The sequence below is a fragment of the Planktothrix sp. PCC 11201 genome (assembly GCF_900009135.1).
GTDB lineage: Bacteria > Cyanobacteriota > Cyanobacteriia > Cyanobacteriales > Microcoleaceae > Planktothrix.
Window position 1 is genome coordinate 672,471 of the sequence record NZ_LT797688.1, and the last position, 57,671, is coordinate 730,141.

Sequence of the window (57,671 nt, forward strand, 5' to 3'; positions counted from 1 at the left end):
TTTATTGTTTAATGGCGATTTGGGTAGGAACAGATTGATTTAAGGCAATAACCATGGCTTGGGCGGTGGGTTCCATCCATCGAAATAACCAAGTAGGTTGTATCCCGAGAATGAAAATGAACGCGGCTAAAATTAATGCGGGAGCTTGTTCTGAGAAGGTAACTTTCGGGTAATAAGCTAATTTATTATCCAGTTTACCAAAACAAGTTCGGTTGAGGAGAATCACAAAATAAACAGCCGTTAAACCGGAGGCAATAATACACAATAAACTATGAATTGGGAAGACAGAAAATGTTCCTTGAAAGACGGGAAACTCGGCGACAAATCCCACTAAACCAGGGATACCAGCACTCGCCATTCCTGCCATAATTAATAAAGCACTAGTTAGGGGTAAACCGCGAATGGGATTCATTAAACCATTTAGAATATTTAAGTCCCTGGTTCCGACTTTTTCTTCTACAATTCCAACTAATTGAAACAGAATTGCCAAGATTAAACCGTGGGCTACCATTTGAGCAATTGCCCCAATTAAGCTTAATTCATTCGCCGCCGCCGCCGCTACTAAAATATAACCCATGTGACCAATAGAACTATAGGCTACCATGCGTTTAATATCCTGTTGAGCAATAGCAGTTAAGGCTCCATATAACACACTAATTACCCCAATTGTTGCCAGGGTAGGGCTAATAACTTGCCAAGCATCAGGAAACAGTTGTAAACCAAAACGAATCAAACCATAAGCTCCTAATTTAGCTAAAATTCCTCCTAATAAAATTGTCACGGGGGGAGAAGATTCGACATAGGCATCGGGTAACCAAGTGTGCAGGGGAACTAGGGGAATTTTGATCCCAAATCCTAATAGTAAAATGGTGAGCAAAATTAACTGAGTTGTTAATTCAAAGTTCTGGGTTTGAATGGCAGAATAATCAAAACTTCCGGCATCACTTAGCCACGCCATGCCTAAAAATCCGGCTAAAATTAGAATCCCAGAAAGGGCAGTATAAATCAGAAATTTCATCCCTGCATAGGCACGTTTTTCACCACCCCAAATGCTAATTAAAAGATAAATGGGGATTAATTCTAATTCATAGAATAAAACAAACAGGAGTAAGTTTTGAGATAAAAAGGCTCCAGCAATTGCCGCATTCACTAATAAAATCATGGAGTAGTAGAGGCGAGGACGCTCCAGATTTCCGTGACTGCTGGCAATGACAATAAAGGTTAAAACTCCGCTTAAAGCGATTAGAGGAAAGGATAAACCATCTATTCCTAAACTATAGGATAGTCCTAATTGGGGAATCCAAGCTAGATATTCTTGCAATTGAAAATTAGGATTGGTTAAATCAAAATCAAAGCTGAGTTTTATTGTCCAAATTAAAATCACACCTGTTATTGCTAAAGCAATGGAACGAACTTGAGAAGCCGAGAATTGTTTGGGCAAGAGTCCAATTAATAGAACTGCCAAAACTGGAATAATAATTAAAGCACTCAACATAAGTTTAGGGTGGGAGGAACAGGGATATTTAAGTTAACCAATGACTAAATTATTCAGAAATTAGCAAGTTTATCAAAGTTTTAGATGGTTTATTTGATAAACTTGCTTCAGTTAGCTTTAAGTCACAACTTTTATCATTCCGGTTTCTAAGTTATAGTAGCTTCCTACTATTTTTAATTTCCCTTCTTTAACTAGTTGGGAAATAACTGGAGAAGCCTGTAAACGACTGATGACAAATTTAACATTAGAAATGATGCTTTCTTCTAAAGTTTGATTAGGCTTTATCGCCGGTTTAATGGCATCCAAAATGCTGGAAATTTGACCCGGAACTGCATTGCCAGCAATAGTAGCTTTGACTGCGCCACAATTTTGATGTCCAATCACCATCAGGACTTTTGCTCCTAACACTAATGTTCCAAATTCAAGACTACCAATTTCTTCAGAAGTAGCAACATTTCCGGCATTTCTAACTACGAATAAATCTCCAAAACCCTGGTCAAAAATAATTTCCGCAGGCACCCGAGAATCTGCACAACTGAGAATAGCGGCAAAGGGGGCTTGTCCTTGGGCAACTTCTTGAACTCTGGTCATGGTTTGATTAGGACTTTTTCGTTTATTGTCGATAAACCGTCGGTTTCCTTCTAACAGTTGGTTTAACGCTTCATCGGGAGTAATATTGTTTTGGGCAACGGCAGGTTGAGCTTTGAACAAATTTACTTTTGTTCCTAATCCCGCAGTTAAAGCCGCAGTTCCCGCTACTCCTGCACCAAACTTTAATAAATTCCGACGGGAAATGCTTAAGTTTTGTTGAGTTGTGTTCATGATTTTTTTACATTAAGTGGATTGGAACATTCAGAAAATTAATCCTTTGGATGGATTATAGATGAAAATTGGGAACTCTTTTAAAACAAATTAAGTGTAAAAAATCCTAAAAGTAAAGTTACTCCAAAAATGATCGTCAAGGCATAAAATTGGGTTTGGCCAGAAACATTGTATTTCAAACTTTGCCCACTAAAAATCGTTGCTATTCCCACTAGGTTAACAAATCCATCCACGATATAGCGGTCAATCCAATACATAATATTAGAGATGAAGCCGACTATAAAAATAATCGTGACTCGATACAGTTTTGCTGTGTAAAAATCGTAAGCAAAGAAGTCTTGTACAGCTTGAGAGGGCAGTTTAACAGGTTTTGGCCAATTACTATTCCAATAAATCATCGCACTAAGTCCCCATCCTAAAACCGTCGAGGTGATTAATAAACCCGCAACTGTTAGATTAATTGTTTCCCATTGGGGTAATAAATTCCATTGTTTTAATAACAAAGGAATATGCAGACAAAATCCCGCTAAAATGGTCATAGGTAATACCATCGCCCATAAAACTTCCTGAGAACGGGTGGTCATTTGTTTGGGTTTTCCCGTAAAAATCAACCCAAATTCACGGGTTAAACTAAAGACGGTTAAACCATTAACTAAAAACAGGCAAAGCGCAATAGCAGGTTGAGTGTTCCAGAGGGTTTCTGCTAACTCTAATATCGTCCAAAAACCGCCAAAGGGAGGAACGGCAACTAAGGCGATAATTCCGACTAAAAAACACAATCCCGATATCGGACGTCGTGACCATAAACCGCCATATTGGGTTAAATCTTGGGTGACATTATTACTAATAATTCCCCCGGTGGTCATGACTAATAATGCCATCGGTAAGGCATAGGTAAATAGCAGAGAAAGAGCCGCTTGGGTTTGTCCGGTTCCAACGGCAATAAAGGTGATGCCCATATAGGCACTAACGGAATAGGAAAGGGCGCGTTTTATATCAATTTGAGCAATAGCAATACAACTGGCTCCCACGGAAGTTGCTAACCCAATAAATACCATAGTTGACGTTACCAAAGGAGACAAGGCTAAAACGGGCTGCACTTTGACTAATACCCAAGCTCCAGAGGCAACGACAACAGAATTGCGTAAAATTGTACTAGGAAGGGGGCCTTCCATGGCTTCATCTAACCATAAATGTAGGGGAAATTGAGCACATTTTCCTAGTGGCCCTGCCAGTAATGCTAACCCTAATAGAGTGGCAACTTTCGGGTCAAGTTGGGCAGTTTGTGACCATTGGGCTAATTCCGTAAAATTCCAAGTTCCGGCGAGGGGAAATAGGGCAACTACTCCCATTAATAGGAATAAATCTCCGACCCGTTTGGTTAAAAAGGCATCTCTAGCCCCGGTGACAACTAAGGGTTGATTAAACCATAATCCCACTAATAAATAAGTTCCTAATGTGAGGACTTCCAGAATTATGTAACTGTGGAATAGGGAATTACACAGGACTAACCCACATAACCCGGCTTCAAATAAGGCTAATAGGGAATAGAATCGCGACCAGCCCCAGTCCATTTCCATATAACCGACGGCGTAAATTTGGGCTAAAACATTTAACCCAGTAATAACTAAGGTGGCAGCAACGGTGACAACAGAGACTTCTAATGGGATATCCAAGTTGAGGTTAACGATGCTAAACCAGGGAATGATTAACTGTTGGGGAGGTTGACCCCAAATTTCAGTTAGGGCGAATAACCCATGTACAAAGGCGAATAGGGTGGTGATAATATTGACATATCCGGCTGGACGGGGGCCAGTGCGCCGAATAATAGACGGAAACCAGAGGGTAGATAACAAAGCTCCGATTAATGGGTAGCAGGGTATCCACCAAATGGTTTTTACGAAAAAATCAGTCATTGGTGCGACCTATTGATCAGTTTGCAGAAATATGAAAAATTACCTTGGGGGAAAGACATTATCCCAAGGGCTATGTAGCTTTTTGAAGTCGCGAGGAATTCAAAAAGCTACATAGACTTTTTGCTGTTGAATATAACCATACCATAGACATTAGTATATGAGTATATCCAAAAGCATATCAATATGACAGGTATATCTGATAAATGCTATAGATTTTGCTTATATTTAAGCCTTTCCTCCCCTTTTTTTTAACAATTGACATTTTCTGACCAAATAAGAAGATAATTTAGATCGTAGCTAAATTTCCAAAAAACACTGCAATCGTAACATAAATTCATGCGACAACAGGCCAACAAATCTACAATAGAGAAAGATTTAATTTATAATAGTTTGGACAAATTCTTTTAATATCTGTTCATAGCGATCGCCCGCCACTTCACTGACATCATTATGATCAGCTCCTTCCACCCAAAAAGACAATTTAGGAGTATTTACGGCTGCAAATAATCGTTGTCCGTGACTAAAAGGAATCACTTGATCAGCAGTTCCATGAATCACTAAAACTGGAGCTTTAATCAAAGGAATTTTGCTCAGATTGGGAAACTTATCAAAAGGATATAAAGGCAAGTCTATTTTAACTCGAAAGGTGCTAACAAAGGTACTTTCCAGAACCAAACCCGCCACAGGTTGACGGGAGGCTAAATCCACCGATGGCCCCCCACCCAGAGAACGGCCATAAACAATGATCTGATTCGGAGGAATTTTTAACTGTTGTGTGAGATAATTATAAGCAGCATCAATGGCTTGATAAGCACCCGGTTCTGAGGGTTTACCTGTACTGATTCCATAGCCGGGATAATCATAGGCAAAAACCGCAAATCCCATCTGACGAAGTAATTCTAAGACAACGCGAATATCTCCTAAATCTTCCGCATTGCCATGACTATAAAGAATAGTATATTTAGCTTTAGGATTCGGTAAATATAAGGCTGTGATATTTACACCTGGATCTATTTTTAGGGTTAGGAATTCTGGAGTTAGTTGATAACTAGAAGGTTGAGGAACAAAAATTAAACGTTCAGAATAGAAATATGCCCAAACCCCAACAGCGACATAGAGAATTATCAGAAAATGGATCATTCGTTTCAGGGAAAACTCGCCCATAACAAAGCGTTTGAACAAAGTCTGAGGATTCATAATAATCTTTATGAGGCAAAGCTGTTTTTATTCTGATTTTGTAGTTTAATAGATTTGGTGAACAATTAATAGAGTTAATCGATTGTGAGGAATTACCATGAACTATCCTAATGACCTCAGATATTCAGATAGCCACGAATATATCAGACTTGATGGCGAAATTGCCACCATTGGCATTACAATCTTTGCCGTGCAGCAACTCGGAGAGATCGTTTTTGTAGAACTACCGAACCAGGATACTTGGTTTGAGAAAGGGGCAGAGTATGGAACGCTTGAATCTGTGAAAGCCGTTGCAGAGTTCTATGCACCGATCAGTGGGAAAGTGATTGAATGCAATACGACCCTTGAAGATTCCCCTGAAATTATATGTGATGATCCCTATGGAGAAGGATGGTTAATCAAAGTTCAGGTTGATAACCTGAGTGATTTAGATGATGCCTTATCCGCAGAACAATATCAAGACTTAGTTCAAGGCGTTTAACAGAGGATTTTGGGTTTTAGGTGTGTTCAAAGTCTTAATTTGAAAAAGATATATGACCGATTCATCTATATCAGTTCCAGAAAATATTACCTTTGAGCAAGGTATAGAAATTACCCAACTGTTGTTAAATAAATTAGAAGAGAACTCATTACCAGAGGCTGAAATTGAAAAGGTGATCACGGAGTTAGTCAAAACTCAGAATGGAGCCAGGGGATTTTTTGTGACCTACTTAACCGATGCTCGTTCTTGTTTTGATCAGCCCATTGTTTCTATCATTCAAGCCTTAGAAACTTCGCCGGAAATTGTGTCGGATTTACTGGTTAAAAATGTGGCGATGTCCGCGGCAATGGTCGTCTATCATCATCGACACAATAACCTAGAAATGCAGGAAAGTTCACAACAGGTTGTTCAACGTTCTTCTAATTTAATTCAACAGTTGAATTTTTCTCCTTTGCGATCGCGGCTTCAACAACTATTAAACAGTGTTCAAACCGGAGCAGGAATCTATCAAGATTTCTTAGAACGTTGGGAATATGATTCAGAACAACTGGCGGCTATAGTCAAGAGTTTAGAACGTTTATTGTAGTCAGTCTAAATCAAAAAATAGGTAATAGTGATTAAACTCCACCTCTCTTTGAAGTCGGAGAGGGGAGAATAATTTTTACTTTTAAATATCCACTAGAACTAAATTTTGGAGACAAAAAAATTCCTAATTCAACAATATACTGGATTTGAATTAACTATCTATGTTTTTAACATAAAATTCATGTTTGATATTTTTTTAATTCTATAAATCTTGACAAACTAATAAAATTAAGGTAATAATTCTTCATTCAATTAAAGTTACCAAAAATCATCTTATGAATTCTCATCCCCCCCTCAAAACCCTCGGCTGTTTAGGAGATGTTACCCTAGAAGCGGATCAAGTCCGTTTAAAAGGATGGGTAACTTCAATTCAAGGTGAACCCATAGAAGGATTTAAGTTAATGATTGGGGGTCAAGAAATCACCCAATTCAAAATTGAAAAAAACCTGCCTAGTCCCGATGTTTATAAACTATTTCCCACCCTACCTAACGCTGACCAAGCTCGATTTTTAATTTATATTCCTGTAAAGGGGATTGCACCGGATAAATTTAATACTTTAGTACAATTAATTCCTTTAGTCAAGGGACAGGCAGGAGAAATTTTATTTAATTTATTAGAATCTATTCTTCCGGTTCCCGAGAAAGAAGATCGGGTTGGAGTGGGAGGAAGTTTTAAATTTGTCGCCTGTGATTTTCTCGGTCATTTTGTTAATAAAGCTCAATTAAAACCCCACGAATCTATTTTAGACGCGGGATGTGGCGTGGGTCGCATGGCCTATTCCCTCGCCTATTATTTAGATGATACTGCCCGTTATGAAGGGTTTGATATTGTTGAAAAATGGATTAAATGGAATCAATCTGTGATTCATGAACATCGACCTAACTTTAACTTTCAATGGGCGAATATTTATAATAAACGCTATAATACAGAAGGAACAATTAAAGTAGAAAACTATGATTTTCCCTATGCCGATGAACAATTTGATTTTGTTTTCTTAACTTCCGTATTTACCCATTTATATGCGAATGCGGTTCAAAATTATCTCAAAGAAGTTTATCGAGTTCTCAAGCCGGGAGGACGGTGTTTATGTACATTCTTTTTGTTAAATGAAGAATCGGAAGTTCTAATTAAGGCTGGAAAAAGTTCTCAAAATTTAATCCATGAATTTGAAGACTCATTTTTCTCAAATTTAGAAATTCCCGAAAGTGACATGGGTCATCGAGAAATATTAGTAATGCAGTGGATTGAAGCATTAGGTTTTACAGTTTCCGCCAAATATTATGGGTTATGGTGCGGACGAACTCCCGCCACTAACTACCAGGATATCTTAATCTTAAAAAAACCTAAATAACTTCGTAGTAAGCCCTTCAGGGCTTTCTTATTTATTTATTATTCTCTCAATCATCCCAATCCTTCCCATAATCCTTAACCGGATATTGCACCCAAGCATCGCGTAACCATTGGCGACCATAATCTTCAATATACCAATGAACACTGCTTTCCTCCCAATCATAGGGAGATGGAACATAATCATGTTTAACCGGATTAAAATGGAGATAATTTAAAGTTTGATAATAATGGTTATCATTGCGAATCATCCGGTCTGAAAAACTGTACCAAATCTTGCGTTTTGTCACTTGGTCTTCTAAATTCCAGTAACGAGAAGTTCGCCCATGAATAATATTAAATAAACGGCTTAATTCTGGAAATTTATCAACATAAACCAATAAATGATAATGATTAGGAAGGATAACCCAAGCCCGAATATCAAAACCTGCATTAATAAATTGTTCAAAAATTAAATTTAATAATTCTTGACGACGATGGGGTGTTGAAATATAGGGTTGGTGTTCATAACAAGCAACAGTTAATAAATAAAAAGCTTCAATCTGAATAGGATGGGGAGGTGAGTGGGGAGGAAATCCTTTGGCTAACCGTTGTTTAACCAGTTCTTTGCGTTGCTCAGGTGTAAGTTTACGATATTCATACATCATAAAAGTAGTAAGCCCTTTAGGGCTTTCTCCTGTATTTTTAGGTTGGAGAGGATTAAGCCCTGAAGGGCTTACTACCATTGTTTTAACACATGAGATCATAAAGTAGTGAGCCATTTAGGGCTTTCTCTTATATTTTTATTTGAGAGGATTAAGCCCTGAAGGGCTTACTACAGGTGGAAAGGCGAGAAAAGATTAAGGATAAATTTTCATTTGGTGTTGTGTTACCTACACCATAACAGGCTCTTTTTCGCCAACCAACAATAGGTAAATGTCCTATTGGTGCATTTAGGGTGAAATTTAGTTCTTCATAATAAAGCCAACTTTCTCCTCGTCGCCAACCAACTTGATCACAAAACTTTGGATAATCTCCTTCTAAATCATAGAAAATTTGCCATTGACTTGTTAAACTAAATAATCCCTGACTATAATATTCCCAGAGCCAGTTTAGGGTGTTTAAATCCGTACAGGAAAACTGTTCAATATCTTCTGGTCTTAACCATTTTTCAGCTTCTCTTTCGGCAATATATAAAATCAATTCCCAGGTATATTCATCGGCGGTTTTCCAATCTCCATTGGCTAATAATTCGATGAGTGAACTGTAGTCTATACTAAGTTCTGATTGGGGGAAATTTGAGTAAGATGAAGGAGTTATATTAACTAATAATTCAGGGTCAAGGGTTTCTAAGTAATGTAATATCCATTCTAACAAATTTTGTAGGTTTTGTCTTTCTAAAGTAGCTTGTTGCAGTTGATTTTCCAAGGATTCTAACCGAGGTAAAAGGTCAGCAACGGTTAATCTTTTTTTTGCTTTAGAAGGGGTTTTTTGTTGAGAAATATCGACAGTTTGGAGACGTTTCCAAGTTTGTCTTGCCCAATCTAAACATTTTTCATCCTGTTTTAAACCTTCTGGTATAGATACATGGAGTTGTAAATCCCATCCACAGACTACACAAGTTTCTGGAATCGGTTTTTGATAGTTAGAGTCACAGACTGGGCATGGAAAGCTCATCGAAAGTCGGGATTAGGGGGTTTGTTGTATGTTAACATTCCCCCATCCTCAAAACCTGATCCGCCAATTTCCTGTCATTTCCTAACAATATTGTATGATTTGAATATCGGGGTTCTCTTAAGGGAGTCTGGGGTAAGCCGGGGGAAAGAAATAATCAGTGTTATAGAGGTCAGTTGTCAAATCCCATGTTGAAACAATTTGTTAAAGGTAATCAACAGTGGATTTTACCTATTTATTGAGGAAGAATAAATGATGAGTGAGTCCGAATTAACCACTATTTTAATAATTGATAACCATTCAATTGACCTACGGATTCTATTGGATTTATTTAGTCAAAAACAGGTTAATTTATTCTGGATAAATCCAGATAAAGCTGCTGTTTCTATGGAAAAATTATCTCTAGCTGATTTGATTTTTATTGCGGTTTCTGTGCTGGGGGAGAATGAATATCTGTTGTGTCAACATTTGCAGAGTTCGGGTCTAAATATTCCAATTGTTTTGATTACAACTTCTCAAAATCAAGAGACTATCAAAACTGGGTTGAGTTTAGGAGTGATAGATTATCTATTTACTTGTTTAGAGACTGAGGAGTTTTTACTGAAATTAAACAACTATTGGAAGTTGGCTGAAAATCGAAAAGAAGTCCGGCAAAGTTTTAATCAATTAAAACAAGAATTAGAAACAGAGAGACGAGAAAATTTACAGCTTAAAAATATTAATTATCAATTAGAAATAAAGGTTGAATCCCAGCAAGAAGAATTACAAAAATCTATTATAGAATCAGAAAATAATCAAATTGCTTTAGAACAGTGTTTCAAGAAAATTAAGATTATTCAAACTCAATTAGTGAATAACGAAAAAATGTCAATTCTCGGGCAAATGTTAGCTGGAATTGCCCATGAAATTAATAATCCGGTTAATTTTATTTATGGAAATCTAGCCTATGTTCAAGAATACACTGACAATCTTTTAAAGATTTTTGAACTCTATCAACAGTATTATTCTAATCCCCATCCGGTGATTCAACAGGAGGTGGAAGCGGTAGAATTAAACTTTATTTTAGAAGATTTGCCTAAGATGTTAGAATCGATGCAGGTGGGTGCAGAACGGATTCGAGAAATTGTGCTGAGTTTACGCAATTTTGCCCGTCAGGATGGTTCTCAAATGAGAGCAACTAATCTTCATGAAGGGATTGATAGCACCTTAATGATTTTACAAAATCGGTTAAAACGAAAACAGGATCATCCGGCGATTCATGTGATTAAAGAATATAGTTCCTCTTTACCTTTAGTTGAATGTTATGGAGGCGAAATGAATCAAGTTTTTATGAATATTTTAGCCAATGCTATTGATGCGATTGAAGAAAACAATCAACAAAAAAATATTGAAGAATTGCAGGTTAATCCTGGTCACATTTTGATTAAAACCGATATTATTAATGATCATAATGTCGTGATTAAAATTAGTGATAATGCCGGGGGAATGACCGAGGAAATTTTAGCCCATCTATTTGAACCATTTTTTACCACAAAACCTGTGGGTAAGGGGACGGGGATTGGTTTATCTATCAGTAAAAATATTGTGGTTGAAAAACATAAAGGTAGTTTACAATGTATTTCTACCCCAGGGAAAGGAACAGAATTTATTATTGAAATTCCCATTACTCAGGAAATGCCGACTCAAAAACATGAGTATAAAAAACAAGTTTCTATTTTAACTCAGGGAAATTAATTGATCATCCATTTTGCATCGACTGTAGTTTTCAAACCTTCATTACATTAAAGGAATTAGATATGAAAATTTCAACTTCAGAATATTTACTTAAAAACCATAAATTTCTTGTGAAAACAACATTAGTTTTGTTGGTGTTTCCTTTGATTAATGGTTGGAATTTATCAAAAGCGATCGCTCAAATTATACCCGATCAAACCTTACCTCAAAATACTATTATTACCCCCAATGGTAGTATCATTAAAATCGAAGGTGGAACCCAAAATGGGATTAACTTATTCCATAGTTTTAAAGACTTTTCAGTTCCCGAAGGTGTTGCCGCCTTTTTCAATAACTCCGTGGATATTAAAAATATTATTAGTCGCGTTACTGGCAATAATATCTCTAACCTCCAGGGTTTAATTCAAGCCAATGGCACAGCCAATTTATTCTTAATTAATCCCCATGGCATCTTATTTGGCCCTAATGCTCAATTAAATATTGGAGGGTCTTTTACTGCTAGTACCGCTAATAGTATTATTTTTAATCATGGCGGTGAATTTAGTGCCACTAATCCCCAAGCACCGCCCCTATTAACCGTTAATGTTCCTATCGGGTTACAACTGGGAAAACAGCCCGGGGCCATCACCAATCAATCCCAAGCTTTAGGCATAGGAGTGGATGGCAAAAGTGCCACAACAGGATTACAAGTTCAACCCGGTCAAAATATTAGTTTAATCGGGGGAGATGTGGTTTTAAATCAAGGCAATCTTACCGCTTTTAATGGTAGAATCGAATTAGCAGCCCTAAAAAATGGCACTTGGTCTTTACAACCCCAGCCGGAACAATTTAACTCTCCTAATCTTGAATTCGGCTCGATTCACTTATTACGTCAAAGTCAAATTGATACCAGTGGAGCCGGAGGGGGATTAATTACCATCCAAGGAGGAACGGTTTCCCTAACCGATAGTTCTCGAATTCTTGCTAATACTTTAGATGCCCTTAATGGTGGCGGAATCCAAATTCAAGCCGAACAATTTCAATTAGATAATCGTGCCTTTATCTCCTCCTCCACCATTGGTACAGGAAACGCCGGAGATATTAATATTAAAGCCAAAAATTCGATTGATTTAGTGGGCACTCAACCCCTATCCTTCATCGAACAATTATTATCGGAAAAGTTTAGTCCCACTAATCTATATGACGGTATTTTTAGTGTGAGTGCGGGTGAAGGAGCATCGGGAAACGTCACCCTGGAAACCCCCCAACTCCGGGTGATGAATGGGGCGACCATTTTAACCCCCACCGTGGGGGTTGGGTCAGGGGGAAATATTACCCTGTTAGCCTCGAAATCCGTTGATATTACTAATGGTTCAATTGTGGTCACCGGAACCATTAGCCCTGGCGATTCTGGAGATATCAATATTATTACCCCCCAATTGCGCGTCCTCCAAGATGGATATATCATCACCAGTCCCGGACGTTCCGGGGAAGGTCAGGGGGGAAATATTACGGTGAATGCCGATACCGTCGAACTGCGGGGGGTGAAATCGGGCGTCGCTTCCCCGGGGGGATTATTTACCGCCACCTTGGGTACTGGAGGCGCGGGAGATATCACGATTAACAGCCGGGAACTGACCGTTGCTGAAGGGGCGCAGGTATCTGCTTCAGCGGCGGGAGCAGGGAAAGGGGGCAATTTAACCGTGAATGCGGAATCGGTGCAACTGCGGGGAGTATCGGAGGATGGCCGGTTTTTGAGTGGGTTACTCACCTCATCTTCCCTGTTGACCGTTGAGGGACAAAAAGGTACTGCACCCGCCGGGGATTTAACCGTCAATACTCAACGGTTGGTGGTGCGTGATGGCGCCCAAATTTCGGCGGCGACTGGCGGGGAAGGGGCGGCGGGAAATTTAACCTTAAATGCCTCGGAATCCATTGATGTGGTTGGGTTTGGCACCAATATTGACAAATCCGTAGAATCCGTTTCCTTTGGAACTATTGGCGATGGTATTGTTCCCAGTTCCATTGAGTCGAATACCAGTGGGGCGGGCAGTGCCGGGGATTTGCGGATTAATACCAGAAGGTTAACGGTGCGAAATGGGGCGGAAATTGGGGTGCGGGGAACCAATAAAGGAGCCGCCGGGAACTTAGAAATTCAAGCGGATAAGGTTTTATTAGATAACGAAGGAACCATTAGTGCCGCCACCGTCGCTGGAACCGGAGGAAATATTCGGTTACAGGCGCGAACAGTGGAACTGCGACGGGATAGCCAAATTACCACCAATGCCAGCAACGCCGATGGGGGAAATATTACCCTGGGTACTTCTAATTTAGTGGCCTTGGAAAATAGTGATATTACCGCTAATGCTCAAGCGGGGAAAGGAGGACAGGTGAGAATTAATGCTCAAGGGGTGTTTGGAACCCAGTTTCGGGAATTTCAGACTCCCCAAAGTGATATTACCGCCACCAGTGAGTTAGGGGCAGCATTCAGTGGGGCGGTGGAAATTAGCAGTCCAGAAGTTGACCCTAGTGCCGGGATAGGGTCGTTACCGAGTAATTTAGTTGACCCCACCACCTTAATTGCGACCCGCTGTTCGGGAAATCAACAAAATCAATTTGTAATTACCGGACGCGGGGGTTTACCTGCGAGTCCCAATGATGCTTTGGGTTCTGAACCGACGGTCATCAATTGGATTAATTTGGTTGAACCCTCGACAACATCCCCTGTCACCCCCACATCTCCTGTGGAGACCCACCATGGCGCGTCTCTACAACCCAAAATTCAGGAAGCCCAAGGATGGATAGTTCGGGCTGATGGGGTAATCGAATTAGTTACTAATCCCCCCAACGGTAAACCACAGCCTGCGGGTGTTTTACCTCCTCAATGTTAAGAGGTAATTACGAATTACGAATTACGAATTACGAATGGGTAATAGAAGGAGTTTACATCCCCCGCCTCCTCTGCTCCCCCTGCCCCCCCTGCTCCCCAGGGCTGTTTCATGTTTGAAAATTATAGCTTACTTTTTAGCCATAATTCTCAAACATAATAGCTATTTTCGGAAGAATTAATATTTCCTATAAGGGCTATATAATATTAATTATATGAAATAGTTATCTAAATAGCATAAATATTCCTATTCCCTACGGAGTAAGACTTACGTTTGTGATTTTTCTCTATTTTTCCTAAACTAATCGCTCTATTCTTAACTTGGGGATGAAGAGATAGCCACTAATTTCTCCCACTGATTTCCTAACCACCTTCTTCCCTCTGTTATTGATAAAAATCCTAAACCTCTGAAAATATTCAATCCTAGGGTGTTGAGCAATGCCAAATTAGTCGCCGCTCGTACTTGATGAATTTTCATACTATCCTCTTTAAATAACACATCTTTTACCCAATGAACTTGATTTTCAATCCCCCAATGCCCTTTAATCTTTTGGGAAAAAAATTCTGCCTTTTCCCAGATACTACTTATATAATAAACCGTTTCTTTATCAGACTTTTTTCCTCTGTATCCCCACCGTTCTACCTGAATTATACTTTGAATATGTTCCCAAAGGCTTTCAATTTTTATTGATTTTTTAAACACTGATACCCGACGAGTTATTTCTCGTCCATGACCCCGCTCTTTTTGAGTATCTATACTTTCAGCTTTCGTCGTTTTTATGATTTTTTCGATTTGATTATACAGTTTGATTTGATTCTTCTTAACCGCAATTAAATAATCGTTTTCACTCTCGATAATCTTTCGGACTGTGGTGACATTACAATGTAACGTATCCGCAGTTATCAACTTTCCTTTTAGACCACATTCTCCTATCATCCTTTGGGCTACAGCTTGTTCTGAACCGGTTTTACTCTCGAACTTTTCCGTCGCTAATACTAATCCTGTTTCTTGACTAAATATAGATACCATTATTCCCATGTTTTGCTGCTGATTTCCGGGGTCTTTTACCGTACTTCTTAAACTTTTTCCATCTATTGCTAATCCCTCTATTCCCTTTAATTTAGGAGAATTATCTCTTGACCATTCTTTTACTATTTTACTTAAATCTTTCTCATCTACTCCTCTCATTACCCTTCTTATTGTTGAATAAGATGGCATTCCTTGGCTATAAATATTGAATGTTTTTTTCAGGATAACTTCGTTGGCTTTGACAAAATATCCGATCTCTCGATATCCTTGATGCCCTGACATCACCCCTAAAACTACTACTAATAGCACTTCCCATAACTCATACCTTTTTCCCTGACTTTTTCTGAAGTCCTTGACTTTTTTTAAATTTTCTATTAAACTCGTTAGCATCTTTTTTTAGAAAAAATGGCGATCATTTTCCATTTTATCAGGTGGCGATCGCTCTTTCTTTACTCTTTTTCACCCGACTTTGAAACAGCCCTGAGGTAGGGGGAGCAGGGGGAGCAGGGGAGGTAAACTCTTTCTATTACCCATTACCCATTACCCATTCCCCATTCCCCATTCCCCATTCCCCATTCCCCATTGTCTATTTCTTATTGTTTTTTAAGAGGTTAATAATGTTTGAACCCAATGGATTTGGTCAGCGTTCAATTGTCACGTCTTTAGGCAGAATGGTATATTACACGGCGGAGAGTGCCCCCTGGAATATCAATGAAAGTTCTGCCGAATTACCCCCATTAGTATTTTTACATGGATTTGGTGGGGGATCTTCTGCTTATGAATGGTCAAAAGTTTATCCCGCTTTTGTAGATGAATACCAAATTTTAGCCCCCGATTTAATTGGTTGGGGACGTTCAGAACATCCAGAAAAAAATTATAAAATAGAGGATTATCTAACCACAATTACCGAATTTTTAGAACAAACTTGTTCAACTCCCGCCATAGTAATTGCCTCCTCCCTAACCGCAGCCTTTACCATTCGAGTTGCAATTCAACGTCCTGACCTGTTCAAATCACTTATTTTAGTAACTCCATCAGGTTTATCGGATTTTGGCGAAGATTATGGACAAAGTTTATTAAGCCAAATTGTGAAAACACCTTTCTTAGATCGAGTTTTGTATTTTACCGGAATTGCTAATCCTGCTGGGATTTACGGTTTTTTACACAATCGGCAATTTGCCCAACCGGATCGAATTTATCCCGAAATTGTAGCAGCCTATTTAACATCGGCTCAACAACCCAATGCTGAATACGCAGCTTTGTCTTTTGTGGGGGGAGATTTGTGTTTTGATTTATCCTTATATATCAGTCAACTGATCACACCTACGGGTATTATTTGGGGTGAGAAATCATCCTTTACCAGTCCCGAAACAGGTGAACGTTTAGCTAACTTAAATCCAACAGCGATCAAGGTTTTTCAAAAAATAGATAATGTGGGATTAACACCCCATTTGGAACTTCCCGCCGTCACCATTGGGGTAATTCGTCAATTCCTGAAAATGCTTTAAGGCGGTTCAACTCTAGGTAAAATAGAGCTATAGCAATCCGTGGGGGACTTGTGACAACAACCTGTAGGGTTTTAGCTTTCAACGCTAGGTGTCAAGAGGGTTTAGAGACCCAACCCCTACAATGATTGCTATATGCTCCCAAAGTAACGGTTAAGTTTATGGCTAACACTGATTATTTCGATGAACTTCAGTGGCTTCCCGAAGCCAAGGTCAAACTAAAAAATATTCCCTATTTTGTTCGGACTCAGGCTAGACAACGTATTGAACAACTGGCCAGAGAAGCCGAACAAGGAATCGTGACCGCAGAAATGGTGGAACAAGCCCGCTTAGAATTTGGCCAATAACCCCTCCCCAACTCCCCCTGCCTCCCCTGCCGCCCTGCTCCCCCTGCCCCCCACCTCTGACTATAAAAATTTACCCTAAAGCCTTAAACTGAAGGGTGGGATTTTATTGTTTTTTAAGGTTAATTGCATTAACGGTGAGAAAAGTAATTATTGCGGGTAATTGGAAAATGTTTAAAACCCAATCGGAAGCTCAAGAGTTTCTGCAAGGGTTTATTAATCATTTAGATGATACTCCAGAAGACCGGGAAGTGGTGCTGTGTGTACCCTTTACCACCTTGGGGGTCATGTCCAAAAGTTTACATGGGAGTCGAATTCTCCCCGGTGCTCAAAACATACATTGGGAAGATTCTGGAGCCTACACGGGAGAAATTTCTGGCCCGATGTTACTAGAATTTGGTATCCGTTATGTTGTTGTGGGTCACAGTGAACGACGTCAATATTTTGGCGAAACTGATGAAACGGTGAATTTGCGACTTAGGGCAGCCCAACGTCATGGTTTAACCCCCATTTTATGTGTGGGAGAAACCAAACAACAACGGGATGCTGGAGACACAGAAAGGGTGATTTTCTCTCAGTTGGAAAAGGGTTTAATTGGGGTTGATCAAAACAATTTAGTGATTGCTTACGAGCCAATTTGGGCAATAGGAACTGGGGATACTTGTGAAACAAAAGAAGCTAATCGAGTGATTGGTTTAATTCGCAGTAAATTAGTCAATTCTAATGTAACCATTCAATATGGTGGCTCTGTTAAACCGGATAATATTGACGAGATTATGGCACAGCCAGAAATTGATGGGGCTTTAGTTGGAGGCGCTAGTTTACAGCCAGAAGGTTTTGCCCGCATTGTTAATTATCAATAAATCAGTCATTAGTTGTAGGGGCGGGTTCATCGAAATTTAGGTGATTAACAAACATCTAAAAGAACCCGCCCGTACCAGCTATTAGTTAAAAAATTTACAGATCAAACTTATATTTTTCCCATTCCCCATTCCCCATTCCCCATCAAAGAATTATGACTGTTTTTAACCCTTTAAATATTAGAAATAAAAGTTTTCAATGGGGAAAACGAACTTATATTATGGGGGTTTTGAATGTGACTCCTGATAGTTTTAGCGATGGGGGAGATTTTAATAGTTTAGAAAGGGCTTTGCATCAAGCGCAACACATGGTGGAAGCGGGAGTTGATATTATTGATATTGGCGGACAATCAACCCGACCTGGGGCAGAAATTGTGAGTTTAGAAATAGAATTAAATCGGGTTATTCCCCTGATTGAAACCATTAGAAATAGTTCTAATCAATTATTGGCAAATATTCCGATTTCTGTTGATACGACTCGTTCCCAAGTGGCGAAAGTTGCAGTTCAAACCGGAGCGGATATTATCAATGATATTTCCGGGGCTACTTTTGAGGCTGAAATGTTATCTGTGGTGGCGGGGTTGCAGGTTCCTATTATTTTAATGCACCTGCGAGGAACGCCCAAAACCATGCAAACATTGACGGATTATCAGGATTTAATTGGGGAGTTAGAAGGGTTTTTACAAGGTAGAATTAAAGAAGCGATCGCCCAAGGAATTGCACCTCAAAATATTATTATTGATCCGGGGATTGGTTTTGCAAAAACCTTCAAACAGAATTTAGAAATCTTGAGGAATTTAACAAAATTGCGATCGCTCAATTGTCCGATTTTAGTCGGAACATCCCGAAAGAGTTTTATCGGTCATATTTTAAACCAACCCGACCCAAAACAACGAGTTTGGGGGACGGCGGCGACCTGTGTGGCGGCTATTGCTAATGGTGCGGATATCTTAAGAGTCCATGATGTTAAAGAAATGGTTGATGTTAGTCAAGTTGCGGATGCTATTTATCGGGTGATTGACGAAGGTGGTAATATTTTATCGTAGGGGTTGGGTCTTCCAACCCTCTTTGCTTTTTTGATTTATAATTAATGGTTTAACCTTTCAATAGTCTATTCCTATGTCTACTATCAGGGCGAGGAGACCTCGCCCCTACACTATAATTGATTGTCTAACCTTTAAATAGTCTATTTCTATGTCTACTCCCGAAAAACTCTACGAAGGAAAAGCCAAAATCATCTATCCCACGGATGAACCTGAAATATTACTTGCCTATTTTAAGGATGATGCGACGGCGTTTAATGCTCAAAAACGCGGGACAATTCAAGGGAAAGGAGAAATTAATAATGCGATTTCTAGCCATCTATTTCAATGTTTAGAAGCAAAAGGAGTTCCGACCCATTATATTGATTGTCCTACCCCCAATGAAATGCGGGTGAAACGGGTTAAAATCGTGCCGATAGAAGTGATTGTTCGCAATATTGCGGCGGGAAGTTTATGTAAACAAACGGGGATTCCTGCGGGTACAATTATTGAACCAACTTTAGTAGAATTTTGCTATAAAAATGATGAATTAGGCGATCCCTTATTAACACGGGAACGGCTATTATTAATGAAATTAGCCACGCCAGAACAGTTGGAAAAAATTACCCAGTTATCCTTACAAATTAATCAAATTCTCTCGGAGTTTTTTAATGAATGTGGAATTACTTTAGTGGATTTTAAATTAGAATTTGGGATGACTTCTGAGGGTCAATTGGTACTCGCCGATGAAATTAGTCCTGATACCTGTCGTTTGTGGGATCAATCTGAAACAGACCCCGACCGGCGAGTTTTGGATAAAGACCGCTTCCGTCGAGATTTAGGAAATGTTGAATCTGCGTATCAACAAGTGCTTAAACGGGTTTTAGAACATACTTCCAACCCACCTCAATAAAGCTAAATATTTTGATCCCCCTAAATCCTTTTGTTATAAGGGTTAGGGGGGATCACAACCCATGATTTTCAAAGCTTTTCGCTGTAGAAGTGTCAAAGCTTGTTAAGATGTCAGATGTCGCAGCGATGGTAACGGGTGTAACCATCTCTCTAAGCCTTCGCTGAGGATTGACAAGTTGTAGGTGTGGGATTGTCTAAAAGAGTGAGTATCATGCGTTTATCTCCTGTCTTAGTTGCGGTTTTTACTGCTTCAGCTACGTTTGGATTATCAAACTCTGCAAATGGTCAAACCGCCTATTCTGAATCTGAAAGTTCCCTCAGTTCTCAAGAAGCTTTTGATCCAATAAATCCGAGTTTAAACCCATCGGAAACCCATGGAAAACAATCTTTAGCTGTTAATCAGATTATTCCCTCTACACCTATTAATTCTTTTGAAGGAATAGTTTTAAATAAGACTAAATCGCTCCATCCAGATCTGGCTTTTTCTCTGGGTCAGTCGATTGGAAACCAGGTTTCCTTTTCTGGGGTTAATGTTTCCTATTCTCAAAATTTACCTCAATTCAATCCATCTCAACCCCTAATTCATCCTGCTTTAGAGTCTTCTTTGCATCCTGCGGAATCGGAGGTTTTAGCAGAACATTCTATTAGTCTCAATAAAGGGAAAACTACAGAAGATTTAGAAAAATTAGCGCAAGTTTCAACAGAGGTTTCACCTGAGAATACTGAAGCCAATGATTCAGCCATTATCCTAAATAAATCTGAAACCGAAAAAGTCGGTCATTTTAGCTTTCCCGTCAGAACAGAAACAGCGATCGCCCTCAACCCGAACTTACCCGAATCTAATTTATTTCAACCGAGTTTACATAAAGATTCTGAAAAAATAGCCCAATTCCCAACTCCAGTTCCCGAAAAAATCGCGAGTGTAGAAATTAATAATTTCTCGAATTTAGGAATTATCCTGAATAAAGCTGAAACCGAAAAAGTCGGTAATTTTAGCTTTCCCGTTAGAACAGAAGAAGCGATCGCCCTCAATTCCAGCTTACCCGAATCTAATTTATTTCAACCGAGTTTACATAAGGATTCTGAAAAAACAGCCCAATTCCCAACTCCAGTTCCCGAAAAAATTGCCAGTGCAGAAATTAATAACTTCTCGACTTTAGGGATTATCCTGAATAAATCTGAAACCGAAAAAGTTGGTCATTTTAGCTTTCCAACCATACCGGAAACAGCGATCGCCCTCAACCCAAACTTACCAGAATCTAATTTATTTCAACCGAGTTTACATAAAGATAGTGAGAAAATAGAATCATTCTCTCCTATTATTCCATTAACTATCGTCCAAGCAACACCCGAAACTTTACCCCCTAATTCTGAAGTTCCAATACAACCTGAAACTCCTGCGACTATTCCCCTTCCCAGCACGCCCGCACCCTCAGAAACCGAAGTGTTAGTCGGAGAAATTGCAGTCACAGGAACCCAAGATCAAGGATTAATTGAAAAAGTATATAGCGTTATTTCCACCCAACCCGGACGAACAACAACCCGGACTCAATTACAAAGAGATATTAATGCGATTTTCGCTACAGGTTTATTCCGAAACGTCAAAGCTGTTCCAGAAGATACCCCTTTAGGAGTACGAGTAACTTTTGAAGTAGAAGAAAACCCCCTATTCAAAGAAGTTGTAATTCAAGGGAATACGGTTTTACCCCAAGAAATTATTAACGAAAGTTTCGGCGATCAATTGAATAAAACCATTAACTTAAATCAAATAGAAGCAGGAATTAAAAAAATCAATCAATGGTATCAGGATAATGGCTATGTTTTAGCACAGGTTGTCGCCGCTCCTGAAGTTACAAAAGAAGGTGTTATTAACCTAGAAGTCGCAGAAGGGGTGATTGAAAATATTGGGGTGCGTTTCCTGAATAGTGATGGAGAAGCAACCGATGAAGAAGGAAAACCAATTTCGGGAAGAACCCGAGACTTTATTATCACCCGGGAAATTCAGTTAAAACCAGGGGATGTATTCAACCAAAAAACCGCACAACAGGATTTAGCCCGGGTATTTGGTTTAGGAATTTTTGAAGATGTCCGCTTAGAATTAGAACCCGGAAAAGATAATCCACGGGAGGCGGTGGTGATTGTGAATGTAATCGAAAAAACCACCGGATCACTCGCATTTGGGGGAGGTGTAAGTTCCGCCGCCGGATTATTTGGAACCTTGAGTTATCAAGAAATTAACTTAGGGGGAAATAACCAACGCTTAGGGGCGGAATTAGAAGCAGGAAATCGGGTGTTTCAAATGGATTTAAACTTTACCGATCCTTGGATTGCGGGTGATCCCTATCGCACCTCTTATACTGTGAATGCTTTTAGACGTCGGACGATTTCTGTGGTCTTTGAAAATGGGCCAAAAGAGGTTTACTTGGCAAATGGCGATCGCCCCCGGGTGGTGAGAACTGGAGGGGGTATTAGTTTTACTCGTCCCTATGCGGATAATGTTTTCGCCGATCCCAATTGGGTCGCTTCCCTCGGATTCCAATATCAACGGGTGGAAATCACCGACTCCGATGGGAAAATTAACCGTACCGATGAATTTGGGAATCAACTGAGTTATAGCGGGAGTGGAAAAGACGATTTATTCACCGTTCAGTTTGGATTTCTGCGAGATCGCCGCAACAATAAACAACAACCCACCTCCGGCTATTTAGTGCGTTTTGGTTCGGAACAATCTATCCCGGTGGGTTCGGGAAGTATTTTAATGAACCGTTTGCGGGCTGCATATACTTTTTATATTCCTGTGAAATTCTTCTCCGGTTTCATTCCCGAAGGCTCTCAATCCTTTGCTTTTAACTTCCAAGGGGGTACGGTAATTGGGAACTTACCCCCCTATGAAGCCTTTCCCTTGGGGGGGACAACCTCGGTGCGGGGTTGGGAAGAAGGGGCGATCGCCTCTACTCGCAGTTTTATCCAAGCCTCCATTGAGTATCGTTTTCCCCTGTTTTCCAAGTTTATTGGCGGGGCGCTTTTTGTGGACGCGGCAACGGACTTGGGTTCCCAGGGGACAGTTCCTGGTTCTCCTGGGGGTGTGCGGGATAAACCCGGAAGTGGTTTCGGTTATGGGGTTGGTGTGCGCCTACAAACTCCCCTCGGGCCAGTGCGGATTGATTATGGGATTAATAATGACGGGGATGGTCGGATACACTTCGGTTTAGGGGAACGGTTCTAAGTCCTAAAATGCACCCAGATGATCTTGTCGAAATTCCCTATTCCCTATTCTCTTGTTACTGAGCGAAGTCGAAGTATTCCCTATTCCCTATTCCCTTGTTACTGAGCGAAGTCGAAGTATTGCCTATTGCCTATTGCCTGTTCCCTTCTAAGTAGGTAGGCAGGAAGAAACCAAAGTATGTAAAGATAAATGAAGATGGAGAAGAAATCTACCGAGGTCATGAAAATATGGGTGCTCGTTTAAGGGTATTTCTGACTCGTGAGCAAGACAAAACCCTGTTCAACCTGAGAACAGCAGATGTACCACAGAAAGTTAAAGACCGAGCCGAAGTGATTCGCTTAAATTCACAGGGTTGGTACGTCGAAAAAATAGCAACTTATTTCAATTGGACGGCACAGACTGTCAGAGAAGTGTTGCACAAATGGGAAAAGTTGGGGCTAGAAGGGTTATGGGAAAAACCCGGTCGCGGGGGGAAAGCCAAGTGGAAAGAAGATGACTTAGTATTTTTAGAAGAATGTCTCAGAAAAGAGCCCCGGACATACAACTCTCAGCAATTAGCCCAAAAATTAGAACAAGAACGGTCGATTAAATTGAGTCCCGATAGATTAAGACGGGTGCTCAAAAAAAGGGGGTGAATTGGAAGCGAGCCAGAAAGAGCCACAAAGGAAAACAAGATCCGATAGTCCGTGCTCAGAAACAGGCAGATTTAGAGATGTTGGAATTATCGGCTGCGGCTGGAGAAATTGACTTAAAGTATTTAGATGAATCGGGTTTTTGTCTGTGGAGTGAACCGGGTTACACCTATTATTTTAGGGGGGAACAAAAACGTTTAGAACAAACACATCGTCGGGGTCGCAGATTAAGTATTATTGGGTTTTGGCAACAGCAAATCAGTTTTGTTTATGGCTTGGTGATTGGAGGTGTGAATCGCAAGTGTTATATCCAAATGATGGAACAAGAAGCAACAGAGGCTGAAAAAGCCGGACGGATGAGAGTTATTGTCCAAGATAATAGCCCGATACATCAATGCCATGAGGTGAAAAAACTCTGGCCAAAATGGGAAAGTATGGGTTTGTATATTTTCTGTTTACCTAAATATTGTTCCGAAATGAATCCGATTGAATTAGAGTGGCAACATCTCAAAAAAGATGAACTATCAGGACAAACATTTGAGGATGAATTAGACCTGGCTTATGCGGTAATTAATGGTATTCAAGCTAGAGCAGAAAGAGGAAACTACAGCACACAACGGATGAAATTTCACTCGGAGCAACAACAAAGTTAACTTTTCGTTACATACTTGTTGATTTTCTCGCCCACCTACTTATATATGGATTTTAATTTTTTCCTACAATCATTTTTAAATGGTTTATCGATTGGGAGTGTTTATGCTATTTTTGCCCTGGGTTACACCCTCGTTTTTTCAATTTTAGGGGTGATTAATTTTGCCCATGGTGCTATTTTTACCTTGGGAGCTTATTTTACCTATATCTTATCCGGGGGCGTTTTTGGGTTTAATGGATTATTAGCCAATGGTAAGTTACCCTTTCAATTCCCATTTTTTATCGCCTTAATTCTCGGGAGTATTTTAGCTGGGTTAGCCTCAATTGTCTTAGAAAGATTAGCCTTTAAACCCTTGAGAGTTAGAGGAGCCGATCCCCTATTAACCCTGGTTTCAAGTTTAGGGGCTGCGGTGGTAATTGTGAATACAATTCAATATTTAGTGGGGGCAGAAATTTACACCTTTCCTGATAATATTTATGGTAATATTCCCGCAGCAATTAATTTCGGTACAGCCACAAAACCGATTATGATTAGAAGCGTTCAAGTGATTATTTTTACGGTTTGTATGGTGATCGTGGCTTTATTAACCTATTTAGTCAATAGAACTAAAATTGGTAAAGCTTTACAAGCGGTGGCGGAGGATGAAATTACCGCCAGTTTATTAGGAATTAACCCCGAACAGTTCATTATATTAACGTTTTTTGTCAGTGGATTTTTAGCAGGACTCGCCGGAACTTTAGTTGGGTCTAGTGTGAGTATTGCGGGGCCGTATTTTGGTATTGCTTTCGGGTTAAAAGGCTTGGGCGTGATTGTTTTAGGGGGGTTAGGAAGTATTCCTGGGGCGGTAATTGGGGGGTTATTATTAGGGTTAGCAGAGGCTTTTGTCCCGCCGGATTTTTCCGGTTATCGAGATGCGATCGCCTTTGCCATTCTATTAATCATGCTATTAATTCGACCCCAGGGATTATTAGGACGTAAACGCATTCAAAAGGTATAACTAAATATATGATTAATTTTTTTAACACCTACGGCTTTTTAATCGTTTCTATGTTATTCGGAGCAGTTTTAGGGCTATCTATTTATTTACCTTTAATGGCGGGTCAACTCTCCTTAGCAACCCCTGGATTTTATGCGTTAGGGGGTTATATTGCTGCGATTTTATCTACCCAGGTTTTTAAATTTACAGGAACTATTTTTCCCTTACATTTTCTGTTTTTAGAACTATTAATAACTGCCATAATTTCTGCTATTCTAGCCGTAGGATTAGGAATTCCGGTATTGAGATTACGGGGAATTTACCTCGCCATTTCAACGATTGCTTTAGTCGAAATTTTACGCGTTTTAGCCTTAAATTTAGAGATAACTGGGGGGGCGGTTGGTATCTTTGGGATTCCCCAACCCTTTGCAACTCCCCTAGAATATTTATGGGTGGCAATTCCCCTCTTAATTCTGAGTATGGTATTCTTATACCGCTTAGAAAAAATTAAAGCCGGACGCGCTTTTCGGGCAATTCGGGAAGATGAATTAGCTGCTGATTCTATGGGGGTTAATCCTACCCATTACAAAGTGTTATCCTTTACCTTGGGGGCAATTTTAGCAGGATTAGTGGGAACTATCAGCGCCCATTTTCTCAATACTTGGAATGCTCGTCAAGGCACCTTTGATAGTAGTATTATTTATTTAGCTTTTGTTTTAATTGGCGGGTCAAGAACATTTTGGGGGCCAGTTTTCGGGGGAATTATTCTCACCGCTTTACCGGAAATTTTACGCGGAATGGGAGAAATAAGTGGTTTATCCCTATGGTTAGCCCAATTCTTAAGGGAAGGTCGTTTAATTATTTTTGGGGTATTATTGGTTTTGGGGTCAATTTTTTATCCTCAAGGTTTAATTACTCCCGAATTATTAAACAAAATTACTCGAAAAAATCCCTGGCGGGGACTATTAAAAAAACAATCATAAGGGTTAAAAAATGAGTTCATCAACCTTAAAACCCCTTTTAGAAGTCCAAGGTTTAACCCGATATTTTGGGGGATTATTAGCAGTTGATCAGGTTTCGTTTGCGGTTCAAGATCAAGAAATATTCGGTTTAATTGGCCCTAATGGGGCGGGGAAAACGACTTTATTTAATTTAATTACGGGGTTAATTCCTCCCTCCAAAGGAGCTTTAATTTATCAAAATCATTCTATTACTCAATTAAAACCCTATCAAATTGCTGAAAAAGGGATAGCCAGAACTTTTCAAAATCTTCGATTATTTGGCAACTTATCGGCTTTAGAAAACGTTGTTATTGCTCGTCATATCCATAATCAAGCTAACCTAGTTTCAGGGGTTTTAGGCTTACCAAAGGGAAGAAAAATAGAACAGGAAAACTATCAAAAAGCTCGGGAATTATTAGGAATTTTTGGATTATTAGAACGGGCGGAACAAAAAGCCTATAATTTTGCCTATGGCGACCAACGACGGTTAGAAATTGCTCGAGCTTTAGCCTTAGAGCCGAAATTGTTACTATTAGATGAACCCGCCGCAGGAATGAACCCCAGTGAGAAAAAAGAACTGAGTGATTTAATTAGAAAAATTCGAGATCAATTTCAATTAACTGTGATTTTAATTGAACATCATGTCCCTTTAGTGATGGGGTTATGCGATCGCATTGCGGTGTTAGACTTTGGAAAATTAATTGCTTTAGGAGAACCGGAAATTGTGAGAAATAATCCGGCGGTAATTGAAGCCTATTTAGGAGATGAATAAGTTATGTTAGAATTAGTAACAGTATCGGTTAATTATGGTTCAATTCAAGCATTAAAAGAGATTAATATTGTTATTAATCAAGGGGAAATTGTTACCCTAATTGGAGCGAATGGAGCCGGAAAAAGTACCACCTTAAAAACCATTTCTCGACTGATTAATCCCCGCCAAGGTAAAATTATTTATCAAGGAAAAGATATTACTGATTTACGTCCCGATCAAGTCGTGAAAATGGGAATCGCCCAAAGTCCAGAAGGTCGCCGAATTCTAACTCAACAAACCATATTAACCAATTTAGAATTAGGGGCTTATACTCGCAGCGATCGCTTAGGAATTAAAGCAGATATTGAAAAACAATTTATTATTTTTCCTCGGTTAGCAGAACGAAAACATCAATTAGCTGGAACCCTAAGCGGTGGTGAACAACAAATGTTAGCGATCGCCCGGGCGGTGATGAGTCGTCCTCAGCTATTATTATTAGACGAACCCAGTTTAGGGTTAGCTCCCCAAATTGTTCGAGAAATCTTTTCGGTAATTCGTCAACTCAATCAATCTGGTGTTACTATTTTATTAGTCGAACAAAATGCCCATTTAGCCTTAGAAATTGCGAATCGAGGTTATGTTTTAGAAGCCGGATATTTAACCCTCACGGGTAAAGCCTCTGATTTATTAATTGATGAACGAGTTAAACAAGCCTATTTAGGTTAAAAAGGGGAAAAATGACCCTTACTATTAATAAAACACTTTATAGCAACCTATTAGCTGAAATCAGTCCTCAAGTGATTGAAACCGAGGAGGAGTATGATCGGATTTTAGCAATTGTTGAACGATTTACTTTTAGTCAAACTCTCACCCCGGAAGAACGAGTATTATTAAAATTACTGGTTCAGTTAATTGAAAATTACGAATCAAAAATGTATCCCATCGATGAGTCTACACCTGTTCAAATTCTACAGCATTTGATGGAAGTTACTGGAACTTTTGAAGGGGATTTAGTCGGTGTGATTGGAGCAAGTAATGTTATTTCTGAAATTCTTAATAATAAACGTTCTATTAGTAAGACGCAAGCGCAAGCACTGGCTGATTATTTTGAAGTTTCGATCAATTTATTTATTTAGGTAGCTCCCCAATCATATATGAACACTGCCATCGGGTAAAATCGCCCCGGCTAATTTAGCTCCGGTTAGTTTGACCATGATTTTATCCCCAATTCCGACCTTAGCCCCGGTTAAATCTGCACATCTTAAATCAGCGCCACTTAAATCAGCCCCAATTAAATTAGCTTCTTGTAAATTAGCATAGGTTAAATTAGCCTGTAAAAAATTTGCCCTAAATAAATTCGCCTTATATAAACAGGCGGCACTTAAGTTAACTTTATGCAGAAACGCATCACTTAAATCGGCTTCGGTTAAGTCCGCACCGCTTAAATTGCGACTGGAAAAATCCCTTTCTTTTAAATCCGCCCCTTTAAAACTTAATCCACTTAATTCCGTCGGTCTATCGGGGGGAGGAGTTGGTGCGGGGGGAGTTGGCGGTGGGGGCGTAACCGGAGGTTTACTACTAACTGGGGGACGTTGAAAATTATTATTTTCAGAGGTTTTTACGCGGCTTTGATAGGGAGAAGATTGATAGCTAGAATAGGGTTTTTGATAGGTATAGGAATTTCCTGTACTATTTGAGGAGGCTCGGGAATGGGATTCTGCACGGGAAACAGTTGAGGAATGTTGAGTTGAATTTGAACTTGATCGACGCAATAAGGAACGCAATTTTTCCCTAGCTTGATTGATTTCCTTGAGTTTTTCCTCAGCAATTTTTCTTAATCGTTGATTTTCTTCGGGAATGCGATCGGGATGCCAAATAAATGCTAAATCTTTATAGGCCTGATCCACCAATTCTAAGGAAGCTCCAGGCTTGAGATCTAACACTTTATAATAATAATTCAACTCACTGGGAGTGATCATGGCAGGAGTCCGCAATTAAGGATTTGGCTAACAATCGATATTAGTGCTACAGCTTAACATACATCTATACCTCAAGGTTTTTTTAGCGCCGAAATACCCCTAAACCATTGTGAACTGGGGCGGCGGTATCGGGGATACGGTTTAAAAGTTGACCTCCTAAGACTAAATTCGTCGAACTTCCTCCGTCTAAATTTAACGCATCAGTGGCTCCTAACTGCTGCATTAAGAGCGCCATTTCGGTTAATTTAGCCCCCACCCCTCCGACGCGGTTATGGACGGTGGCAATGATCCATTCGCCCTTGGCGGTGATGCCGACCCCGCTACGAATAGCCGCCTGATCGGCAAAGGCGGGACTAAACCCTTCGGCGATCGCATCTACCACCACCTGTCCGTTTTGTAATAATAATGGCCCGCCGCCTAAAATATGGGGGAAGAAATTAAAATCCGAGGGGGTAGTTTGGGATTGAATTTGAATAGATGTACCCACAGAAAACGAACTTAAAACACTCCGAAAAGATCGCAAGGTTAATAAATAACCGGTTTTAGGAATAGGAATAGCGGTGGTTGTATTCGTGAGTTCTAATTGTTGTTTTACGATATTATTTTCTACCACAATCACAATTTCATTCGCCGTTAAGGGGGTATAACTTTCGCCCCATTCAGGAGTATAACGAGCAATACCCGCTTTGACGTATCCGGTATTGAGTAATTCACACTCTAAGGTCTGTCCCGATGAGGGAATCAGGGTTTCTTTTAAACTTAAACGAGCAATTTTGAACTGTCCTCTATCATTCCAAGCGATCGCGCCTCGGTTTAAAATTGGCCCTGAAAACCATTGATTTTCTCGCCGAATTGCCCCCAAAGGAAAAAGATTATTCCGGTTAAAATATCCGGCATTAATTGCTCCTAAACATTGACTATGATCAACGGTTTTGGCTAAACTGTCAATACCTTTCATCCCCGTTTGACTTGCCCAAATCGGGCGTAAATTCAAGCCAAAATCAGGATTTACCGTTAACCAAACCACGGGAAAACGGCTATTATTTAAAGTCATATATTGTTGCCGCCACCGTAATCCTTTTACCCAGGTAATATCCCGTTCTATTAAGGCATCTTGCCGTAACTCAATTAAAATACGATTCGGATTATTCAAGGTAGAAACTTTCACCCCATAACCATCGGGTAACGTTCCTTGAATCACCGTTTGATTATTCACAATTTTTACCAAAGGACGGGAGGGTTTTTGAGTTGTGACTGCGGTTTCTCCTTCATTTTGTTGTGCAGAAGTTCCAGAAGTAGGTGTGGGTTGAGATTGTTCTTGAAAGGGTTTAGCAATAGTTGGATTTGTTGTTGCATCGACCACCACTTCCCATTGGGTATTCTGTTGATAGAGTTCCCAGGGAGTCGGTTGATTTAAGGTTATCGTCATTTGAGAAATATTCGCTCGTTCCTCAAAGTTTAGGGTTTGAATAGTGCCGATTTTAGAAATAATATTAAGCGTATTTTCTTGAATTTCTAAATCCCAGGCTGATAATTCCGCTAATTGATCAATTTTTACATAACGATATTCGGCATCTAAAAAAGTCCCCGGAGTTGAATGTACAGAAAACCAACTTAAAGGTTGAAGACTGGCTTCCGTTGTATTTAAGGGATTAATTCCTAAAACTTGGATAATTCCCTTATCACTAACTCCGGTATTTGTAGCAATTCCTGAACTCCATTGACTCCAGGGTAACTTCCATTTTCTCCCATTCACAGAAAGATGGGTTCCTGTTTTAATAATTCCGGGGTGAGCTAAGGATATAATATAGGGACAAATAATCGGATTCACTTTTTTTAGCCACACTAAAGCCTGATAAATAATACTAACAACTTCTCCCCGAGTCGCATTAGAATTAGGATTAAAAACTTGGGGATAGGGGTAATTAACCACCAATTCAGAACGAGTTGCGGTGATCATAGCTTCAGTCCCATAGCTGGAAATTTTATCCCCATCTTCATAAATAATTTTTAAGTTTAAACTCTCTCCTGGAGGTAAATTTAAGCCTGAAACTAAAGCTAATAAAACCTGTAAGCGCGTTACTGGACTTTGAGGAAGAAACTGTCCATCAGGAAACCCCGAAATAAAGCCAGATTCATAGGCGGTTTTAATCGCTTCCGCCGCCCAAAACTCCTTGGGAACGTCTTTAAAAGGAATATATTTACGCTTAATAGAAGTGGGAAATGCCACCTTTAAAATAGTCGCAAATTCCCCCCTGGTTAGATTTTGATCGGGGCGAAATGTGTTGTCCTTAAATCCACTAATTAAACCCTGAGCTTGCAAACGTTGAATAAAAGGACGTGCCCAATGTTGGCTAATATCTAAAAACAACGGTTGTGAACTGGTCATATTATTAAGGGAATAGGGAATAGGTAACAGGTAATAGGTAATACTTCAACTTCGCTCAGTAACAAGGTAATAGGGAGGAAAAGATTGTACTATCTAGGTTTAATTAAATAAATGAAAAAACTGTAGGGGTTTGGTCTTTAAACCCCAAGTATGAAAAGGGTTTGAACTCCAAAACCTTACAATAAGATCTTACAATAAGATATTACAATCTATTTAAGATTGCGACATCACCATCAGGATTCCTGATTTTCCATAACTTTTTGCAGTTTCTCCGCAATATCTTGCCAATTTTGAGCTAGATCTGTACTCCGATCTTGTCGCAAAAACTCTGCTTCTTTAAAACAATGATTGGCTAAAGAATGGACAACATTCTTAATTCCATGTTCCTCAATTAATTGATTTAAAGCCCGAGTTAACTTTTCGCTTTTTGGTTCTGTCATATTCTGTTCAACTCATGATTCAGTGGTCACAAATTCCATAATACCGCCATTTGTTACCCGATGGATACCCCCTAACCCCCTTTTTATATATACAATCAAGAATTTACTGGCTATAGGAATAAGGGTTAATCTGATTTAATTTTTCTCCTAATTTTCGTTTGGCTTCCATAATTTCATAGGTATTTTGTAATCTTAAAAAATATCCTTCTGAAAGTCCAAAATAACGACATAAGCATAAATCTATCTCAGCCGTAACCGGACATTTTCCCTTGATAATAGCATGAATTTTATTAGAATCAACATCGATTGCCGATGCCAAAGTGTTTTGATTAATTCCTAATTCTTCTAAAAATTCATGTTCTAAGATATCTCCAGCATGGGGATTGTAGAGTAAAATTTCATTCATGATTTTTAATCGTGATAATCAACAATCTCGACTCCTGAAACCTCTCCATTATACCAAATAAAACAAATTCGCCACTGTTGATTGATTCTGATGCTATATTTGCCTATTCTATCACCTGATAGAGCTTCTAAACGATTTCCTGGTGGAATTCTTAGGTCATCTAATAGGGTTGACGCATTGATTTGTCGTAACTTACGTAAAGCTCTTTCTTGGATGTCTGGTGGAAACTTTCGTGATAATTTCCCATTCCATATTTTTTCCGTTTCCTTGCAGGAAAAAGAAGTAATCATAGATAATGGATTGATTTTTATTTTATCAGTCTAACCCCCTAGAGGCGAGTTCTTCCTGACCTTCTGCTTCTCAACACTAATCTATCTAAACCCATCCTAATTAATCCTGTCAATTTTAATTAATTAAAAATTGGGTTGATAAAAATATTTTTATCAAGCAAAAGTGACTGGTGAACCCGCCCTTAACGTGTTTTTTTACAATTCCTATAGGAATTGCTATATTATTAGTTAAGTTTGATTTGTTCTCGGGAGTTGATCACACCTTGAAAATAATTTTTGATTAAATCATTATCTATTGTGATCACACCATTTTCTCCAAACCATTGATCAACAATAGCCACGGATTCTTTATCTCCCAAAACATAACCTTGCATCAGTTTTACGATCGCAAAATTGACCCGATCTAAAAAAGCAGAATTATTTTCCGGGACGATACAAGCAATTCCTTCTCGGGTATAGGGAAGATTCGGAACTACTTCTAAAGCATCGCGGTTAGGGAGGGTTTGTCGAGTTCCTTCTAGCAAAACCCCATCGGAACCAAAAGCATCTATTTTACCCTGTTCTAAAGCAGCAATTCCCTCGCCAATGGTCTTAAATTTGACTATTTTGGCTTGGGGTTGTACGACTCGGATTGTTGATTCACTGCTGCCATTTTCTAATACACCAATTTGTCGATTTGCTAAGGATTCTGGTGTTCCTAAATTACTTCCTTTTTTAACTAATAGCCGGGTTCCTGTCACCCCATAACTTACGGAAAAATCAACATAGCGATCGCGATTCCAAGTAAAAGTCACATCCTCACAAACAATATCAACATCCCGGGATAATACTTTAGGAATCCGCTCACCGATACTAATAGGAACCAGTTCTAAAGTGATTTCCTTTCCTAATTCCTTGGCGAGTTGGGCTTTAATTTGATTCAGAATATCAATGGAATAACCAACCAATTTATCCTGATCATTAACATAGGAAAGGGGAATAAAATCCGTTTGAACTCCGGCGGTTAATACTCCAGTTCGGGCTACTTTTTCCATCACCGTTTCCGCCCAAGCCGGACTCGATAGACCCAGGGACAAAGCAGCACTCAAAGCAGCGATCGCAATTTTTTTAGATAAAATCATTTTTTTCCTCACACAACTTTAATAAAGTTTTCCCAAGCAAACATACGCCATTATATCAAAATTTATGTTATAGTGCCAGAAAAATTATCAAAAAAAGGAGTAACTATTTTGAAAATCAGCACAAAAACTGGATTAGTTGGCTTTTTCTTGGCTCTAAGTGCTTTAAATATTCCGGCGACAAACGCTACAGTTAAAACCACAAATTCAGCGCTCGCCTCGACAACTATTGAGTCCCGTTTGTTAAGAATTACAGAGACTTTAAGAGACCGAGAAAACCAGTTACAAGAAAAACCGGAAGCCCTAAAACCAGGAGAACAAATCGCCGGAGCTTGGGGGAATGGTGGTGGTGGGTTCGTCAATCGTGGAGGCGGGGGTGGTGGAAACTGGCGCAATGGTTGGGCCGATGGGGGCCGTTTTATCAATTCCCGTTAGTTCTGCTTAGTCTGTTTAGATTTTATCCCCATCTTGAAAAAGGCGTTGCGATGGTGACCAACGCTAACTTTTTTACCCTTTTTAAATCAATTGAGATCAAAATTTATGTTATAGTGCCAGAAAAATTATCAAAAAACAGGAGTAACCCCTTTGAAAATTAGCACAAAAACCGGATTAGTTGGCTTTTTCTTGGCTCTGAGTGCCTTAAATATTCCGGCGGCTAATGCCACAGTTAAAACCCCAGAATCTGCAACCATTGAGTCCCGTTTATCCAGAATTACAGAAACTTTAAAACAGCGAGAAAACCAATTACCAGAAACATCAGAAGCCCCACAACCCGGAGAACAAATCGCCAGGGGAGCCTGGGGTAATGGTGGGGGACGGGGAGGCTGGATTAATCGTGGAGGCGGGGGTTCCTGGGGAAATGGGGGGAGTTGGCGCAATGGAAATAACTGGCGCAATGGCTGGGGTGATGGGGGTCGCTTTGTGAATATCCGTTAGATGTGATTCTCTCTCTCAAAAGGCGTTGTGATTTCAAGCAACGCTAATTTTTTACTACTTTTAAATTAATTAAAATCAATGACAAATCCAACTTTATTAAAATATCAAAAAATTGATCTTAGCAAATTTGGCCCGATTAATTTAGTGGTAATTCAAGCCACATCTTTTTGTAATCTTAATTGTGATTATTGTTATTTACCGAACCGAGACTTAAAAAATACTCTCTCTTTAGATTTGATTGAACCTATCTTTAAAAATATCCTTACATCTCCGTTTATTGGTGATGAATTTACCGTTTGTTGGCACGCGGGAGAACCCTTAGCGGTTCCGATTTCTTTTTATGAATCGGCATTTAAACTAATTCAAGAAGCTGATCAAAAATACAATCAAAAACAAGCAAAAATCTGGCATTCCGTTCAAACAAATGGTACTTATATTAATCAAAAATGGTGTGATTTTATTCAAGAACATAATATTTGTGTCGGAGTAAGTTTAGACGGGCCGGAATTCATCCATGACGCCCATCGTCAAACCCGTAAGGGAACAGGAAGTCACGCCCAAACTATGCGAGGAATTTCTTTCTTACAAAAAAATGATATTCCCTTTTATGTGATTTCCGTTGTTACTCAAGATTCTTTGAATTATGCTGATGAAATCTTTCATTTTTTCAGGGAAAATGGAATTTATGATCTGGGATTTAATTTAGAAGAAATTGAAGGAGTAAATCAATCATCAACTTTAGAAGCCGTGGGGACATCGGAAAAATATCGTGCATTTATGCAGCGTTTTTGGGAATTAACCTCAGAAGTACAGGGAGAATTTAACCTCAGAGAATTTGAAGCAATTTGTGGTTTAATTTATTCTAATTCCCGTTTGACGCAAACGGATATGAATAACCCTTTTGTTTTAATTAATATTGATTATCAAGGGAATTTTTCTACCTTTGACCCCGAATTATTATCAGTGAATATTGAACCCTATGGCAATTTTATTTTAGGGAATGTATTAAAAGATAGTTTTGAGTCCGTTTGTGATACGGAAAAATTCCAGAAAATTTATGCCGATATGCAGGAAGGAATTAAATTATGTCGGGAAACCTGCGAATATTTTGGAGTTTGTGGAGGCGGTGCGGGAAGTAATAAATATTGGGAAAATGGCACCTTTGCCTGTAGTGAAACCATGGCCTGTCGTTATCGAATTAAAATTGTAACCGATATTATTTTAGAACAATTAGAAAATTCTTTGGGTTTAGTGGAAAACTGTTATAGCAATTCTAAATAAGTGCCAAGAGGGTTGGGAGACCCAACCCCTACGATTATAATAATCCATGGTTTTAATTGTGCTCTTACGATGCGCCGCCTCGCAACAACGGGACTGCTAACCCCAAATATTTAATCCCTGTGGGGGTAATTTCAAACCGACAGGGCAATATTTCCACCCCTGCTAAAATTGCTTCTCTTAACAGTTGACCATAAACCGGGTCGGCAGTGTCTCCAGGGGCAAATTCGGTGCAGTCTCCCCGATTAATAAAGTATAACATCACAGCCCGATCGCCTTGTTTAACTACTTCAATTAATTCCTTGAGATGTTTTTGTCCTCTTGCGGTTACAGTATCGGGAAATAAGGCAATTTTCCCATCAGACCAAGTAGTATTTTTAACCTCTACATAAATCGGTTTGTCTTCTCCTTTCAGCAGAAAATCAACCCGACTTTTTAAATTCATTCCATAGGGAACTTCTTTTTTAATTTCGCTATAATTTCCTAATTCGGGAAACAACCTTTCTATTAAAGCTAAATTAATGATCTTGTTAGGTAAAGCGGTATTAACTCCAGTCCAAATTAACCCCTGACTCACCGAGTCAACCTCCGAATTTAACTGAATTAACTCCCAAGTGTAGGGATATTTGCGGGTTTTACTGGGGCTGTAGGACACCCTCACCGGGTTTCCTGGGATACAAACCCCGGTCATCGGCCCGGTATTGGGACAATGGGCGGTAATTACCTCCCCCGAGGTTAACTGAATATCCGCTAAAAATCGTTTATAGCGTTTGAGCAAAACCCCTGACTCCAGGGACGGATAGCGATACAAAAAAGAATCCATTAGCAATGGGTTTGAATGGTGGTCAATTCAGATTAAACTAGGGTTTGCATTTTAACCCCTTTGGATATTCCGTGTCAGAAGAACTTAAACGCTCTCGTTCATTAGTAGGAATTGCCACTATTGTTGCAGTTGCTACCCTGATTAGTAAAGTATTTGGCTTAATCCGTCAACAGGTGATGGCGGCGGCTTTTGGTGTGGGGCCAGCCATTGATGCCTATAATTTTGCCTATGTTATCCCGGGATTTTTATTAATTTTATTGGGTGGAATTAACGGCCCATTTCATAGTGCGATTGTTAGTGCTTTAGCAAACAGAGAGCGAAAAGATGCCGAGGCTTTAGTCGAAACGGTTTCTACCTTGGTCGGCATGGTTTTATTAGTAGTAACGGTGGGGTTAGTAATTTTTGCCACCCCATTAATTGATTTAATGGCTCCGGGTTTAAGCCTAACTCCAGAAGGAATAGCCACCCGAAATATTGCCATTGAACAGTTAAAAATCATGGCTCCGATGGCTTTATTTGCGGGGTTAATTGGGATTGGATTTGGTACGCTAAATGCGGCAGATATGTATTGGTTGCCATCAATTAGTCCCTTATTTTCGAGTGCGGCTTTAATTTTAGGATTAGGGGTTTTAATTGGGATTTTAGGGGATGAGGTAGGTAGCCCTAAATATATGGTTTTAGGCGGTGAAGTCTTGGCTTGGGCGACTTTGGCCGGGGCGGTTTTGCAATGGATTATCCAAGTTCCGGCGATGTGGAAATCGGGGTTAGGAACTTTAAGACTGCGCTTTAATTTTAAAATCCCGGGATTAAGAGAGGTGATGAAAGTCATGTTACCTGCCACTTTATCATCAGGAATGTTACAAATTAATGTTTATACTGATTTGTTTTTTGCCTCTTATATTCCCCAAGCTGCTTCGGCAATGGGCTATTCTGGGTTATTAGTTCAAACGCCATTAGGAATCATTTCTAATATGATTTTGGTTCCTTTTTTGCCTGTTTTTGCTCGTTTAAGAGATCCTGAACAATGGCCAGAATTAAAAGACCGGATTCGTCAAGCCTTAGTATTAACAGCCATTACCATGTTACCGTTAAGTACATTAATGGTGGCTTTGGCCTTACCGACGGTGAGAATTGTTTATGAACGTTATGCGTTTAATTTGGAAGCATCGGAGTTTGTGGCTTCGGTTTTAGTTGCCTATTCCGTGGGGATGTTCTTTTATTTAGGACGGGATGTATTAGTTAGGGTATTTTATGGGTTAGGAGATGGACAGACTCCATTTAAAGTTAGTATTTTTAATATTTTATTGAATGGGTTATTAGATTTTATTTTGGTTAAATCTTGGGGTGCGCCGGGTTTAGTCTTCGCAACGGTTTTAGTGAATGTTGTTTCCATGGGGATGTTTTTATGGCTATTACATATCAAATTAAATGGGTTACCATGGCGGGAATGGAGTTTACCCTTTTTGGGATTAACAATAATTAGTCTAATTTCTGGGTTTGTGAGTTGGGGAACATTACAAGGCTTAAGAATTTTAACCCCCGGTGATAATTTTGGATTTTTATTAATGGAATTAGTGCTTCCGGGGATTATTGGTTTAATTGTTTTTATGATATTAATTCTATTTCTCAAATTACCCGAAGTGGATTTATTAGTCTCTCGACTTCGACAACGTTTTCAAAGATAATATCTGGCGCGATCACTGCGTCACACACCCTCAGTTTTATCACTATGATCAAGATTATTAACCCTAAAAAATACTTACATTCCCTTGTAGGGGGACGGCGCGCCATAGGTGTCAACGACCGCCGAAAACCTCTGATTATAGTCGAGATTAGATCCCCCTAAATCCCCCTTAAAAAGGGGGACTTAGATCTCCTTTTTCCCCTTTGTTAAGGGGAGCCACTGCGGTCTTGGGGTCTCCCCAAGTGGAGCAAGTGGCATGGGTTAGGGGGGATCATTGACTTGGGATCAGCTTAATTTTAAGTTGGTTTTTCTAATGCTAACAATCCCGCACCATAGGCAGGTTCATGACGAGGAGATATAATATTAGCTGAAGGAGCGATCGCATTCACTTTAACTTCAAATTGGTGGCGAAAATTAGCTAATCCTTGCCATACGCCCCCGGTTACTACAATTTCAAAGAATTCTGTCGGTTCAAATAAAGCATTAATAGCGACTTCTGTAGCTAATACTAATTCATTAACGGCATTTTTAATAATATTTTGAGCCACCAAATCACCCTCCGCCGCCACTTGATCGACAAGGGGGGCTAAACTGGCAATTTTTTTCACGCCCCATCCTTGACGGTAAATAATAGGAATTAATTCTTCAATGGAATTCAACTTTAAACTGTCTTTAAATTGGGGAATTAGATTAGTATATTCTAGGCGACCATCATAGGAACGTAAGGTGGCTTTTAACCCTTGAATTGCAATATCATAACCACTGCCTTCATCTCCTAAAATGTAACCCCAACCACCCACTCTTTTTGTGATTCCTTGATGATTTTTTCCGAATATATGGGAACCTGTTCCGGCAATTACAACTATACCGACGGAGTGACCTAAACCTCCAACTAAAGCAATTAAACTATCACCATTAATAATAATATTTTCGGGGGTTAATTTCCAGTCAATAGATAATTCGGAATCAGTTTGAATTTCTTGGATCAAATTGCGGATTAAATCAATATCTTCAGCACGCCCTACCCCCGCTAATCCTAAACTAATTCCTTGAATTGGAACTAATCCTTCTAAGGCTAAAAAACTCTGATCAACTGCTTGTTTAATCGCTGAAATAATATTAATTTTAGCTGTATCAATTCCGACTGTTTGATAATTGGATGGCCCGGCTTTTCCCCATCCTAATATTTTACCATCGGCACTCATTAACACACAAACCGTTTTAGAACCGCCACCATCAATTCCTAAAACATGAATCATGATAATTCTGACAATTAAAATTATACTAGGCAAAAGGGAACAGGCAATAGGCAACAGGCAACAGGGTAAGAAAAGACTTTACCATATAGGTTTGCTGGATCGGTCTTTGTCAAAAACAATCCCCCTAAAATAATAATAATAGGGGGAAATTTAAAATTACAGAATAATTAACTTTTTAGCTCTTTCTGAGCGAGCTTCAGCCGATTCCATTACTTCTGATAACTTCTCGACCACTTCACCCGGATAATTTTCTAAAATTCGGGTAGAGAGGGAAATCCGATGGCGACCTTCATCTAAACTAATCACCATGGCTTTAATAATTTGACCAACGGGAAAAAGGGTGGGTAAAGAGTCAACATATTTTTGACTAACTTCTTTAATGTGAATTAATCCGGTTACTCCTTCAATATCCACAAACACGCCAAAGGGTTTAACACCCATAACTTTTCCTTCCACCAGTTGACCGACTTCTAATTGACTAAAACCGATGGATTGAGAGGCTAATCTTTGGGATAAAACAATTTTATTCCGTTCGGGATCTAATTCTAAAATACTAACACTTAAGGATTGATCAACTAAGGAGTCTAGGTCGTCTTTTTCTAAAAGATGCGATCGAGGAATAAATCCTCGTAAAGAATGAACTTCAACGGTCACACCTCCGCGATTTACTCCGGTCACTCTAGCTTGTAAAGATTGGCCTCCATTTTGAGCATCGAGGAGTTGATCCCAAATTTGTTTCATTTCCAATTGTCGGATGGAAAGTAAAATTTGACCATCGGCATTTTGTTCTCTAATAATTAGAAAATCTCGCTCCTCTTTTAATGGGAGAATTTCGGAAATATCCTCAACTTCTATAACTGAAATCTCTTTTTTAGGAATAAAACCAGGAGATTTAGCTCCTTTAATATCAATGTAAGCACCATCACTGGTATAGGATTCTACCTGACCCTTGACGATTTGCCCTTTGTGTAAATCATAATTCTGTTGATCTAGGGCTTTGGCAAAATCATCAAGAGAAAAGGACGGGTTTTTAGTAGCCATAGCAAAAAGTAAAGAAAAACAAAAATAAAGGTGTTAGGAACCTGCTTATAACGCTGCTCTCGTCTTCAACAACACTCCAATCTTCTGAGCATAACACAGTTAGAGGAGGTCGGGGCAGATGGGGAGTGGGGGGAGCAGGGGAGGCAGGGGAGGCAGGGGAGGCAGGGGAAGCATCATTACCCATTACCTATTACCCATTACCTGTTCCCTGTTCCCTTTTGATAAAGAATTTTGAACACAACTCAAATAGGATTGCTATATATGAATAATTTGTTTGAATTTGAACAGGATTTTGTGGAATCTTTGCGATGTATTCCGATGGTTGTGCGGTATAAGTTAGATAGTTGTGGGGTTAAGTTAAAATTGGAACATTGGAATAAATTTAGTCAGGAGGCTCGTCAACAGTTAGTTAGCAATTCGATTAATACACCGGAAGAAATCGCGGCTTATAGGAGTTTATTATATGAATTAGCAGAACAATATACGAATCTTCCTCTCAAGGATTTACCGATTGAGGATCAACCGCTTTGGTTAGAANCATTAACCATTACCCATTACCTATTACCCATTCGTAATTCGTAATTCGTAATTCCCTATAGCTGCTGAAATAGTTGTTTAACCTGTGTCCAGGCGTCTTGGGCGGCGGCGGAATTGTAGGTGCTGCGTTGGTCGCAGAAGAAGCCGTGATCGGTTTTGTAGCGGAATATGTGATGGGGAATTTGATGGGTTTGGAGTTCGGTTTCAATTTGATCGACTTGTTCGTTAGGAATTAGGGGATCTTCTGTGCCAAAAAAGCCATAGAGAACCCCTTGAATGTCTTTTGTGCGGGTGATGGTTGGTGCTCCACCCCCGGGGGTCATGGTGGCAATTCCAGCCCCATAGAAACAGGCTGTGGCTTGGATATCGGGAAGGGTGGCGGCTAAATAAACCACATGACCGCCAAAACAAAACCCGATAGTACCGAATTTGGGTTTGAGGTTGGGGAGGGTTTTTAAGTAGTTGAGGGTGGCTTGAATATCGCTTAACAGGTCGGTGGCGGTGGTTTGATCCTTATATTGTCGCCCTAATTTCATCGCCTCTGGAGTATAACCGACATCAAAACCGGGGGCAAAGCGTTGATAAATGGCGGGTGCGATCGCGATATATCCTTCTTTGGCAATGCGTTCGGTCACATCCCGAATATGGGAATTGACCCCAAAAATTTCTTGAATCACGATCACGGCGGGAAATGTCCCTTCTCCCTGGGGGTAAGCGAGATAGGCTTCAATTTGTAATTCCCCATGGGGAATCTGAACATTGGCCGTGTGTATGGGTTGATTGATCATGATTGTTTAATACGTTATAAATAACTCCCCATACTATACCGACCTATCCCCAAATCGGGTAATATACAGACGGGTCAAATTATTTCAGTTGGTAAGGGATAAAATTAGATGAAAACTTTCTTATAAAAAACAAGTATAAATTAAGAAACTGTTCATCAAAAACAACTAAAAAGCCAATCGGAAATAAAATAGTTGCAATCAAAACGTGTGAAAATTTTCAGGAGAAAAATAGAGATTTTTCTCAAACAGTAATGTCTGGGAAATACACACTTAACCCATTTTGCTTTGATTCCCTTGGAGATTTAATCATGGTTCGGTTTTATATTCAACCTGATAGCGAGATTCCCGCTTCTAACCAATTATTTAATCAAATTCGATTTGCGATCGCCTCTCGACAATTTCCCCCCGGACATCGTTTACCGAGCACTCGTCAACTGGCGATGGAAACGGGATTACACCGGAACACGATTAGCAAAGTCTATCGACAATTGGAAGATAATGGCTTAGTAGAAGCTCAGGCGGGATCGGGGATTTATGTGCGGGCCTTAGGCCATGAAGGGGGATCTCGGTTAAACTCGCCGATTTTAGAAGATTATCCCCAAGCGAATAAAATTATTCAACGCAGTTTAGATGAATTATTATCTCAAGGATGTACCCTCAATCAAGCCCGGGAAATGTTTCTGGGTGAAATTGATTGGCGATTACGGTGTAGTGCGAGGGTCTTAGTCACGGCTCCGGCTCAAGATATTGGGATTGGAGAATTAATGGCTCAGGAATTAGAAGAAGCCCTAAAAATTCCAGTACAGTTAGTCCCCATTGAACAGTTAACTGACCTCTTAGAAAAAGTCCCTTCGGGAACGGTGGTGACCAGTCGTTATTTTATTGGACAAGCTGAAGCTATTGCCGCCCCTAAGTCCGTGCGGGTGATTCCGATTGATATTCATAACTATGCTAAGGAAATTGAGTTGGTGCGGGATGCTCCCAAGGGGACTTATTTAGGAATTGTGAGTCTGAGTTCGGGGCTATTAAGGGCGACGGAAGTGATTATTCACAGCCTGCGAGGGGATGATATTTTGGTACTGACAGCCCAATTAACCGATCCCTATAAGATTAATTCTATTATTCGCACGGCACGGATTATTATTTGTGATCAAGCCAGTTATCCGGTGGTCAAGAATTTAGTTCATACCAATCGAGAGGAATTGATTCGTCAACCTCAATTGGTCTGCTGTCCGAATTATATTGGTGCGGAATCGATTAACTTGCTCAAGCGGGAATTGGGTTTGAGTTAAAACAGTTAGCAAGATTGTGCTAATTATCAATAACAATACAAAAACAAACTTTAATCAAACAATAGAATGGAACCTTCAATTAATTTGAGATATGCGATTGAGCAACGTCGGGCGGTCAGAGCCTTTCAACCCACGCCGATCCCGAAGGTGATTTTCTCGGAAATTCTGCGTTTAGGGATGCGATCGCCCTCGGGGTTTAATCTACAGCCCTGGCGGTTTATTATCTTACAAAGTCCCGAAGGTAAGGAGAAACTCAAGACCTGTGCTTTTAATCAGCGTCAGGTCATGGAAGCCCCGGTGGTGTTAATTTGTTGTAGCGATCGCCGTGTGGTCGAACCCGAATACATTGAGTCGGTGATTCAACTGGGTCGAGAAGAAGGTTCGATCAATGATACCTATGCCGATTATATCCGCACAGCCATTCCCCAGACCTTTGAAAAACATCCTTCCTTTGAATCCCTAGAAACTTGGACAAACCGCCAAGCCATGTTAGCCGTTGCCCATATTATGATTGTGGCCCAGACCTATGGGGTGGATAGTTGTCCAATGGAGGGATTTATGGGAGCTCAGGTCAAAGCCCAATTTAATATTCCAGAATCAGTTGATGTTTGTTGTCTTCTGGCTTTAGGATATGCGACAGAACCTTTTAAAAAATATGGGGGAAGATTTTCCGTTGAACAACTCTGTTATGGAGAATCCTACGGGGAAGTCTGGGAAGGTTAATCTTTAATTGTGTTTCCAGAAAACCCGGATAAAATTTATCCACCGCAGTTCAACCTCTAAAAATTCCCGGTAAAATGTATCACTGATTACAGACAAAATTATGAAAACAGCAATTTTAGAACCCAAACAAAAACAAGATATTGAAAATTCCTCCGAGGTAGAAGCTAAAAATCCTTTTTTGGAGAAAGAAGAAACGCCGGACTACAATCCTTTTGATGTTCAAGATATAGAGGCTTTAGAGGATATTAGTACATCGGTTGAGGAAGAAACTGATCCTGATCAACCGTCTCCCCAAGAAGCAGTAATTAGTAAAAGATTAAATCTAGTTTTACTGGCTAAAATTGCTGCGGTTTTAGTCGTGGTATTTGGATGTATTTATACTGTCACTCGCCCCTGTGTGATGGGAGAATGTCAGGAAATGGATACCGCCAGAGATTTTAGTCAAAAATCTAAACAAACGATTGAAACCGTCAGTTCTTCTAAGGCTCCTGCTTTGGCGTCAGAAGATTTACAATCGGGAATTAAACTCTTAGAAACCATTCCTTTTTGGTCGCCCCGTTATCCTGAAGCTAAAGCTCTTTTATCGGTTTATCGTCAAGAATATAACGAATTAAATTCAGTAGTTAAAGCTTTAAACGTGGCGGCAAAGGCTTCAGAAATGGGTCAAAATCCCCCCCATTCCGTAGCAGATTGGACGAAAATGCAATCCATGTGGGAAGAAGCGATCGCCTTTTTAGATCAAGTTCCTAATAGTAGTATTGTTTATCCCTTTGCTCAAGCCCGATGGCAACAATATCGAGCTAATTTAGGGGATGTGAGAAATCGCTTAAAATTAGAGCGAGATGGGGAACAAATTTTAGCCACGGCCAAGAAAACCGCCCAAGTGGCAGAAGCTCGTCAAGGAGTAGCTAAATATGCCGAAAGTTGGCAACAGGTGTTTGAAACTTGGCAAACCGCAGCCAATACTTTATCGACGATTCCCTATGGGACAACAGCCCATCAATCGGCCCAGGTTTTATTAGCCCGTTATCAACCGAAATTAGAAGCCGCTCGCGATCGCAAAACCATTGAACAAGTGGGTTTAGATGCTTATAATCAAGCGATTAGTAATTCTGAACAAGCCAAACTTTTAGAACAACGTGGGGCTTGGTCTGAAGCTGTTACCTACTGGAGTCGAGCGGTTAGTTACGGAAAACAAGTTCCGGTTAGCAGTTCCTATTCTGCAAAAATTAAGCCCCTTTTAACGACATTTAATGAGTCTTGGAAACGGGCAGATATTCAAAATCAGATTGCATCTCGTTTGGAAAAAGCCCGTCAAGATTTAGGGAAACTGTGCAGTGGAAATCCCAAGGTTTGTAACTACAGTGTGACTGAAAATTTGATTACGGTTCGGTTAACCTCCGAATATGTAAATCAAATTCAATCCACGGCGAAAAATGCAGATCAAGCAGGGGATTCTAAGAAACGTTCCGAAGCTGAAAAGCACGTTCAAACCCTGAAAGTTGCTTTAGAAACGATTAGTCAAAACGCCAAAATTTCCCTAGAAGTTTATGGGGCTAATAACGAAAAAATTGCCACCCATGTTCCGTTGTAAAAATTAGGCCCGTTGTTGCGCTTCAGCGCCCATTGTTGAACTTCAGCGCCTGTTGTTCTTCAGTGTCCCTAGAAAGAGCGCTAAAGCGCAACAACGGTAACAAGGTTTTTATGAATCAATCTGGAGAACTCGCTTTAAAAAAGCAAATTGATCGGCAATTTCTTCAATTACTTTATCCGTGGGTTTTCCGGCGCCATGTCCGGCTTTTGTTTCAATTCGGATTAATACTGGATTTTCCCCAATATGGTGTTCCTGTAAAGCCGAAGCAAACTTAAAACTATGGGCGGGCACCACTCGATCATCATGATCTCCTGTAGTAATTAAAGTTGCCGGATAAGCAATTCCTGGCTTCAAATTATGTAGAGGAGAATAGGCGTATAAGGCTTGAAATTCTTCGGGATTTTCCGGGGAACCATAATCGGAACACCAGGCCCAACCTATGGTAAATTTATGGAACCGGAGCATATCTAAAACCCCCACCGCAGGTAACACCGCCGCGAATAAATCCGGGCGTTGAATCATACAAGCTCCCACTAATAACCCACCGTTACTTCCTCCCATAATTGCTAATTTTTGAGTAGAAGTATAGCGTTTTTCTATTAACCATTCGGCGGCACTAATAAAGTCATCAAAGACATTTTGTTTCTTGAGTTTTGTTCCTGCTTGATGCCAATTTTCTCCATATTCTCCCCCGCCTCGTAAATTGGCGATCGCATAAACACCACCCATTTCTAACCAGACTAAACGACTAATAGAAAAAGACGGGGTGAGGGAAATATTAAATCCGCCATATCCATATAAAATAGTTGGGTTATTCCCATTCAGTTCTACGCCTTTTTTAGCCGTAATAAACATCGGAATTAAGGTTCCGTCTCTACTGGGATAAAACACCTGTTGGGTTTCGTAATCATCGGGATTAAAGTCAACATTTGCTTGACGATAAATTGTACTTTCTCCCGTAATTAGATTGTATCGATAAATGGTATTCGGAGCGGTGAAACTGGTATAACTGTAGAAGGTTTCCGTATCATATCGTTTCCCGCCAAAACCTCCCGCCGAACCAATGCCGGGTAATTCAATTTCCCGAATAAATGACCCATCTAAATTAAATATTTTCATTTGAGTATGGGCATCTTTTAAATAATCGGCAATGAATTGATTATTTAAAATATTCACTCCCTCCAGGGTTTCGGGAGCTTCAGGAATAATTTCGGTGAGATTTTTGGTATTAATATCAATGGCAATTACTCGACTTCGAGAAGCATCCAAATCCGTCGTAAACCAAAAGATATTCCCTTGATAATCAATAAAACTATAACTGGCTTTAAACTCAGAAATTAGTTCGATAACCTCAGCATTTGGTTGAGTTAAATCTTGATAAAAAACCAAGTTTTTTGATTCAGTTCCCCGCCAAACAGAAATAATTAAATACTTGCCATCTTCGGTAACAAATCCATTAAATCCCCATTCCTTTTGATCAGGACGTTCATAGATTAAGGTATCTTCAGATTGGTCTGTTCCTAAACGATGGTAATAGAGTTTTTGAAAATAATTGATTTCTTCTAAAGGTTTTCCCTCCTGGGGTTGATCATAACGACTATAATAGAATCCTTGATAATCGTGTGTCCAAGATGCTCCAGAAAATTTAACCCATTTTAAATGATCCGATAAATCTTCTTTAGTATTAATATCTCTGACTTTCCATTCTTGCCAATCAGAACCGGAAGTTGATAAGCCATAGGCCATTAAATTTCCATCTTCACTAATTGACATTCCTGATAAAGCAATAGTTCCATCTTCAGATAAACTATTAGGATCTAATAAAACTTGAGGTTCGGCCTCTAAAGACTCTAAAACATACAAAACACTTTGGTTTTGCAGTCCATCATTTTTAAAATAAAAATAGCGATTTCCTTGCTTAAAAGGAATCCCATATTTTTCATAATCCCAAAGTTGAGTTAGGCGTTGTTTAATGGTTTCTTTGGCTGAAATTTGATTCAAATAACCGAAGGTTACTGTGTTTTGAGCTTCAACCCATAAAGCGGTTTCTTCTGAGTCTAAATCCTCTAGCCATCGATAGGGATCAGCGACGGTCACGCCATGATACTGATCAACTTGATCACATTTACGAGTTTGAGGATAGCTGAAGATTGGATTCTGTTCAGACATGGAGTTAAATAATAGGGGTTGGACTGTTTTTTATCCTGTATAAGCGTAGCGTCACACACCACAAACGGCTTAACAGTGGATGAAATTGAGCATAGGGGCAACTTTTGATCAATGATTTTTTGGGATGAGCAAACTTACCTCTACGGATTCTATTATAATTCAAACTGATCATTCTGATGCTATTAAATTTATGATCAATCAACAAATTACTTATAGTCGGGCTTATACCTTAGTTCCGACCTATGATTGTTTTAATCGCTGTAGTTATTGTAACTTTAGAACCGATATCGGTACAAGTCCTTGGTTAACCTTAACAGCAGCCGAAGAAATCTTAAAAACCCTAGGAGATCAAGGAATTATTGAAATTTTAATTTTAAGTGGAGAAGTCCACCCCCATAGTTATCAACGTTTAGCCTGGTTTAAACGGATTTATGAATTATGCGAATTAGCGATATCCCTGGAATTTTTACCCCATACCAATGTGGGGCCGTTAACTTTTGCCGAAATGAAACAATTAAAACAGGTGAATGTTTCCATGGGGTTAATGTTAGAACAAATCAATCCAAAATTATTAGAAACCGTTCATCGTTACTCCCCTAGTAAAATCCCAGGACTGCGGTTAGAACAGTTAGAATGGGCAGGAGAATTAAAAATACCATTTACCACGGGTTTATTATTGGGAATTGGAGAAACCTCCGCAGACTGGCGAGATACTTTAAAGGCAATTGCAAAGATTCATAAACGATGGGGGCATATTCAAGAAGTGATTTTACAACCCCATAGTTTAGGGAGTCAACAAAGCGATCCCAGAAACAGTTTTAATTTAGAACAATTACCCGAAGTTGTAGCGATCGCCCGTTCTATTCTACCTCCTGATATTACCTTACAAATACCCCCCAATTTAGTGACTAATCCTGATATCTTATTAGCCTGTTTGGAAGCCGGGGCGCGGGATCTTGGTGGAATCAGCCCCCGTGACGAAGTGAACCCCGACTATCCCCAGGATCATGATCAAGCCTTACAGACGATTCTAGCCCCCAAGGGCTGGGCATTAGTACGACGGTTGCCCGTTTATCCCCAGTACGATCGGTGGGTATGCCCTGACCTGCAAGGAGTTGTAGCTCAATGGCGAAAAAAACTTGCTATTTCAGAAACACCTGTGCTATATTGAGTAACTGCATGGTCATGGCGGCATAGCCAAGTGGTAAGGCAGAGGTCTGCAAAATCTCCACCCCCAGTTCAAATCTGGGTGCCGCCTTTAAAATAATTAATCTATCCTACATACTCTTTGGAGAGTATTTTTTGTTTTGTTAATAGCTGTTTTTCAAGCAATTGGAAAAGTTAGAAAGCTAATCATTTGGAAACAGGGAAAAGCAGATTCTCATTTGGTCAAAAGGGTTCGCTTAGGTCATTTGCCCGATGATGCTACCCTTGAACAATATAATATGATCATCACTTTTGTGGTCAACAGTCCAGACGCCAATGTCTATCTTTATGTTTATGGAGAAACGATTTATCCGACGTTGGTAGCTAATGTGGAGAATCCAGCTATGGTTAGTAATGATTGGCTTAGATGGGGTTTTAGAAACTGCTTTTCCTCCCGATGACCCGAAAGGGTATCTATCTAATTCAGCCTTTATCTATCTGGGTTCAGTTAAGGAGTTAGAAATATGAATCCTCTCTTAAAAAACTATTGCGTGAGTGTTGAGTTTCCTGATGTTAGTGGTGCGGAGCATTTAGAAATGTTACAAATGCGCGATCGCCTTACAGAAATTGAACCTCAACTCACTGAGGAAGAAAAAATCTTATTGACAAAAGCAGACCGTCAATTAGTTGAGAATGCCAACAGTTTTTATCAGGAATTATCACGTTTTATTAATTTAACAGAGAAGCGCAAAGCTCAATTTATTTGTCCTCAACGTTGGTGGTGGTATTTAGATGTACTAGCGGTTTTGCCCATATCCTGCAAATAATAGTAAGCTAAAAGATTGATAGAGATAGGTTAGTTAGTTTTAGCCATTAACATTAAGACAGAACAACTTTAAAAATTATTTGTTAATCTTGGATTTGCTTAAAAATCCAATAAATCCAATTTTTAACGGTAGATTGGCGTCTTCCTGGGGTGGTCTTCTGAATATCAGCACGAGAAGACAAGATAATTTCGCATATTTCTCCTTTTGATGGTATTTTTCCCCTAGATAAATTTAATTGAAATACTGTATAAAAAACTTGATATTCCAAAATTTTCCTGATTAAAGAAAGATATTTATTTTTTTGTCTTTTGCTTAAAATTTCTTTAGCTTCCTGTGTCAAACGAAAGGTTATATCACCTGTACCAATAGCTTTGTATTTTTCTACAAGTCCAAGATATTGACCTGCATTTGTATAATACCCGGTTTGTCTCTGATCAAATTGATAATTTTCTGTAATTTCCTCTCTCGTTAAATCTCTTTCTACTAAAAGGGATAGTAAGTCAATGACCCGTTCAAAGTTATTTGCTTGGGGGAATGGTATACTAGGTTCTGGAATTAAAGTGATAGTTTCAAAAATATCAGAAACATCCTGCTGTGTAATTTCTTCGGGTGCGATAATATAATTTTTTTGTTCAATTAAGCGAAGGGAGTTATAATCAGATTTATTCTGAAACTCATAAATAAAAAAGCTGAATATGTCGTTGGAATAAGTCATCAAAACAGGAACAACTTTTTTAGTTATTTTTTCTGACCATAATCGATAAGGATAATATAATTGCCTAATTATAAAATTATCAACTTGATATTTTTTAGCTTCGATTAAAATTAAATATTCGTCACTTTCAAAACCTGCATCTATTTCGCATTGACTATTAATGACTGAAATGGGATAACTTTGATTGTTTAAATAACTTTTAATTTTGAAATCAAAGCAACCAGAGGACATTCTTCCAGAAAGTGTAAAAGATGTTTTCTCTCCTAATAAGTCGTCGATAATTCCTGTATTAAATGCACAACTTATAGCAGATGCTTCCGAATATAGATGGGTATAGTCTATACTTTTTATATAAGAAGGAAACTCTATTTCAATGAGTTCTATATCAGTAGAATATTCAAGATTAAAGTAGGCATTAAAACAACCAATAATATATTTTGAACGAGAAATAGGCAATATGGATAAATTATGATCCTTAAAAATTTGGGGTAAATTAACTGAATGATCAAACTTAGCCATTAACCGACTTTCTCGTTCTTCATTAATTTGAGTCGCTTCTATTTCAAAATAACCTTGTTTAGCAATAATATCTAAAATGCTATATCGTTGGAATAATGTTTCCCAAGCAATATCATTTTTCCCTAGTTTTTTGTCGTTCATTTATTTTAAGGTTTGGGATCATAATTTAACACTAAAACCTCATTAATTTTACCTCGTTTAACAGCATTAGAATTGATACTGCGGGTTGCAGAAACAATTTTAGTTGTATCTTTATAATCTTTATACAAATCTGAAATAAACTCTGTTGCTGAGTTACTCAACATTACATGACATCCTTTTTCTGTTAATTCATCAACAACTTGTTTTAAACGTCTTTGTTCATTTTGATTAAACCCATTAATATCATATCCGGTGAAAGAAGCGGTATTAGAAACCGGATCATAGGGAGGATCAAAATAGATAAAATCATCTTTTTTGGCATCTTTAACCGCTTTAGCAAAATCAGTATTTAAAAATTTTACTGTATTTTGATTCAAATAATCATTAACTCCTCTTAATACAGCCTCGTCTAATATATTGGGATTTTTATAACGACCAAAGGGAACATTAAAATATCCTTTAGAGTTCACTCTAAATAATCCATTGTAACAAGTTTTATTTAAATAAATAATTCTAGCTGCTTTTTCGGCTTCGGAGAATTTAAGATAGTCTTTTTTAAAACGATCTCTTTCACGAAGATAATCATAGTATTCTTTTGAATTGCTGGTCTTGTGATCTTTTAAAATCTCAATCAGTTCTTCAACATTATCCTTAATCACTCGATAACAATTAATTAATTCGCCGTTACTATCATTAACAATTGCTTTTTTAGGCTGTAACTCAAATAAAAGTGCACCTCCCCCCAAAAAGGGTTCAAAATATGTAGTCTTACCGATATTTTTAGGGAGATATTTTAGGATTTCAGGTAATAATTGCCGTTTCCCTCCTGCCCATTTCAAAAAAGGTTTAACTAGAGGATTTTTTTGCACAGTCACAGGTCAGTAATTCCTCAAAATTTTATTAACATATTTCATTTTAGCTTGAATTGAAATTCTAGTCAATATTTTGATTTAAAATTAAAATATTGATGTATTCTATCGATTAGAGTTATAATAAGTTATGAAGCCGTTAAACATCTAAATCAAACATCTAAATCGTAAACCTCATACCGTACCAGTATCTATAGCCTTCGGCATACTAGAAATACTGGCTAGAATATAGAAGTGCCCAAGAATAACAGATGAATACCCCAATTTCTAACTATCAAATTATTGAGCAAATTTATCAAAGTGCTAATTCAGTGGTCTATCGGGGAATTCGTTTAGAGGATTATCAACCTATAATTCTCAAAGTCCTGAAAGAAGATTATCCCACTTCCGTCGAACTAACCCGCTATAGACAGGAATATCAAATTACCCAAAATCTGAATATAGATGGGGTGATTAAATCCTATAGTTTAGAACCCTATCAAAGAACATTTATGATCATTTTAGAGGATTTTGGGGCATCCTCATTAACTCAATTTATTCAGAATAATTCTACCCTGGAAAAACGATATACTTTTCCTATTGATCAGTTTATTAAAAATGCCATTAAAATCACTAAAATTTTAGGAAAAATTCATGGTGCAGGTATTATTCATAAAGACATTAATCCTTCTAATATTGTCTATAACCCCAAGGGGGAAAAACTAAAAATTATTGATTTTGGGATTTCCACAACCTTCACCCGTGAAAATCCCATCCTGAAAAATCCCAATCTCTTAGAAGGGACTTTAGCTTATATCTCCCCAGAACAAACCGGACGAATGAACTGCTCCTTAGATTATCGCACCGATTTTTATTCTTTGGGAGTAACTTTTTACGAACTCCTGACTGGACAGTTACCTTTTGACACGCAAGATCCTTTAGAATTAGTCCATTGTCATATTGCGAAACAACCCATTCCGCCCCATGAAATTCAGCCTACAATTCCAATTTTTTTATCCAAAATTGTGATGAAATTAATGGAAAAAACAGCTGAGAATCGATATCAAAGTACCTGGGGAATTCAAGCAGATTTAGAATACTGTTTAAACCAGTTACAAACAGATAAAATTATCCATAATTTTCCATTAGCTACTCAAGATATTACGGATAAATTTCAAGTTTCCCAAAGACTTTACGGACGGAAAACCGAAGTCAATCAACTCCTATCTGCCTTCGCGCGGGTCACATCTTCAGAACAGTCAAAACCAGGAGAAATAGAAAACAATAAAGTTGAGGTGATGTTAATTACCGGTTATTCGGGGATTGGTAAATCATCTTTAGTCCAGGAAATTTATAAACCAGTTACTGAAAAAAGAGGTTATTTTATTTCAGGTAAATTCGATCAACTTCAGCGAAATATTCCCTATTTTGCCGTTGTTAATGCCTTTAAAGAATTGGTAAAACAACTATTAAGTGAAAGTTCAGAACAGCTTAATCAATGGCGAGAAAAATTATTAACGGTATTGGGAATTAATGGACAGGTGATTATTGATGTAATTCCCGAGGTGGAATTAATCATTGGCAAGCAGTCTCCGGTCGCTGAAATCGGGTTACAAGAATCTCAAAATCGGTTTAATTTTGTTTTTAAAAATTTTATTCAAGCCCTTTGTACACAAGATCATCCTTTAGTGATTTTTCTGGATGATTTGCAGTGGGCAGATGGGGCAAGTCTGAAATTAATTGAACTCATTCTAACGGATGGTAATATTCAACACTTATTAATCATTGGGGCTTATCGAGATAACGAAATCCATCCGACCCACCCGTTGATGCAGATGATTAATCAACTGCATCAGGCGGAATTAAAAATTAATTATATTCAGTTAAAACCCTTAACTTTAGAAGCAGTAAGTCAACTGATTAAAGATACTTTATACAGTGACATTTTATCCGTAAAACCTTTAGCGGAATTAGTCATAAAAAAAACCGCAGGAAATCCTTTTTTTATTAATGAATTTCTAAAAATGCTCCACAGTGAAAATTTGTTAACTTTTAACCTCTCGCCATCTTTCCCAACTCAAGGCAGAAGTTTAAGGGGATGTTGGCAGTGGAATATTGAAAAGATTGAATATAAAAACACTACAGATAATGTCATAGATTTGATGACTAGTAAATTTAAAAAACTTCCAGAATCTACTCAAGAAATTTTACAATTTGCTGCTTGTGTCGGAGCTTTTTTTGACTTAAATACTCTTGCTGTTATTAGTCAAAAATCTCCCACCAAAGTCTATCAAGAGTTGACTGTAGCATTACAATCTGGTTTTATACTCACAACTTCAGAATTAGATTCTCAACTCTTAATCCAAGATTATAAATTTTTGCATGACCGGGTACAACAAGCGGCTTATGCTTTAATTGACCCTACCAAAAAACAAGAAATTCATTTACAAATGGGTTGTCTATTATTAGAAAACATTAAGCCAAAACTACTGTCTGAGGAAGTTTTTGAAATTGTTGATCACTTAAATTTTGGTTTGGTAAATAGGCAGAATATCGCAGCAGTTTTACGAGGAAAACTAGCTGAAAATGAGATCTCAAAACTAAATTTTATGGCAGGTCAAAAAGCCAAATCTGCCAACGCCTATCAAGCCGCCGCCGAATATTTTAATCAAGGGCTAAACTTCCTCCATCAAAGCAGTTGGCAGACGGCATATCCCTTAACTTTAGCACTGCATCAAGCGGCCATAGAAGTCGCCTATCTCAAGGGTCATTTTAATGAAATGGAAACCTTGGGAAACGTTGTTTTAAATCAGGCTAAAAATGCCCTGGACACAGTAAAAGTTTATGATGCTAAAATTCAAGCCTCGGTGTCTCAAGGCAACCTAAAAGCCGCCATTAAAACTGGCTTAGAAGCACTAAAAATCTTGGGCATCAGCTTACCGGAAAAACCCAGTCATTCAGATATTAATAATAGCTTAAAACAGACTGCTTTACTCTTGAATGAATATGAAATCAAAGATTTAATTAATCTGCCTCCGATGGTGGATTCTCAAGCCTTAGCAGCGATGTATATTCTTTCAAGTATAACCGCTTCAACTTATATTTCCGATCCTGAGTTATTCTTGTTAGTAACCACATCACAGGTTAATTTATCCATCCAATATGGCAATACCACCGAATCCGCAATGGGTTATGCGTGTTATGGCGCTCTTTTATGTGGAGTTGTCGAAGATATTGAGTCGGGTTATCAATTTGGGGTCTTAGCTTCCAATTTAGTTAAAAAACTAAACGCCCAAAAAATAAAAGCAAAAGTAGATGATGCTTTAGCTGGTCATATTATTACTTGGAAAGACCATTGTCAGAAAATGCGACCCATTGCTATTGAAGGGTATTATAGCGGATTAGAAAATGGAGAATTAGAATTTTCTAGCTATTGTGGTTTTTGGGTTTGTGTGAGTCCCTATTTTGTTGGTCATGAATTAAGAGATCTTGAACAAGAAATGGCTACTTATAGTCAAGCAATTAGCCAAACCCGACAAGAAGCAGCCGTGAATTGGATTGCTATATTTTGGCAAGCTACACAGAACTTATTAGGAAAATCAGAAAATCCGATGCAGTTAACGGGTAATATTTACAACGAAGAACAATACCTTACCCTGGCAATTGCAGCAAGTGATCGAGTTCAAATCAACTTTTTTTATCTAAATAAACTGATATTATGTTATCTGTTTAATCATTATGATCAAGCCCAAGATCATGCCATTCTTGCCGAACAACATTTAGATGGTGTCATGGGAATGATCGTTGTTCCTATTTTCTATTTTTATGATTCTTTGGTGCATTTAAAATTATCAACTCAGACCACAAATTATGACCCAGAAATTTGGATTAATCGAGTCACTAGGAATCAAAACAAAATGCGAAAATGGGCAACTCATGCCCCAGACAATTTCTTAAATAAGTTTTACTTAGTTGAGGCAGAAAAAGCTCGGGTTTTGGGACAAATCCTAGAAGCAGAAGACTATTATGAACAAGCTATTTTTCAAGCATCGGAAAATAAATTTATTCAAGAAGAAGCATTGGCTTACGAATTAGCAGCTGAGTTTTATTTGAGCCGAGGTAGGTTAAAAATTGCTCAAACTTATATGAAAGAATCCCATTACCTTTATAAACGTTGGGGAGCCAAAACGAAAGTAGAGGATTTAGAAACTAAATATCCCCAGTTAATTTCCTCTTTATCCTCAATTAAAAGTGTTAATTATACCCTGCATCTCAATTCTCAATCCACAACAGGAACCCAATCAGATGAAGTCTTAGACTTGGCTGCGGTAATCAAGGCATCCCAGGCAATTTCAGGTGAAATTTTAATCGATAAATTGCTGATTATTTTAATGAAAGTTTTAATCGAAAATGCCGGGGCGCAACTGGGATATTTAATTGTGAAAACTGGAAATCAATTTCTAATTGAAGCTGAAGGATCAGCCGATTCTGATAGGGTTAAGGTGTTACAGTCGATTCCGGTGGATGGGAGTCATTTAGTCGCTAATTCTATTATTAATTATGTTGTTAATACGGGAGAAACCGTTGTTTTAAAAAATGCGGGTTGCGAAGGAAAATTTATTAATGATCCTTATATTAAAGTAAAACATTCTAAATCAATTCTCTGTTTACCTTTGATTAGTCAAGGACGACTGACCAGTATTATGTATTTGGAAAATGATCGGGCAACAGGTGCATTTACCCAAGATCGTTTAGAAATATTAAAACTTTTATCTACTCAGGCTGCGATCGCCATTGAAAATGCTAAACTCTATGCAAATTTAGCAGAATCTAATCGAACTTTGGAAACCAAAGTGGAGGAACGCACGGCTGAGTTAGCGATCGCTAAACAAAAAGCAGAAGCCACCGCCGACTCTAAAAGTGCATTTTTGGCAAATATGAGTCATGAATTGCGATCACCTTTGAATACTATTCTGGGTTTCACTCAAGTGCTGCTGAAAAATTCTGATTTAACCGCAGAACACCGGGAAAAAATTCAGATCATTCATCGCGGTGCTGAACATTTGTTAGCATTAATTAGCGATGTCCTTGATATGGCTAAAATTGAATCGGGATGTACGACCCTAAATCCCATTAATTTCAACCTTCATAACTTTCTCAATGGCTTAAAAGAGATGTTTGATTTGAAGGCACAGGAAAAAAAATTGGATTTTGTTTTGGAGTATAGTTCTAATCTTCCCCAGACAGTATTTTATGATCAAGTAAAGTTACGTCAAGTCTTAATTAATTTACTCAGTAATGCCTTTAAATTTACGTCATTAGGTCGGATAAGTTTGCGGTCTAAACTAAAAAAAATAAATGACCAAAATTATCTTGATTTTGAAGTTGAAGATCAAGGATGTGGAATTTTTGCCGATGAAGTGGACAAAATTTTTCAACCTTTTATTCAAACCAAAGCTGGACAGCAAGTGCAAGGAGGAACGGGCTTAGGATTAGCAATTAGCAACCATTTTGTTCAACTGATGGGAGGGAAAATTAGCGTGGAAAGTGAAGTAGGAAAAGGAACAATTTTTAAGTTTAATATTCCCGAGCAAGCCGTTACAGATGCTCATGCAGAAACTTCTGAAAATAAAAATCAAGTGATCCCCTTAGAACCCGATGCCAAAAATCACAAAATTTTAATTATTGACAATCATCCAGATACCCGACTTTTGCTAATTG

The 57,671-nt window shown here is 38.9% G+C and carries 49 protein-coding genes and 1 tRNA gene (1 of these 50 only partly in view); 30 read left to right on the forward strand and 20 right to left on the reverse strand.

The window, feature by feature from the left end:
* Position 1: 1 nt before the first annotated feature.
* The 4 genes from PL11201_RS03680 to PL11201_RS03695 all read right to left on the reverse strand — a co-directional run bounded on the left by PL11201_RS03680 (position 2) and on the right by PL11201_RS03695 (position 5,430).
* Positions 2-1,495, reverse strand: a complete 1,494-nt coding sequence (locus PL11201_RS03680) for an NADH-quinone oxidoreductase subunit M (protein WP_079677240.1) — start codon at positions 1,493-1,495, stop codon at positions 2-4.
* Positions 1,496-1,612: 117 nt separating this feature from the next.
* Positions 1,613-2,317, reverse strand: coding sequence for a carbonic anhydrase (locus PL11201_RS03685; RefSeq protein ID WP_079677241.1), 705 nt, complete (start codon positions 2,315-2,317; stop codon positions 1,613-1,615).
* A gap of 80 nt (positions 2,318-2,397) precedes the next feature.
* Positions 2,398-4,233: an NAD(P)H-quinone oxidoreductase subunit F gene (locus PL11201_RS03690; RefSeq protein WP_079677242.1), complete on the reverse strand. Its 1,836-nt coding sequence runs from the start codon at positions 4,231-4,233 to the stop codon at positions 2,398-2,400.
* A 375-nt stretch (positions 4,234-4,608) separates the two neighbouring features.
* Complete coding sequence (locus PL11201_RS03695) at positions 4,609-5,430, reverse strand: alpha/beta hydrolase (RefSeq protein ID WP_079677243.1); 822 nt, start codon at positions 5,428-5,430, stop codon at positions 4,609-4,611.
* A gap of 91 nt (positions 5,431-5,521) precedes the next feature.
* On the opposite strand from PL11201_RS03695, the gene gcvH reads away from it, so the two are divergent.
* The 3 genes from gcvH (at position 5,522) to PL11201_RS03710 (ending at position 7,848) form a co-directional block, all read left to right on the forward strand.
* Positions 5,522-5,911, forward strand: a complete 390-nt coding sequence (gene gcvH / locus PL11201_RS03700; RefSeq protein WP_079677244.1) for a glycine cleavage system protein GcvH — start codon at positions 5,522-5,524, stop codon at positions 5,909-5,911.
* A 52-nt stretch (positions 5,912-5,963) separates the two neighbouring features.
* On the forward strand, positions 5,964-6,497 hold the full coding sequence (locus tag PL11201_RS03705) for a hypothetical protein (protein WP_079677245.1): 534 nt from the start codon (positions 5,964-5,966) through the stop codon (positions 6,495-6,497).
* A 274-nt stretch (positions 6,498-6,771) separates the two neighbouring features.
* Entirely contained in the window at positions 6,772-7,848 is a 1,077-nt protein-coding gene (locus PL11201_RS03710; protein ID WP_079677246.1) for a class I SAM-dependent methyltransferase, read from the forward strand.
* A gap of 46 nt (positions 7,849-7,894) precedes the next feature.
* Here PL11201_RS03710 and PL11201_RS03715 read toward each other — a convergent pair whose 3' ends face one another.
* Together PL11201_RS03715 and PL11201_RS03720 are read right to left on the reverse strand one after the other, a co-directional pair.
* A complete protein-coding gene (locus PL11201_RS03715; RefSeq protein ID WP_234996599.1) occupies positions 7,895-8,569 on the reverse strand; it encodes an REP-associated tyrosine transposase in 675 nt (224 codons plus the stop codon).
* Between the two features lie 70 nt (positions 8,570-8,639).
* On the reverse strand, positions 8,640-9,500 hold the full coding sequence (locus PL11201_RS03720) for a GUN4 domain-containing protein (RefSeq protein WP_079677248.1): 861 nt from the start codon (positions 9,498-9,500) through the stop codon (positions 8,640-8,642).
* Positions 9,501-9,749: 249 nt separating this feature from the next.
* Here PL11201_RS03720 and PL11201_RS03725 point away from each other — a divergent pair, with 249 nt between their 5' ends.
* Entirely contained in the window at positions 9,750-11,231 is a 1,482-nt protein-coding gene (locus PL11201_RS03725; RefSeq protein ID WP_079677249.1) for an ATP-binding protein, read from the forward strand.
* Between the two features lie 62 nt (positions 11,232-11,293).
* The gene (locus tag PL11201_RS03730) at positions 11,294-14,101 is read left to right on the forward strand and encodes a beta strand repeat-containing protein (RefSeq protein WP_079677250.1); all 2,808 of its coding nucleotides are present in this window, start codon (positions 11,294-11,296) and stop codon (positions 14,099-14,101) included.
* Between the two features lie 312 nt (positions 14,102-14,413).
* Here PL11201_RS03730 and PL11201_RS03735 read toward each other — a convergent pair whose 3' ends face one another.
* Positions 14,414-15,517 (reverse strand): ISAs1 family transposase, encoded by a 1,104-nt coding sequence (locus PL11201_RS03735; RefSeq protein ID WP_079677251.1) that lies wholly within the window; start codon positions 15,515-15,517, stop codon positions 14,414-14,416.
* A gap of 227 nt (positions 15,518-15,744) precedes the next feature.
* Here PL11201_RS03735 and PL11201_RS03740 point away from each other — a divergent pair, with 227 nt between their 5' ends.
* The 12 genes from PL11201_RS03740 to PL11201_RS03795 all read left to right on the forward strand — a co-directional run bounded on the left by PL11201_RS03740 (position 15,745) and on the right by PL11201_RS03795 (position 28,144).
* Entirely contained in the window at positions 15,745-16,635 is an 891-nt protein-coding gene (locus PL11201_RS03740; RefSeq protein WP_079677252.1) for an alpha/beta fold hydrolase, read from the forward strand.
* Positions 16,636-16,793: 158 nt separating this feature from the next.
* Complete coding sequence (locus PL11201_RS03745) at positions 16,794-16,979, forward strand: PCP reductase family protein (RefSeq protein ID WP_079677253.1); 186 nt, start codon at positions 16,794-16,796, stop codon at positions 16,977-16,979.
* A 134-nt stretch (positions 16,980-17,113) separates the two neighbouring features.
* Positions 17,114-17,839 (forward strand): triose-phosphate isomerase, encoded by a 726-nt coding sequence (gene tpiA, locus PL11201_RS03750; protein ID WP_079677399.1) that lies wholly within the window; start codon positions 17,114-17,116, stop codon positions 17,837-17,839.
* 152 nt (positions 17,840-17,991) lie between these two features.
* Entirely contained in the window at positions 17,992-18,882 is an 891-nt protein-coding gene (gene folP, locus PL11201_RS03755) for a dihydropteroate synthase (protein WP_079677254.1), read from the forward strand.
* A 148-nt stretch (positions 18,883-19,030) separates the two neighbouring features.
* Complete coding sequence (gene purC, locus PL11201_RS03760; RefSeq protein WP_079677255.1) at positions 19,031-19,771, forward strand: phosphoribosylaminoimidazolesuccinocarboxamide synthase; 741 nt, start codon at positions 19,031-19,033, stop codon at positions 19,769-19,771.
* A 210-nt stretch (positions 19,772-19,981) separates the two neighbouring features.
* Positions 19,982-22,996 (forward strand): BamA/TamA family outer membrane protein, encoded by a 3,015-nt coding sequence (locus tag PL11201_RS03765; RefSeq protein WP_079677256.1) that lies wholly within the window; start codon positions 19,982-19,984, stop codon positions 22,994-22,996.
* A gap of 227 nt (positions 22,997-23,223) precedes the next feature.
* Positions 23,224-24,281 (forward strand): IS630 family transposase gene (locus tag PL11201_RS03770; protein WP_144017658.1). Its coding sequence is split into 2 segments (ribosomal slippage): positions 23,224-23,616 and positions 23,619-24,281, totalling 1,056 coding nucleotides; the frame shifts between segments, so codons are not numbered across the junction.
* Positions 24,282-24,326: 45 nt separating this feature from the next.
* Complete coding sequence (locus PL11201_RS03775) at positions 24,327-25,277, forward strand: branched-chain amino acid ABC transporter permease (RefSeq protein WP_079677257.1); 951 nt, start codon at positions 24,327-24,329, stop codon at positions 25,275-25,277.
* A gap of 8 nt (positions 25,278-25,285) precedes the next feature.
* Entirely contained in the window at positions 25,286-26,239 is a 954-nt protein-coding gene (locus PL11201_RS03780; RefSeq protein WP_079677258.1) for a branched-chain amino acid ABC transporter permease, read from the forward strand.
* Positions 26,240-26,249: 10 nt separating this feature from the next.
* Positions 26,250-27,029, forward strand: coding sequence for an ABC transporter ATP-binding protein (locus PL11201_RS03785; RefSeq protein ID WP_079677259.1), 780 nt, complete (start codon positions 26,250-26,252; stop codon positions 27,027-27,029).
* Between the two features lie 3 nt (positions 27,030-27,032).
* A complete protein-coding gene (locus tag PL11201_RS03790; protein ID WP_079677260.1) occupies positions 27,033-27,734 on the forward strand; it encodes an ABC transporter ATP-binding protein in 702 nt (233 codons plus the stop codon).
* A gap of 11 nt (positions 27,735-27,745) precedes the next feature.
* Positions 27,746-28,144, forward strand: a complete 399-nt coding sequence (locus PL11201_RS03795; RefSeq protein ID WP_079677261.1) for a helix-turn-helix domain-containing protein — start codon at positions 27,746-27,748, stop codon at positions 28,142-28,144.
* Between the two features lie 12 nt (positions 28,145-28,156).
* Here the strand turns inward: PL11201_RS03795 and PL11201_RS03800 are convergent, their stop codons facing one another.
* The 6 genes from PL11201_RS03800 to grrP form a co-directional block, all read right to left on the reverse strand.
* Positions 28,157-28,987 carry a pentapeptide repeat-containing protein gene (locus tag PL11201_RS03800; RefSeq protein ID WP_200816692.1) on the reverse strand — a complete coding sequence of 277 codons (831 nt, stop codon included), beginning with the start codon at positions 28,985-28,987 and terminating at the stop codon, positions 28,157-28,159.
* 82 nt (positions 28,988-29,069) lie between these two features.
* A complete protein-coding gene (locus tag PL11201_RS03805; protein ID WP_079677262.1) occupies positions 29,070-31,376 on the reverse strand; it encodes an S-layer homology domain-containing protein in 2,307 nt (768 codons plus the stop codon).
* 233 nt (positions 31,377-31,609) lie between these two features.
* Positions 31,610-31,816 (reverse strand): hypothetical protein, encoded by a 207-nt coding sequence (locus PL11201_RS03810; RefSeq protein ID WP_079677263.1) that lies wholly within the window; start codon positions 31,814-31,816, stop codon positions 31,610-31,612.
* 103 nt (positions 31,817-31,919) lie between these two features.
* The gene (locus tag PL11201_RS03815) at positions 31,920-32,222 is read right to left on the reverse strand and encodes a HigA family addiction module antitoxin (protein ID WP_079677264.1); all 303 of its coding nucleotides are present in this window, start codon (positions 32,220-32,222) and stop codon (positions 31,920-31,922) included.
* 5 nt (positions 32,223-32,227) lie between these two features.
* Complete coding sequence (locus PL11201_RS03820; RefSeq protein WP_079677265.1) at positions 32,228-32,512, reverse strand: type II toxin-antitoxin system RelE/ParE family toxin; 285 nt, start codon at positions 32,510-32,512, stop codon at positions 32,228-32,230.
* A gap of 224 nt (positions 32,513-32,736) precedes the next feature.
* Positions 32,737-33,633: an extracellular substrate binding-like orphan protein GrrP gene (gene grrP / locus PL11201_RS03825; protein ID WP_079677266.1), complete on the reverse strand. Its 897-nt coding sequence runs from the start codon at positions 33,631-33,633 to the stop codon at positions 32,737-32,739.
* A gap of 108 nt (positions 33,634-33,741) precedes the next feature.
* Here grrP and grrA (PL11201_RS03830) point away from each other — a divergent pair, with 108 nt between their 5' ends.
* From grrA (PL11201_RS03830) to grrM, 3 genes are all read left to right on the forward strand, one after another.
* Positions 33,742-34,065 (forward strand): GrrA/OscA1 family cyclophane-containing rSAM-modified RiPP, encoded by a 324-nt coding sequence (gene grrA / locus PL11201_RS03830; protein ID WP_079677401.1) that lies wholly within the window; start codon positions 33,742-33,744, stop codon positions 34,063-34,065.
* Positions 34,066-34,215: 150 nt separating this feature from the next.
* A complete protein-coding gene (gene grrA, locus PL11201_RS03835; RefSeq protein ID WP_079677267.1) occupies positions 34,216-34,566 on the forward strand; it encodes a GrrA/OscA1 family cyclophane-containing rSAM-modified RiPP in 351 nt (116 codons plus the stop codon).
* A 78-nt stretch (positions 34,567-34,644) separates the two neighbouring features.
* Entirely contained in the window at positions 34,645-35,847 is a 1,203-nt protein-coding gene (gene grrM, locus PL11201_RS03840) for a cyclophane-forming radical SAM/SPASM peptide maturase GrrM/OscB (RefSeq protein ID WP_079677268.1), read from the forward strand.
* A 64-nt stretch (positions 35,848-35,911) separates the two neighbouring features.
* On the opposite strand, the gene sfsA is transcribed toward grrM, so the two are convergent.
* Positions 35,912-36,667, reverse strand: coding sequence for a DNA/RNA nuclease SfsA (sfsA, locus tag PL11201_RS03845; RefSeq protein WP_079677269.1), 756 nt, complete (start codon positions 36,665-36,667; stop codon positions 35,912-35,914).
* 71 nt (positions 36,668-36,738) lie between these two features.
* Here sfsA and murJ point away from each other — a divergent pair, with 71 nt between their 5' ends.
* Positions 36,739-38,352, forward strand: a complete 1,614-nt coding sequence (murJ, locus tag PL11201_RS03850) for a murein biosynthesis integral membrane protein MurJ (protein ID WP_079677270.1) — start codon at positions 36,739-36,741, stop codon at positions 38,350-38,352.
* 295 nt (positions 38,353-38,647) lie between these two features.
* Here murJ and PL11201_RS03855 read toward each other — a convergent pair whose 3' ends face one another.
* Both PL11201_RS03855 and PL11201_RS03860 read right to left on the reverse strand, forming a co-directional pair.
* Entirely contained in the window at positions 38,648-39,610 is a 963-nt protein-coding gene (locus PL11201_RS03855; protein ID WP_079677271.1) for a BadF/BadG/BcrA/BcrD ATPase family protein, read from the reverse strand.
* A gap of 156 nt (positions 39,611-39,766) precedes the next feature.
* A complete protein-coding gene (locus PL11201_RS03860) occupies positions 39,767-40,651 on the reverse strand; it encodes a S1 RNA-binding domain-containing protein (protein WP_079677272.1) in 885 nt (294 codons plus the stop codon).
* 261 nt (positions 40,652-40,912) lie between these two features.
* Between PL11201_RS03860 and PL11201_RS03865 the strand changes: the two genes are divergently transcribed.
* Complete coding sequence (locus PL11201_RS03865) at positions 40,913-41,233, forward strand: nitrate reductase associated protein (protein WP_079677273.1); 321 nt, start codon at positions 40,913-40,915, stop codon at positions 41,231-41,233.
* A gap of 11 nt (positions 41,234-41,244) precedes the next feature.
* On the opposite strand, the gene PL11201_RS03870 is transcribed toward PL11201_RS03865, so the two are convergent.
* Positions 41,245-41,976: a dienelactone hydrolase family protein gene (locus tag PL11201_RS03870; protein WP_079677274.1), complete on the reverse strand. Its 732-nt coding sequence runs from the start codon at positions 41,974-41,976 to the stop codon at positions 41,245-41,247.
* Positions 41,977-42,284: 308 nt separating this feature from the next.
* Between PL11201_RS03870 and PL11201_RS03875 the strand changes: the two genes are divergently transcribed.
* The 3 genes from PL11201_RS03875 (at position 42,285) to PL11201_RS03885 (ending at position 45,585) form a co-directional block, all read left to right on the forward strand.
* Positions 42,285-43,268 (forward strand): GntR family transcriptional regulator, encoded by a 984-nt coding sequence (locus PL11201_RS03875; protein ID WP_079677275.1) that lies wholly within the window; start codon positions 42,285-42,287, stop codon positions 43,266-43,268.
* Positions 43,269-43,334: 66 nt separating this feature from the next.
* A complete protein-coding gene (locus PL11201_RS03880) occupies positions 43,335-43,991 on the forward strand; it encodes a nitroreductase family protein (protein ID WP_079677276.1) in 657 nt (218 codons plus the stop codon).
* 100 nt (positions 43,992-44,091) lie between these two features.
* Complete coding sequence (locus PL11201_RS03885) at positions 44,092-45,585, forward strand: hypothetical protein (protein WP_079677277.1); 1,494 nt, start codon at positions 44,092-44,094, stop codon at positions 45,583-45,585.
* Positions 45,586-45,693: 108 nt separating this feature from the next.
* Here PL11201_RS03885 and PL11201_RS03890 read toward each other — a convergent pair whose 3' ends face one another.
* A complete protein-coding gene (locus PL11201_RS03890; protein WP_079677278.1) occupies positions 45,694-47,754 on the reverse strand; it encodes a prolyl oligopeptidase family serine peptidase in 2,061 nt (686 codons plus the stop codon).
* Positions 47,755-47,944: 190 nt separating this feature from the next.
* Here PL11201_RS03890 and cofG point away from each other — a divergent pair, with 190 nt between their 5' ends.
* From cofG to PL11201_RS03910, 4 genes are all read left to right on the forward strand, one after another.
* A complete protein-coding gene (gene cofG, locus PL11201_RS03895; RefSeq protein WP_079677402.1) occupies positions 47,945-48,925 on the forward strand; it encodes a 7,8-didemethyl-8-hydroxy-5-deazariboflavin synthase subunit CofG in 981 nt (326 codons plus the stop codon).
* Between the two features lie 16 nt (positions 48,926-48,941).
* Positions 48,942-49,012: transfer RNA gene (locus tag PL11201_RS03900), tRNA-Cys, on the forward strand.
* Positions 49,013-49,061: 49 nt separating this feature from the next.
* Positions 49,062-49,361 carry a hypothetical protein gene (locus tag PL11201_RS03905; RefSeq protein WP_234996600.1) on the forward strand — a complete coding sequence of 100 codons (300 nt, stop codon included), beginning with the start codon at positions 49,062-49,064 and terminating at the stop codon, positions 49,359-49,361.
* A 63-nt stretch (positions 49,362-49,424) separates the two neighbouring features.
* Positions 49,425-49,727 carry a hypothetical protein gene (locus PL11201_RS03910; protein ID WP_234996601.1) on the forward strand — a complete coding sequence of 101 codons (303 nt, stop codon included), beginning with the start codon at positions 49,425-49,427 and terminating at the stop codon, positions 49,725-49,727.
* 82 nt (positions 49,728-49,809) lie between these two features.
* On the opposite strand, the gene PL11201_RS03915 is transcribed toward PL11201_RS03910, so the two are convergent.
* Positions 49,810-51,102 (reverse strand): type II restriction enzyme, encoded by a 1,293-nt coding sequence (locus PL11201_RS03915; protein ID WP_079677279.1) that lies wholly within the window; start codon positions 51,100-51,102, stop codon positions 49,810-49,812.
* A gap of 5 nt (positions 51,103-51,107) precedes the next feature.
* Positions 51,108-51,971, reverse strand: a complete 864-nt coding sequence (locus PL11201_RS03920) for a DNA adenine methylase (RefSeq protein WP_079677280.1) — start codon at positions 51,969-51,971, stop codon at positions 51,108-51,110.
* A gap of 251 nt (positions 51,972-52,222) precedes the next feature.
* Between PL11201_RS03920 and PL11201_RS03925 the strand changes: the two genes are divergently transcribed.
* Positions 52,223-57,671, forward strand: partial view of an AAA family ATPase gene (locus PL11201_RS03925; protein ID WP_079677281.1) — the 5' portion only. It continues 623 nt past the right edge of the window; 5,449 of the gene's 6,072 nt are visible here — the first part of the coding sequence; the start codon lies at positions 52,223-52,225; its stop codon lies off the right edge, out of view.

What these genes read in the sequence shown, in the direction of transcription:
- PL11201_RS03910 (WP_234996601.1), top strand. Translation starts at nt 49,425, where the DNA reads ATGAATCCTCTCTTAAAAAACTATTGCGTGAGTGTTGAGTTTCCTGAT.
- grrM (WP_079677268.1), top strand. Translation starts at nt 34,645, where the DNA reads ATGACAAATCCAACTTTATTAAAATATCAAAAAATTGATCTTAGCAAA.
- cofG (WP_079677402.1), top strand. Translation starts at nt 47,945, where the DNA reads ATGATCAATCAACAAATTACTTATAGTCGGGCTTATACCTTAGTTCCG.
- PL11201_RS03715 (WP_234996599.1), bottom strand. Translation starts at nt 8,569, where the DNA reads ATGGTAGTAAGCCCTTCAGGGCTTAATCCTCTCCAACCTAAAAATACA.
- PL11201_RS03695 (WP_079677243.1), bottom strand. Translation starts at nt 5,430, where the DNA reads ATGAATCCTCAGACTTTGTTCAAACGCTTTGTTATGGGCGAGTTTTCC.
- PL11201_RS03810 (WP_079677263.1), bottom strand. Translation starts at nt 31,816, where the DNA reads ATGACAGAACCAAAAAGCGAAAAGTTAACTCGGGCTTTAAATCAATTA.
- PL11201_RS03725 (WP_079677249.1), top strand. Translation starts at nt 9,750, where the DNA reads ATGATGAGTGAGTCCGAATTAACCACTATTTTAATAATTGATAACCAT.
- PL11201_RS03885 (WP_079677277.1), top strand. Translation starts at nt 44,092, where the DNA reads ATGAAAACAGCAATTTTAGAACCCAAACAAAAACAAGATATTGAAAAT.
- PL11201_RS03775 (WP_079677257.1), top strand. Translation starts at nt 24,327, where the DNA reads ATGGATTTTAATTTTTTCCTACAATCATTTTTAAATGGTTTATCGATT.
- PL11201_RS03730 (WP_079677250.1), top strand. Translation starts at nt 11,294, where the DNA reads ATGAAAATTTCAACTTCAGAATATTTACTTAAAAACCATAAATTTCTT.
- PL11201_RS03915 (WP_079677279.1), bottom strand. Translation starts at nt 51,102, where the DNA reads ATGAACGACAAAAAACTAGGGAAAAATGATATTGCTTGGGAAACATTA.
- PL11201_RS03710 (WP_079677246.1), top strand. Translation starts at nt 6,772, where the DNA reads ATGAATTCTCATCCCCCCCTCAAAACCCTCGGCTGTTTAGGAGATGTT.
- PL11201_RS03740 (WP_079677252.1), top strand. Translation starts at nt 15,745, where the DNA reads ATGTTTGAACCCAATGGATTTGGTCAGCGTTCAATTGTCACGTCTTTA.
- PL11201_RS03870 (WP_079677274.1), bottom strand. Translation starts at nt 41,976, where the DNA reads ATGATCAATCAACCCATACACACGGCCAATGTTCAGATTCCCCATGGG.
- PL11201_RS03765 (WP_079677256.1), top strand. Translation starts at nt 19,982, where the DNA reads ATGCGTTTATCTCCTGTCTTAGTTGCGGTTTTTACTGCTTCAGCTACG.
- PL11201_RS03720 (WP_079677248.1), bottom strand. Translation starts at nt 9,500, where the DNA reads ATGAGCTTTCCATGCCCAGTCTGTGACTCTAACTATCAAAAACCGATT.
- folP (WP_079677254.1), top strand. Translation starts at nt 17,992, where the DNA reads ATGACTGTTTTTAACCCTTTAAATATTAGAAATAAAAGTTTTCAATGG.
- sfsA (WP_079677269.1), bottom strand. Translation starts at nt 36,667, where the DNA reads ATGGATTCTTTTTTGTATCGCTATCCGTCCCTGGAGTCAGGGGTTTTG.
- PL11201_RS03890 (WP_079677278.1), bottom strand. Translation starts at nt 47,754, where the DNA reads ATGTCTGAACAGAATCCAATCTTCAGCTATCCTCAAACTCGTAAATGT.
- PL11201_RS03815 (WP_079677264.1), bottom strand. Translation starts at nt 32,222, where the DNA reads ATGAATGAAATTTTACTCTACAATCCCCATGCTGGAGATATCTTAGAA.
- PL11201_RS03735 (WP_079677251.1), bottom strand. Translation starts at nt 15,517, where the DNA reads ATGCTAACGAGTTTAATAGAAAATTTAAAAAAAGTCAAGGACTTCAGA.
- PL11201_RS03705 (WP_079677245.1), top strand. Translation starts at nt 5,964, where the DNA reads ATGACCGATTCATCTATATCAGTTCCAGAAAATATTACCTTTGAGCAA.
- PL11201_RS03800 (WP_200816692.1), bottom strand. Translation starts at nt 28,987, where the DNA reads ATGATCACTCCCAGTGAGTTGAATTATTATTATAAAGTGTTAGATCTC.
- PL11201_RS03790 (WP_079677260.1), top strand. Translation starts at nt 27,033, where the DNA reads ATGTTAGAATTAGTAACAGTATCGGTTAATTATGGTTCAATTCAAGCA.
- PL11201_RS03780 (WP_079677258.1), top strand. Translation starts at nt 25,286, where the DNA reads ATGATTAATTTTTTTAACACCTACGGCTTTTTAATCGTTTCTATGTTA.
- PL11201_RS03805 (WP_079677262.1), bottom strand. Translation starts at nt 31,376, where the DNA reads ATGACCAGTTCACAACCGTTGTTTTTAGATATTAGCCAACATTGGGCA.
- PL11201_RS03820 (WP_079677265.1), bottom strand. Translation starts at nt 32,512, where the DNA reads ATGATTACTTCTTTTTCCTGCAAGGAAACGGAAAAAATATGGAATGGG.
- PL11201_RS03685 (WP_079677241.1), bottom strand. Translation starts at nt 2,317, where the DNA reads ATGAACACAACTCAACAAAACTTAAGCATTTCCCGTCGGAATTTATTA.
- PL11201_RS03795 (WP_079677261.1), top strand. Translation starts at nt 27,746, where the DNA reads ATGACCCTTACTATTAATAAAACACTTTATAGCAACCTATTAGCTGAA.
- grrP (WP_079677266.1), bottom strand. Translation starts at nt 33,633, where the DNA reads ATGATTTTATCTAAAAAAATTGCGATCGCTGCTTTGAGTGCTGCTTTG.
- PL11201_RS03860 (WP_079677272.1), bottom strand. Translation starts at nt 40,651, where the DNA reads ATGGCTACTAAAAACCCGTCCTTTTCTCTTGATGATTTTGCCAAAGCC.
- PL11201_RS03690 (WP_079677242.1), bottom strand. Translation starts at nt 4,233, where the DNA reads ATGACTGATTTTTTCGTAAAAACCATTTGGTGGATACCCTGCTACCCA.
- PL11201_RS03680 (WP_079677240.1), bottom strand. Translation starts at nt 1,495, where the DNA reads ATGTTGAGTGCTTTAATTATTATTCCAGTTTTGGCAGTTCTATTAATT.
- PL11201_RS03880 (WP_079677276.1), top strand. Translation starts at nt 43,335, where the DNA reads ATGGAACCTTCAATTAATTTGAGATATGCGATTGAGCAACGTCGGGCG.
- PL11201_RS03785 (WP_079677259.1), top strand. Translation starts at nt 26,250, where the DNA reads ATGAGTTCATCAACCTTAAAACCCCTTTTAGAAGTCCAAGGTTTAACC.
- PL11201_RS03855 (WP_079677271.1), bottom strand. Translation starts at nt 39,610, where the DNA reads ATGATTCATGTTTTAGGAATTGATGGTGGCGGTTCTAAAACGGTTTGT.
- purC (WP_079677255.1), top strand. Translation starts at nt 19,031, where the DNA reads ATGTCTACTCCCGAAAAACTCTACGAAGGAAAAGCCAAAATCATCTAT.
- PL11201_RS03745 (WP_079677253.1), top strand. Translation starts at nt 16,794, where the DNA reads ATGGCTAACACTGATTATTTCGATGAACTTCAGTGGCTTCCCGAAGCC.
- PL11201_RS03875 (WP_079677275.1), top strand. Translation starts at nt 42,285, where the DNA reads ATGGTTCGGTTTTATATTCAACCTGATAGCGAGATTCCCGCTTCTAAC.